Source organism: Pseudomonas fluorescens HK44, from assembly GCF_000217955.3.
In the GTDB taxonomy this organism is placed as follows: domain Bacteria; phylum Pseudomonadota; class Gammaproteobacteria; order Pseudomonadales; family Pseudomonadaceae; genus Aquipseudomonas; species Aquipseudomonas fluorescens_AQ.
In genome coordinates, this window is the sequence record NZ_AFOY02000016.1 from 1 (window position 1) to 54,531 (window position 54,531).

A 54,531-nucleotide genomic window follows, 5' to 3' on the forward strand; every position below is an offset into this window, starting at 1 on the left:
TTCATGGAGCGCTTACAGTACTTGCACGGAACGCTACGACAAAGACGGCATGACGGTCGAGCAGTTGGCGGACTACGTGAAACCGTATTGGCCGATCCTCAAGACTCGGTTGCTGGCCGGCGAGTATCAGCCGTAAGGTGTACGCGCCGTCGAAATCCAAAAAACCAAAGGCGGGACAAGGCAGCAGGGCATTACCAGTGTGGTGGATCGTCTGATCCAATAGGCTCTGCTGCGACAACTCACGCCGATTTTCGAACCGCCGTATACGGAACCGTATGTCCATGTATGTGAGAGGACGGCGGCTGTGAAGCCGCCTCCTACTCGATCTGGCGATCGAGTTTCCCGAAAGGCAGAGCAATTCCGCCTTTTGTCCGAAAATTAAAATTACGTATGTAATATATCGTTTTAATTATGCCTATAATAAAACCGTCGCCCGTACAGGTCCCCAAGAGCCGGGCATTCAACATCCCTCAGGCATCTTCCCGGAGTTGCAGCTATGAATTCTATCCAGTCCAAAGGTATCGCCCTGATCACCGGCGCTTCATCCGGAATTGGTGCGGTCTATGCCGAGCGGTTGGCGGCGCGTGGTTTTGACTTGCTGCTGGTAGCTCGCGATGAGCAACGTCTGCAGGTCGCAGCAACAAGGTTGCGGGCCGAGCATGGTGTGCAGGTCGAGGTGTTGAAGGCGGACCTGACGCTCAAGGCCGATTTGTTGGCGGTGGAGCAGCGTCTGCGCAGTGATTCCGGCATCAGCCTGCTGCTGAACAACGCGGGTATCGCCGCGGATGGCTCTTTGGCCAGTGCCGACACGGATCAGCTGGAGCGGATGATTCAGCTCAATGTGGTGGCGGTGACACGTTTGGCTGCTGCGGCAGCCGCGAATTTTTCGACGGTCGGGCGCGGTTCGATCATCAATCTGGCGTCGGTGGTTGCGTTGATTCCCGAGCGTTTCAACGCGACTTATAGCGCGACCAAGGCTTACGTGCTGAGCCTCACGCAGTCGTTGAATGCTGAGCTGAGTGGGTCGGGCGTGCAGGTTCAGGCGGTGTTGCCAGGGGTGACGCGCACCGAAATCTGGGAGCGCTCAGGGATTGATGCCAGCGCTATCCCGGCGGAAATGGTGATGGAGGCAGGGGAGATGGTCGATGCGGCATTGTCGGGATTCGATCAGGGTGAGTTGATCTCCATTCCTTCATTACCTGATGCCGCAGACTGGAATGTTTTTGTTACCGCACGCCACGCGCTAGGGCCAAACCTGTCGAAGAGTGCTGCGGCTTCGCGCTACAAGTAGTGGCGCTCTTCACTTAACAACTGGCATGAATAGTGACGGCTCATTGACTGACGATTGTTGAACAATCCTGAGGCGATGAGCATGAGTAGCGGACTGTCCCTGGCGGACCACATCACACTGGAGTTGCGCGCCGATATCATCGGCGGTCGTTTGCTGCCAGGCAGGGCGTTGGTGGAAGGTGATCTGGTGATTGCCTACAACGCCTCGCGCAATACCATCCGCGAAGCGCTGCACCGCTTGGGGCAGGAAGGCCTGACCCTTTATGTCCGAAATAAAGGCGTGATAGTTCGCCAGCTCGGCGCCGATCAGGTGCGCGACCTGTTTCAGGTCCGGCGCACGCTGGAGTTACAGGCCATCAGTGCCAGCCGACCGCTGCGCGAATACCAATCCGATCACATGATCGAAGCCATTGAGGCCTCGCAACTGGCTCGCGAGCGTGAAGACTGGCGGGCTGTCGGCACCCACAGCCTGCGTTTTCATCAGCATATTGTCGGCTTGTTACGCAGCCCGTTGTTCGATGAATTCTTTACCAACGTCGTTGCACAACTGCGTCTGGTGTTCAGTGCGGCGCCCGATGAATCACGCTTTCAAGCGCCCTGGCTTGAGCGCGACCGGCACATTCACGACTTGCTGGTCGAAGGCGACAAGCCTGGCGCTTACGATGCCTTGAGCGATTATCTCGATGATTCCGAACAGCAATTGCTTGAGTTGTTCAACCATCCTTCCCGTCACTGATCGAGGACTCACGCCATGTACAAAGACTATCCCGCGGCTTATCAGGTCAGTAAGGGCTCGGCGTTGCAGGTCGATAAAGCCTTCTACGAGCGGATCCGCGATACACCGGCCGGGCGCACGCTGATCGAGCAATTTGAAGTGCCGATCCGCACCGGACGCGCCTGGCATGTGCCGGCGGGGCATGTGTTTCGTGTGACCACGCCGGTGGGCCCGCAAGTGGGGGACTTCAACGTCTGGAATGCCAACGACCCGCGCGAACGGCTGTGGGCTGCGCGGACCCGGCAACTGCAGGGCGCTCATGTCAGCACCCATGACCGGCTCTGGTCGAACCTGCCCTTTCTGCGACCGTTGGTGACCATCACCGACGATAGCCTGGCCAACTATGGCATCGACGAACATGGCGGACGTTTGCACGATCTGCTGGGCACGCGCTGCGACCCCTATGTGAACAAAATGCTCACCGGCGAGGACTTCCATCACCATTGCCATTCGAACCTGACCCGCGCCGTGTTACCTCATGGTCTGACCGAGTTTGATGTACATGACGTGCTGAACATCTTTCAGTGCACGGGGCTCAATCACGACGATATGTACTTCATGAAGGCCTGTCCGGCGCAGAAGGGCGATTATCTGGAGTTCTTCGCCGAGATCGATCTGCTGTGTGCATTGTCGACCTGCCCGGGGGGCGATTTGTCGCTGCCGATGTGGGGGCCGAATGCGCAGGACCCATTAAGTGTCTGCCGGCCGTTGGGCGTGGAAATCTATCGTTTGGAGCCGACGTTGCTCGAAGGCTGGAGCCAGCCTGAGCGGGCGGCCTATAAAGGCCTGCATGGTTTGCACATCGCCAAGGCCGAGTGGGAGAAGTAGAGAAGTTTTTGTGGCGAGGGAGCTTGCTCCCGCTCGACCGCGCGGCGGGCGCCATTCCAGTGTAAGCGCTACATCCGAAGAAAATGTGCGGGGGACTCCTGGGGCCGCTTCGCGGCCCAGCGGGAGCAAGCTCCCTCGCCACAGTTCAGTCAACGGTCCTGCGCATCCTTGGCGTCCGCTGCGGCGTTGCGCTCAGCAACGCGTTTACGTTGCTCCTCGGTCAATTCCACTTTGTTCGCGGTGTCGCGCAGCAACATCAAGCCACCGACGATCGATCCGATAGCAACCACCAGAATCAACCAGGCATACCAGGGCATAGCGCTCTCCTTAAGGGCAGGTTTTGACGCAAATGGTTTCGCGTCACGCCGTGCCTATCCACTTTGAGTCACAGCGTTTCTCTGTGGTTCCATTCTAGGCCTGTTCCGCTTGGTTCACCTCATCGAAGACCGGTCAACATCGTCTCGGCAGGGCGTCCGCACGCCGCTGTAACCTGCGCGTAAACCCACTCTTTACGCCTTCTTTATGCCGCGCCCAACCCTTCGCTCTCGTTCCTTTACAGCCTTCCTACGGACAATTGCGCCACACGCGGCAGTCGCCGTACGACGGAGAAATTCCATGAGTGTTCTGGACGGGGTGTCCCTGCTGTTGGCGGTGGGACTGTTCATTTATCTATTGGTTGCGCTGTTGCGCGCGGATCAGCACTAGGAGCGGCTATGCACAGTTATGACTATTGGCTGATCCTTGCGTTCTTCGCCATGGTGCTGGTTCCGGCACCGTTCCTGGGAAGGTTCTACTACAAGGTGATGGAAGGCCAGCGCACCTGGCTGACACCGATCCTCGGACCGGTGGAGCGCGGTTGTTATCGCGTGGCCGGGGTCGACCCGCAGAGCGAACAGAGTTGGCAAAAATACACCCTGGCGTTGCTCGCGTTTAACCTCGCGGGTTTTTTGCTGTTGTTCGCGATCCTGTTGTTTCAGGACTACTTGCCACTCAACCCGCAAAACCTGCCGGGGCAGGAGTGGACGCAGGCGTTCAACACTGCCGTCAGCTTCATGACCAACACCAACTGGCAGTCCTACAGCGGTGAAGCGTCCCTGAGCTACCTGAGCCAGATGATCGGCCTCACCGTGCAGAACTTTGTCAGCGCCGCCACCGGCCTGGCCGTGCTGGTTGCCTTGTGTCGCGGCATCGGTCGCAAATCGGCACAAACCCTGGGCAACTTCTGGGTCGACATGACCCGCGCTACGCTCTACGGCCTGTTGCCGCTGTGCCTGTTGCTGGCGTTGTATCTGGTTTGGCAGGGCGTGCCGCAAACATTCGCCCATTACGTGAATGCGCTGACGATGCAAGGTGTGGATCAAGTGATTCCGCTGGGTCCTGCGGCCAGCCAGATTGCGATCAAGCAACTGGGCACTAATGGCGGTGGTTTCTTCGGCGTCAACTCGGCGCACCCGTTCGAGAACCCGAACGCCTGGAGCAACCTGGTTGAAATGGGATCGATCATTCTGATCCCGGTGGCGCTGGTGTTTACCTTCGGCCATTACGTCAAGGACCTGCGTCAGAGCCGGGCGATCATCGCCTGCATGCTCGCGCTGTTTCTGATCGGTGGTGCGGTGTCGCTGTGGGCTGAATACCAGCCGAACCCGACCCTGAACAACGTCGCGGTTGAACAGACTGCACCGCTGGAAGGCAAGGAAGCACGCTTCGGTACCACGGCGACCGTACTCTGGTCGGTGACGACCACCGCGGCCTCCAACGGCTCGGTCAACGGTATGCATGACAGCCTCAACCCGCTGAGCGGCATGGTCGCGCTGATCAACATGATGGTCGGCGAAGTAATCTTCGGCGGCGTCGGCGCCGGCCTCTATGGCATGTTGCTCAATGTGCTGATCGCGGTGTTCCTCGCCGGTCTGATGATCGGACGCACACCGGAATACCTCGGCAAGAAACTGCAAGCCAAGGAAGTCCAGTTGCTGGTGGTGACCTTGCTGGTGATGCCGATTGGCGTGCTGGTATTGGGTGCGATTGCGGCGAGCCTGCCTGGCCCTGCGGGAACGATCAGCAACCCCGGCCCCCATGGTTTTAGCCAGTTGCTGTACGCCTACACCTCCGCCAGTGCCAACAACGGTTCGGCATTCGGCGGCCTGAACGCGAACACGCCATTCCATAACCTGATGCTGGGCCTGGGCATGTTGATCGGGCGCTTCGGCTACATCCTCCCGGTACTGGCCCTGGCCGGCAGCCTGGCGATGAAGAAAACCGCGCCGATTGGCCAGAACAGCTTCCCGACCCACGGCCCGCTGTTCGTGACGTTGCTGACGGTGACCATTTTGCTGGTGGGGGGGCTGACCTTCCTGCCGACCCTGGCGTTGGGGCCTATCGCTGAACACTTGAGCCTAGGCTTCTGAGGGATTTGATGATGAATATGCCCGTTCGTGTATCGAAAAAAACCGCGCCGCACGCTGTGCCGGCGCAACCTGTCGAGCAACCGAAAACCGCGATCTCGGCCCTGTGGCGGCCGGCGCTGGTGCAAGCCTTCGTCAAGCTTGACCCACGGCAGTTGAAACGCTCGCCGGTGATGTTGGTGGTCGAGTTGACCGCGATCCTCACCACCGTGTTGTGCGTGATTCCAGATCCGGCAGTGCCGACTTTTGTCGCGGCGCAAATTGCGCTGTGGCTGTGGTTCACCGTGTTGTTCGCAAACTTCGCTGAAGCCCTGGCCGAAGGTCGCGGCAAGGCTCGCGCCGACAGCCTCAAGGCCGGCAGCGAAGGCTTGAGCGCTCGGCGTAAAAAAGCCGATGGCAGCTTTCAGGTAGTGCCAGCGGTCAGCCTGCGCAAAGGCGATGTGGTTCGCGTCGAAGCCGGCGAGATGATTCCCGGTGACGGCGAGGTGATCGAAGGCATTGCCGCGGTCAACGAAGCAGCGATTACCGGTGAGTCCGCGCCAGTGATTCGCGAGTCTGGCGGCGACCGTTCGGCGGTCACCGGCAACACTCGACTGGTGTCTGACTGGTTGCTGGTGCGCATTACCGCGAACCCAGGTGAATCGACGCTGGATCGCATGATCGCGCTGGTGGAAGGCGCCAAGCGCCAGAAAACCCCGAACGAAGTGGCGCTGGATATCCTGCTGATCGGCCTGACCATGATCTTCCTGGTGGTGGTCGTGACCTTGCAGCCGTTCGCCCACTTCGCCAACGGCAACCTGCCGCTGGTGTTTCTGGTGGCGTTGCTGGTGACGCTGATTCCAACCACCATCGGCGGCTTGTTGTCGGCCATCGGTATCGCCGGCATGGACCGTCTGGTGCGGTTGAACGTGATCGCCAAATCCGGCCGTGCGGTGGAAGCGGCGGGCGACGTGCACGTGTTGCTGCTGGACAAGACCGGCACCATCACTTTCGGTAACCGTCGGTGCACCGCGATTTATGCAGCACCGGGTGTCAGTGCCAAGGAGCTGGCGGAAGGCGCGCTGTTCGCTTCGCTGGCCGACGACACGGCCGAAGGCAAGTCAATCGTCGAGTACCTGCGTGGACTTTATCCACAGGCTGAACCGTCCGCCGAGATGCTGACCGTTGTACCGTTCAGTGCCGAAACCCGCTTGTCCGGCGTTGACTATCAGGGTCGGGTCTACCGTAAAGGTGCGGTGGATTCGGTGCTGGCCTTCATCGGCCTGACTCGTGCCGAGATACTGCCGGCGATGTCCCGGGAAATCGACAAGATCGCCCAAAGCGGCGGTACGCCATTGCTGGTGTGTGCCGAGGGTAAGTTGCTCGGTGCGATCCACCTCAAGGACGTGGTCAAGCCGGGCATTCGCGAGCGTTTCGCCGAGCTGCGCAAGCTGGGGATTCGCACGGTCATGGTGACCGGCGATAACCCGCTGACCGCGGCGGCGATTGCCGCTGAAGCCGGTGTCGATGACGTGTTGGCCGAAGCGACGCCGGAGAAGAAACTCGCCCGCATTCGTCACGAGCAGAACGACGGTCGTCTGGTCGCCATGTGCGGTGACGGTGCCAACGACGCACCGGCTCTGGCACAGGCTGACGTCGGCATGGCGATGAACGACGGGACGCAGGCCGCGCGTGAAGCGGCGAACATGGTCGACCTCGACAGCGATCCGACCAAGCTGCTGGACGTAGTGCAGATCGGTAAAGAGTTGCTGGTGACCCGCGGCGCGTTGACGACGTTTTCCATCGCCAACGACGTGGCCAAGTACTTCGCCATCTTGCCGGCGCTGTTTGCGGCGATCTACCCGCAACTGGGCGTGCTGAACATCATGCACCTGAGCAGTCCGCAGAGCGCGATTCTCTCGGCCATCGTCTTCAACGCCTTGATCATCGTCGGACTGATCCCGTTGGCCCTGCGCGGGGTACGTGTCCAGGCCGCGAGCGCTGCACACCTGCTACGTCGCAACCTGTTGATCTACGGCGTGGGCGGCATCGTGGTGCCATTCGTGGGCATCAAGCTGATCGACATGCTGCTGACCGCACTGCACTTGGTGTAACGGTGTAACGCGAGCGCTGCGCGCTCGATCGCGGGCAAGCCTTGCTCCCACGGAATCACGCAGGACCGTAGGAGCAAGGCTTGCCCGCGATGAACGCAACGCGGTGCAGCTGACAGACCGCTGTATTTGTTTTCCGATTCGAGGGTTTTGAAATGTCTACTATGATTCGTCCGGCCTTGAGCCTGCTTGTCCTGATGACCCTGATCACCGGCGTCGCTTATCCACTGGTGGTAACGGGTGTTGCCCAGGTCGCGTTCCCTGATCAGGCCAATGGCAGCCTGGTGCGTGACACCGATGGCAAGGTGCGCGGCTCGTCCCTGATTGCCCAGGATTTTGTCGGTGATGCGTGGTTCCATCCACGGCCATCGGCGGGCGCATTTGCGACCGTATCGAGCAGTGCGAGCAACCTGGCACCGAGTAATCCGGCGCTCGCGACCCGGGTGATCGACGATGCCAACAAACTGCTGGTGCCAGGCCAGGGGCCAGTGCCCTTGGCGTTGCTGACCACCTCTGGCAGCGGCCTTGATCCACACTTGCCTCCGGCGGCAATTGCCTATCAACTGGCGCGGGTTGCGGCGGCGCGCAACCTGCCGATATCGACGGTCGAGCAGTTGATGGATGCGCACATCGAGCAACCGTTGGTGGGCCCTCCGGTGGTGAATGTGCTGGAACTGAACATCGCGCTGGAGAAGTTGTAAGACCGTGCGGCCGTCAATCGCGAGCAGGCTCGCATCCACAAGGACGGTGATGAACCTGCGGGAGCGAGCCTGCTCGCGATGACGGTTTTGCAATCACCACCTGAACAACAGACAAACAGAGACTTTCAAGCATGAGCGACTCCGGCCGCGCCGACGCACTGTTAGCAGATTTGCCCCGCGATGGTCGTGGCCGGCTCAAGGTTTTTCTCGGTGCCGCACCTGGCGTCGGTAAAACCTACGCCATGTTGCAAGCCGCCCACACCCAGCTGCGCCAAGGCGTGAAAGTCATCGCCGGGGTGGTGGAAACCCACGGTCGGGCGGAAACCGAAGCGCTGCTCGGCGGTTTGCCGCAGCAGCCGCTGGTGCGTTCGGAATACCGTGGCGTGATGCTTGAAGAAATGGACCTCGATGGCCTGCTCAAAGCCAAGCCAAAACTGGTGCTGGTCGATGAGCTGGCTCACAGCAACGCCCCCGGCAGTCGCCACGCGAAGCGCTGGCAGGACATTCAGGAGTTGTTGTCAGCGGGCATTGACGTGTACACCACGGTCAACGTCCAGCATCTGGAAAGTCTTAACGATCAGGTGCGCGGGATTACCGGCGTGCAAGTGCGCGAAACCCTGCCTGACTGGGTGCTGCAAGAAGCCTACGAACTGCTGTTGATCGACCTGCCGCCGCGCGAGCTGCTCGAGCGGCTGCGCGATGGCAAGGTTTATGTGCCGGAGCAGGCGCGAGCGGCGATCGATGCGTTCTTCACCCAAACCAACCTCACGGCATTGCGCGAACTGGCGATGCAAACCGCGGCGGCGCAAGTCGATGATGACCTCAGTCGCGGCTATCGACAGTTGGGCCAAGCGGCGCCGGCCGTGCGCGGTCGCTTGCTGGTGGGCGTCGATGGCGATGCCCAGGCCGAGCGTCTGGTGCGGCATGCCAGTCGGGTCGCGCAGCGTCGGCATTTGCCGTGGAGTCTGGTGCATGTGGACAACGGCAGCGTGCGCGACGAGCAATCGCGTTTGCGCCTGCAAAGCGCTCAACAATTGGCTGAACGGCTGGGCGGCGAAGTGGTGCTGCTGCGCGCTGGCGAAGTGGCGAAAACCCTGATTCAACACGCCACCGAACGGCGTGCCAGCCTGCTGCTGGTCGGGCAGTCGCGTCAGCGTTTGCGCCGTCGGCTGTTCGGCGGAGGGTTGGCCTCACGCCTGTTGCGCAATGCCCGAGGCCTGGAAATCAACGTCCTCGACAGCGATGAACAACAGCATCAGCCGCGCCAGCGTTCGGCGCATTCGTTGGTCTGGTTCGACTATGCGCTGGCGCTGTTGGCGACGGTGCTGGCCAGCGCTTTGGCGTGGGCGGTGTCGAGTATTTTGCCGCTGCCGAATATCTCGCTGGTGTTCCTCGCGGCGGTGTTGCTGGTGGCGGTACGCAGCAGCCTCGGGCCAGCGCTGGCGTGTGCGGCGTTGTCATTTCTGACTTACGATTTCCTGTTCATTCCGCCGACTTTCTCCTTTGCGATTCAGCGTGAGGAAGACGTACTGACGCTGCTGTTTTTCCTGCTGATGGCGGCGCTCACCGGTAATCTCGCGGCGCGTCAGCGGCGACAGTTGGAAGCCTTGCGCGACACTCAGCAAGAGACCAGCGAACTGCTCGACCTGTCGCGCAAGCTCACCGCCGCCACCGATCGGCAAGCCGTGATCAGCGCGGCGGCGGCACACTTGGTCGGCTGGAACGATCTGCAATTGTGTCTGGTTAACCGGGACGGGCAGGGTGGCTGGAAGGTCGAAACCGGTGGCCCGCTGCAGTTTTCCGAAGCCGAGCGTGCTGCCGCCGACTGGGCCTGGCAGCACGATCAACCGGCCGGCATGGGCACCGGCACATTACCGTTCGGTCGTTGGTGGTGGTGGCCGTTGTCGGTCGACGACGGACCGTTGGGCTTGCTCGGCGTTTGCCCGAAAGAGGGTCAGCAGCTCAGTGGTCAGCGGCGACGCTTGCTGACTGCATTAAGTCAGCCACTGGCTCAAGCGCTGGCCCGTGCGCAGTTGGCCGATGATCTTGAGGCGGCGCGCCTGCACGGTGAAACCGAACAATTGCGCAGTGCTTTGCTGGCGTCGGTGTCCCATGATTTGCGCACACCGCTGACGTCCATGCGCGGCAGCATCGACAGCCTGCTGGCGCTGGGCGAGGCGATCCCGCTGGAGGATCGCCGTGAGTTGCTGGAAGGCACTCGTGATGAAGCCGAACGGCTCGACCGCTATATTCAGAACCTGCTGGACATGACGCGCCTGGGCCACGGCGCTTTGAAGCTGGCGCGCGATTGGGTGTCGCCGGCGGATATTGTCGGCAGTTCGCTCAACCGTTTGCGCGCAGTGCTGGCGCCGTTGCAGGTGAGCACCGATGTGCCGAGCGAGTTGCCGTTGCTCTATGTGCACGCAGCATTGATCGAGCAGGCGCTGGTGAATGTGCTGGAAAACGCCGCACGCTTTTCGCCGGCCCATGGCCGTTTGCAGCTGAGTGCCGGCGCCAGTGACAGCGAACTGTTTTTTTCCGTGAGTGACGAGGGACCGGGCATTCCCGAAGAGGAACGCGCGAAGATCTTCGACATGTTCTACACCGCCGCCCGAGGTGATCGGGGCGGGCAGGGCACCGGGCTGGGGCTGGCGATCTGTCAGGGCATGGTCGGCGCCCATGGCGGACGGATCAGTGTCGCTGACGGCATCGAAGGGCGCGGCACCTGCATCACCATTCATTTGCCATTGCAGGAGCAACCGGGTTTTGAAAGTGAAGCCTGACGCTGCCTGCGCTACTCTTCGTGCACTTCCCTTGCCACTTCTTTTTGCTGATTTGAAACCATGAGCCAGACCACGACCATTTTGGTCATTGACGATGAACCGCAGATCCGCAAATTCCTGCGCATCAGCCTGGCCTCCCAGGGCTACAAAGTTCTTGAGGCTGGCACCGGCACCGAGGGCCTGGCCCAGGCTGCGCTGAACAAGCCGGATTTGCTGGTGCTCGACCTTGGCCTGCCCGACATGGACGGCCAGCAAGTGCTGCGCGAATTCCGTGAATGGTCGACGGTGCCGGTGTTGGTCCTGTCAGTGCGCGCCAGCGAAGGGCAGAAAGTCGAAGCGCTGGATGGCGGCGCCAACGATTACGTGACCAAGCCGTTCGGCATTCAGGAGTTTCTGGCGCGGATCCGCGCCTTGTTGCGGCAGGCTCCAGCGGGGGAAGCCCAGGAAGCGGCGCTCAAGTTCGGCCCGTTGACGGTCGATCTGGCGTACCGGCGGGTATTGCTGGACGGTGCCGAAGTGGCGCTGACCCGCAAGGAGTACTCGGTGCTGGCGCAACTGGCGCGCCACGCCGGGCGGGTCATCACCCAGCAGCAGTTACTCAAGGACATCTGGGGGCCGACCCACACCGAAGACAGCCATTACTTACGGATTGTGGTCGGGCATTTGCGTCAGAAACTGGCGGATGACCCGACCCGGCCGAGGTTTATCCTGACCGAGGCGGGGGTAGGGTATCGGTTGTTGAATGAGGCTGGCCTGTAGTCCAGCGTTGTTTGGTGAATCGCTATCGCGAGCAGGCTCGCTCCCACATTGGTTCGGTGCTGAGCACAAATTGTGTGAACAGTGAAGATTCACTGTGGGAGCGAGCCTGCTCGCGAAGAGGCCCTGACAGTCACTCGAGAATCTCCAAATCCTCAATCGCGCTCATTCTCATACCGATCCAGCGTATCCCGGGCAATCTCCTGTCCCAGCGCGATCAGTTCCGGGGCCTTGTAGAACTCGAAAAACCGGCAAACCCGCTTTGGCACGTTGATCAGGATGTCCGGTGGATAACCGGCGATCTTGTACTGCGCCAACGACGTTTGCATCACTTCGAAGCTTTGGTTGATCAAGTCCAGCAACGAGGCCGGGCCAACATTGTCGATGATGAATGAACCCGTGGCAGATTTCGGCGCCCCGACGCCCTCCGGGGCTGCGGCGGCTTGTTGCGCCTCGGGTTCGGCGGATTCGATCCAGGGGTTGATTTCGGCGGCTTCACTGCGCAGTGCTTCCTGTTCCAGAAGCAGCAATTGTTCGGCCTGTTTGCGGCGGAAGGGCAGGCGTGAACCGAGCGAATTGATCAGGTTGTCGAAGCGGCTTTTGAATGCGGCCGGGCGCTGGATCACCGGCAATTGATAGTGCCGCTGGTTGGTCGAGTTGAGGTTGACTGCAATGATCAGATCGCAATGGCTCGAGACCACCGGAACAATCGGCAGAGGATTGAGCAGGCCGCCGTCGACCAGCATCCGATTGCCTTGCATGACCGGGGTGAACAGGCTGGGGATCGCCGCCGAGGCGCGCATTGCCTGGTGCAGGCAACCTTCCTGGAACCAGATTTCCTGTTGGTTGGTCAGGTCGGTGGCCACGGCCGTATAGGGGATGCGCAGGTCCTCGATGTTGATTTCGCCAACGATCTTGCGTATCTGTCCGAACACTTTCTCGCCGCGTATCGCCCCAAGACGAAAGCTCACGTCCACCAGGCGCAGTACATCAAGGTAATCCAGGCTTTCGATCCAGTCGCGGTAATCGTTGAGTTTGCCGGCGGCGTAGATACCGCCGACCACGGCACCCATGGAGCAACCGGCGATACAGGCAATGTCATAACCGCGTCTTTCGATTTCCTGGATAACTCCAATATGGGCATAGCCTCTGGCGCCACCTGAACCCAGCACCAATGCGACACGCTTTTTCATGACTCGCCCCTTCATCAAACAGGCTTCAACAATGCACCCATTGAGGGGCGTGCTTCAATCATGTTGACTCAGGGTCAAGCTGTTAGCGTCGTTTTTCCGATACTCAATAACGGCACATGGATATTCTCGCGGGCGCTATAGTTTCCATGGGGAACCAAGGCACTTTTTGCAGCATTGGCCGTCTTACCTGCACGATTGTTTTTTATACCTCGAGGAATCATTGATGAAAGCCTGGATCTGTCTGCCGTTGATCGTGTTGGTGCTTGCCGGTTGCGCAGGAAAATCTGCTTACCGCGACAGTTGCGGTAGTCAACTGGACGCCGCCTGGCAGGAGCTGGACATTGCCAAGGCCGAAGGTTTCGCTGGCACCGTGAGTTACTCCAAGGCGCTTTCGCTGCTGACCGGGGCCAAGACCCAGCAGCAGTTCGAGGCCTATGAGGGCTGCACTAAAAAAGCCGAGAAGGCACGCTTCTATATTCGCGAATCCCGCGCAGGGCGTTGAATCCACCATAACCTTGCGCACTGTCGGCACCCGGTTTTACCGCCAGCATGGGCGTAAACTTGCGATCTGATGTTGGTTGTCGACTTGGGAGAGAGCGATGTCTGCGTTGGTGAATCGGTTGGTGGCCAAGGTGTTGGGGCTGGAAGTGCGTTTGCTGGCCTGCCAGGCGCGCTTGAGCGTCAGCACCGACTCTGAAGCGCTGCATGACTTGCGCACGACGGTTCGCCGTTTGCGCAGCTTGTTGCGGCCATTGCGCGGTTTACCCGGTGTCGAGCAGCTTGAGGCAGCAGCGTCAGGCGTTGGAAGCCTGACAACGCCGTTACGCGACCGTGAGGTATTGGCGGCGTACTTGCTGGCACACGGTCAAGCGGACGCGGCCAAGCGCCGAATGGTGCAAATGGCGCAAGCCTATCCGGTTGTGGCTGGTAGCCCGGAACTGGCGCAGCTATTGATGATCCTCGACGCCTTCCCGCGCTTTTTGCGTGCCTCCCAGCGTCAAGGCTTGCTCAAGGGCTTGCGTGCACGCATCGAGAAACGTCTGGCCAAACAATTGAAAGCGCTGGATATGGCCCTGCACGATCCCGCGCATGACCGCCATCGCCTGCGTCTGTTGATCAAACGCGTGCGCTATGCGATCGAAGCCTATCCGGAACTGGATCGCTTGCCCACAGCTGCCATGCCGCGTCTCAAGTCGGCACAAGAAGCGCTCGGCGACTGGCACGATTGCTGGCAATGGTTGGCCCGTGCCGAGCACGAGCCCGACTTGCTGCCTTGCGTGGCCGTCTGGCGGGCAACCATGACCAAGGCTGAAGGTCGCGCCGATCGGGTGCTCGACAAACTCATATCGGCTTGCTTCAAAGCCTGACGTGGATTGCCTTTCGTCGCCGTTGGCGGCCTATCTGTCAGCCTCTTTGGCCGGAATAGGCGCTGTACAGGCACTGCTGGCTGGTTAACATCCTTCGATCCTTTTCCAGCCTTGAGGTTTCCATGCGCTTTTCCGATTTGCTCGACGCCGTGCGCCGTTCGCCACATGAGCTGTCTATTCCGGTGGAATGGGCCCAGGGCCGCGCAAGTTTCGGCGGTCTGGTCGCGGCGTTGCAGTACGAAGCCATGCGCGCGAAAGTCCCGGTGGATCGCCCGGTGCGTTCATTGGCGATCACCTTTGTCGGTCCGGTCGAACCGGGTGTGCCCGTGAATTTTGAAGTGGATGTACTGCGCGAAGGCAAAGCGGTCAGCCAGGTGCTGGGACGAGCGGTGCAGAACGGCCAGGTGGTGACCCTGGTTCAGGGCAGCTTTGGCGCCTCGCGTCCCTCCGAGGTCGAGGTGGTGGCTGCGCCCGCGCCCGAGATGAAACACTGGGATGATTGCCAGGAGTTGCCCTACATCAAAGGCGTGACGCCTGAGTTCATGCGACACCTGGCGATGCGTTGGAGTGTCGGCGGTCTGCCGTTCACCGGTAATAAATCCCGGGAGATGGGCGGCTGGGTTCGCTTGCGTGGCGATGTCAAGGACGAGCCGGTCACCGAGGCGCACATTCTGGCGCTGGTGGATGCCTGGCCTCCGGCGTTGTTGCCGCACCTGAAGAAACCGGCGGCGGGCAGCACCCTGACCTGGACCATCGAATTCGTTCAGCCGTTGCAGGCGTTGAGCACGCTGGACTGGTGCAAATATCTCGTTGAAATCGAACATGCGCGTGACGGATATGGCCACGCCGCTGCAGCGCTGTGGAGCACCGAAGGGCAGTTGATTGCGCTGAGCCGGCAGACAGTGACTATTTTTGCGTAAACCCCTTAGCGGTGATGGCGCTTGCGCCAGGCGCGCCACCAGCCGCCGCTGAGGACAAAACGCGGGAACGTCAGGAATTGCTCGACCAGCAAGCGCGACACCGCATCCTTGCGATCACTGAACGGCTCGGAGGCTTGCGCCTCCAGGCTGTGACCGTGACGTTGCAAGCCAAGCGCGGCGAGCAGACCGACGACCCCGATGGCGACGTTCAGAATACTCAGGCCGAACACCCCGGAAACGATCAACAGAAAGGCCACGATAAACAGCGGCACGGCAATCAGGTGCAACACCAGATTGGTCGGGTGCCGGTGGTTTTGCGGGTACATGCGCCATTGCCAGGCGGGAAGGTTGGGGTGACGTTTGCCCATGTGGGTAATCCTCGATCCGTGTTGAACACATGATTGAAGGATAGGTGGGGCGAGGGTCGTCGGCGAATCAAGGCTGGCTATCGGTGTGATAGGTGTCATGGCCAACATTGATGTTGACTGGTCTGGCGCTATCGCGAGCAGGCTCGCTCCCACAGGAGTACGCATTCCAATAATGAAATGGCTACCCCCGCCGCCCCCTGTGATCGCCCACTAAGCTTTCGCAGGGGGCTCATCGGAGACCGTTGCCATGAACAAAGTAGCTATTGCCGCCATCGATCTGGGAAAACACTCTTTCCATCTACACGCGCAAGATGATCGTGGTCATGAGCTTTACCGCAAAAAGTTTACTCGTGCGGCGCTCATGCAGCACCTGATGAATCTCGAACCCTGCACCGTTGTGATGGAAGCCTGCGGCGGAGCCCACTTCATGGCGCAGGAGGTCGCGAAGCTGGGACATACGCCCAAGCTCATTGCCCCGCATCTCGTACGCCCTTACGTGAAAAGCAACAAAAACGACTTCGCTGATGCCGAGGCGATCTGCGAGGCGGCGACTCGTCCAACAATGCGCTTTGTACACCCCAAAACCCAGGCTCAGCAGCTGCTGGCCATGCTCAACTCGACACGCGATTCGTTCATCAAAGAGCGCACCGCGACCGTCAATCGGATTCACGCAGCGCTTTTGGAGGTCGGCGTCAGTCTGGCCACAGGCTTCAAGCCCATCAAAGAACTGCCCGCTCGGCTTGAAGCGAGTTCAATTCCTGTGCCCATCAAAAAACTTCTGACGAGGTTGCAGGAGCACTTCACCTATCTGGATGGGCAGATCAAGACGCTGGACAAGGAAGTGGAATGCCAGGCCGCCGAAGATGATCTGGCGGCTCGTTTGATGACCATGCCCTGCGTAGGCCCGATCACCTCCAGCGTCCTGGCTGCCGAATTGGGCGATGGCAAGCAGTTCAAATGCGGCCGAGGCTATTCGGCCTCAATCGGGCTGATACCCAAACAGCATTCTACGGGCGGCAAGACCGTCCTGCTGGGCATCAGCAAGCGAGGTGATCGCAACCAGCGGCGCCTGCTTGTCCAATGTGCCCGTGTTTACCTGATGCAACTGGACCGACAGAAAGGCTGGCTGGCGGACTGGGTCCGGCAGCTATTGGCCCACCATCACTCCAACCATGTGGTCTGCGCGCTGGCCAACAAGCTGGCAAGGATCGCCTGGGCGATTGCTGCCCACCACACTGAATTTGATGCAGGGCCAACCGCGATGAACGCCTGACCCTGCTGTCACCCGAGCACCACCCACCTGGTTTTGCGATGCTGGATAACAGATGACGTGAACGGCTAACCGGCCTGACGACAACCCTGAGCTCCCACACGGCTGAAAGGCCGTTCGAATAATTAGGATCGTTAGGCATCGATTCTCATCGAGGCGCGGGGTTGCCACCCCACACAGACGCCGGATAGATGAAAGCAAGCCAAACACGCATCAAAAACAGTATTGCAGAAAAGGGGGTAACCATAGATGTGGGAGCGAGCCTGCTCGCGATGGGGTCCTCAAAGCTTCAACTGCCCGATCGCCTTGCTCAACTCACCCGCCAGCGTCGCCAGTTCATTGCTGGTGGTGGCCGAATCCACGGTCTGCTGCACGGTGTTCTCGGTGACGTCCCGGATGCTCACCACCGCGCGGTTCATTTCCTCTGCCACCTGGCTCTGCTGTTCCGCCGCCACGGCAATCTGTGTGTTGCTTTCACGCATCTGCGCTACGGCACCGGTGATCTCTGCCAGCGCAGCGCCAGCCTCTTGAGCCTGCTGCACGCAGTCGTCGGCCTTGAATGAGCTTTCCTGCATGAAGTCCACCGCATCTCGTGTACCGGCTTGCAGCGCGGAGATCATGCTGGTGATTTCGTCAGTGGAGGTCTGGACACGCTTGGCCAGATTACGCACTTCATCGGCGACCACCGCAAAACCCCGGCCCATTTCCCCGGCGCGCGCGGCTTCGATGGCGGCGTTCAGGGCCAGCAGGTTGGTTTGCTCGGCGATGCTGTGAATCACGCTGACCACGCCGTTGATTTTCTGGCTGTCTTCGGCGAGACGCTGAATCATCTCGGCGGTTTGCTGCACCCCGGTGGACAGCCCGGCGATGGACTGCTGTACCCGGCTGACCACTTCCTGGCCACTGCCGGCGAGGGTGTCGGCAGTTTGCGAGAGGTCGCGAGTGGCGCCGGCATGTTGAGCGATGTGATAGACCGTGGCCGACATCTCATTGATCGCGGTGGCGGCCTGATCGGTTTCGCTTTGCTGGCCGAGCATGCCGTGGCGTACGTCGTTCATGCTGGCGGCCAGGCGCGCCGCGCCGACATCCAGTTGGCGGGCGGTATGGGCCACAGTGTTGACCACGCGCTGGTAGCCGGCCTGCATGGCGTTGAAGGCGCCGGCCATCTGACCCACCTCATCGGTGCAAGACAGCGGCACGCGAGCGGACAGGTCGCCGGTTTTTTCGACGTGCAGCATCACGTCCTTGAGGGTGTTGAGTTGGGCGAGCAGAAAACGGATCAACAGTTGCGAGGCGCCGAGCATCGCCAACATCAGGATGAACACGGCCGCCGCGTAGTTGGCGAATCGTTCGCTGAACACCTGACTCAAACTCGGGCCATAGGCCAGAACGGCAATCTGTTCACCATTGGCGCGTGATAGCACCTGGGCACCGATCAACGGGTTCTCGCCAAACAGTGGCATGTCATTGAGGTCGACCCAGCCGTTGGCGTTGTTCAACTCGGGTAATGGCTGTTGGTTCAGCAGGGGGATCTGGCCTTTGCCGAAGCTCAGGAAATGCTCGGCTTCAGGCAAGGCCTGGCCGACCGGCCAGCCGCTGATGAGCCGCGCTTGAGCGACCGCCGACTGTTGTGAGGCCTGGTTGCGTGCTTGTTGCTCCAGCTGCACGGCATACAGCACCAGCAACAGGGTGGTGACGAAGGCGACCGCGTTGACCGCCCAGAATTTGTATTTCAGCGAAATATTGCTAAGCCAGGCACCCATGGAGGTCTTCTCTGATAGCGGAAACAGTATTGGCAAGGTGCCAGTATTGTGCCGCTATTCAGTGAAGGGCTTTTTGATGTGGATCAATGAGGAAGGCGGGCTCACTCAACCGACGGCAAGCCAAAAAACGCTCGCGCACACGCGGTGCTGTGGGCCGCTACGTCTTCCAGGCTTTCGCCACGGTGCAAGGCCACCTCACGCAGCACTTCGGTCAGATACGCCGGTTCATTGCGCCCATTCTTGGGCTTGGGGCGCAGGCTGCGGGGCAACAGGTACGGCGCGTCGCTTTCGAGCATCAAGCGCCCAGGCGGAATCTCGCGGACCAGCGGGTGCAGGTGAGTGCCGCGGCGTTCGTCACAGATCCAGCCGGTGATGCCGATATGCAGGTCGAGGTCCAGGTAGCTGAACAGCGCCCGCTTCTCGCCGGTAAAGCAATGCACCACGGCGGCCGGTAGCTGATCGCGGTAGTCGCGCAGGATTTCCAGCAGGCGCTGGCTGGCATCGCGCTCATGGAGGAACACCGGCAATTGCAGTTCGACGGCCATTGCCAGGTGCTCTTCGAGCACTTTTTCCTGTTGCGGACGGGGCGAGAAGTCACGATTGAAATCCAGCCCGCATTCGCCGACCGCCCGAACGTTTGGCTCTTTGAGCAAACTGCGCAAGCGCTGAGCGCTGTCGGCATTCCAGTCACTGGCCGAATGTGGGTGGATACCGGCGGTGGAGAACAACCGCTGCCCGGTTTCGTCCAGTTGCTGGCACAGATCCAGGGCCTGTTCACTGCCTTCGACACTGGTGCCGGTGAGCACCAATTGGCAGACGCCAGCGGCATAGGCGCGGTCGAGTACCGTCTGGTGTTTGTCGGCGAAACTGGGGTTGGTCAGGTTGACGCCGATATCGATGAGTTGCATGGTGTGACCCTAGCCTTTGGCCGGAAAGCATACCAGAGCTGTAGATTTATAATAAAAATCAAGAACTACAAAGAGTTAAAGCTGTCTTTTGATGCCGGAAGAGAGCTTCGACGAGCCGGTTGGCCGTCGCGGCTGCACTCTTTCGCACTCTGCCAGCGCTCCAGGCGCTCTGTTTCTGTCGACCCGCGGCTCGAAATATCGAGACGTTGGACAGTATTCTTTCCGGAGAACGGATGACACGACTCCAGGTTTTGCTAGTGCTGTGCTTGTCGATGCTGCTGCCGATGCCGGCCGTTGCGCGATTGGCGGGTCCCTTGGAAGCCGTTCAGTCGGGCAAGGTCCGCGATCTGGCGGAAATTCGCGGCAGCCGTGTGCTGCGGGTGCTGGTCAATCAAAGCCGCAACAGCTCCGGCGAGGTCCAGGGCCAGACCATCGGCGTTGAGTACCATCGTCTGCGAGCCTTCGAACAGTACCTCAATGGCCATGCCCGTGACGGCCAGGAAATCTCCCTCAAGATCATCCCCAAAGCCAAGGATCAATTGCTCGGCGCGTTACAGCGTGGCGAGGGTGACCTGGTAGCACCGGGGGAGTTGCTCGATGCGCAGTCCGCGCACGCGGTCAGTGCCAGCGAGCCGATTGGCGCAAACGTGCCGTTGCTGCTGGTGGGGATCAAGGGCGAGCGCCGCTATACGCGCCTTGAACAACTTTCCGGAAAAACCCTGGCCCTGCCCACCGGTAGCGCGGCCGGTGAGGCGATCAACCAGATCAATCAGAAGCTGGCGCTGCGCAAGCTGCCACCGGTCAAGGTCGAATGGGTCGACCCGAGCCTGGCGGTCGAAGACGTGCTGGAGATGGTGCAGGGCGGGATTTTTCACCTGACCATCGTCGAGCAACCGATTGCCGAGCGCTGGGGGAAAATCCTGCCCAAGCTGCGTTTCGATCGGCAGGTGGTCATCAGCGAGCCGGGCAAGGAGTACTGGTTCGTCCGTCGTGATGCCTCGATGTTGCGAGCGAGCATTGATCGCTTCCTGCAAGCCTATAAGACCCCGTCTGATGAGGATGTGGCTTTCCTGCGTATTTACCGACGCTTGTACCAGGTTCACTATCCACTGGATCGCGCCGACCGCCAACGTCTTGAGAAGCTGCGCCCGGTCCTGCAAAAGCACGCCCGCGAACAGGGCATGGACTGGTTGAACCTGGCGGCACTGGCGTTCAAGGAATCGGCGCTTGAGCCAAGCACCCGCAGCGGCAGTGGCCCTACCGGGTTGATGCAAATTACCCCGTCGGCGGCGCAGCGGGTCGGGGTCAATAACATTCAGTCCGTGGACAGCAATGTGCAGGCCGGGGCCAAGTACCTGGCGCTTATCCGTCGCAAGTTTTTCGCCAGCCCCAAGCTCAATGAGCGTGAGCGCATGGCTTTCGTTCTGGCGGCCTACAACCTTGGACCGGAACGTGTCCAGGGGATGCGTGCCGAGGCCCGGCGCCGCGGATTGAACCCCAATCAGTGGTTTTTCCAAGTCGAGCGTATTGCCGTGGAGCAGGTGGGAATGGGTCCTGTCAGCTATGTTAATAGTGTGAATAAATACTTTTTGGCATATGACCGGGAGCGGGAGTCGTTGGAGCCTCAAGGGCAGAAAATTGTCTCGCGCAAATGATCGACTAAACTGATTGTTATGGCGGGGTTTTTGCGCTTTTAACATTATGTTTACTGATTAATATGGCGGTCAACCAACACACACTTACACTGGATGACATAACATGAGCACACTGATCAACAAGGTACTGTCCACCCGTGCTGGCTACGGCCTGACTGTTCTGCGGATCTTCGTCGGCGTCATCTTCGCTGCCCACGGCTCACAGAAACTCTTCGGCATGTTCGGCGGTTATGGCATAGCCGGCACCGCGCAGTACATGGAAAGCATCGGCCTGGCACCAGGTCACCTGATGGCAATCCTGGCCGGTGGTACCGAGTTCTTCGCCGGTCTGGCGCTGATCATTGGCCTGCTGGTACGCCCGGCTGCGCTAGGGCTGACCTTCCTCTCTCTGGTCGCCATTTTATCGGTGCACATCCACAACGGTCTGTTCATGGCCAACAATGGTTATGAATTCGCCCTGGCCTTGCTCGGCGGCAGCATCGCCGTACTGATCGAAGGCGCCGGCAAGCTGTCGGCAGACCGTGCCATCACCGGCTGACCGCTCTGACTCAACCAAAAGACCCGCCTGTGCGGGTCTTTTTTTTGTTGCGCGAGAATCTTGACACTGTCCTGTCGGCTTCTCTAGGATGTTTGCCATGCGCCGATTTAAACAGCTACTTGCGGGGCGCCAGGTAACTCATCCAGTTGCCGACAGAAGCTTGAAACAGGCTTCGAAATACCGCTAAAGCGCTGGTTCGGTGTTGCCTCTCACCTGCCATGCAGACTTTTGAGGCAGAGACACGACACGATGAATGCACTACGCCCCCCAGTACGTCCCGCGCCGATCACGGCACACCTGACCCAGCGCAATCCAAAAATCCTCCTTGGCGGTAATCATCAGCCGACGCTGCTGCGTTATCTCGATGGCTGGCCACGCCGTACCGGCGGCCCGGCAGCGTTTCTGATCCAGTTTGTCGAAGACGGCGAATCGTTGGCGCGTTTTGCCAGCGACAGCTTCGATCTGGCGGTGATCCAGTCGCCCAGCGCCGAAGACGCAGCCGAAGTAATCAGGCAATTGACGCGTGTTGCGCGCCAAGGGTTGATTACCCGTCGCTAGGGATAGTCGATTGCGACGATATACACAAACTGCTCGCCGGTAGGCGTCTGCACCCGGACCTCGGCATCCAGCGCCTTGCCGATCAAGGCCCGCGCCAGCGGTGAGTCGATGCTGATCAGGCCTAGTTTGAGGTCAAGCTCATCCGGGCCGACGATGCGATAGCGCGACTCTTTGCCGTGTTCATCTTCGATGGTCACCCAGGCCCCGAAGTAGACCTTGTTCGGGTCACTGGGTTTTTCGCTGACAACTTTGAGCGCTTCCAGCCGCTTGGTGAGAAACCGCACGCGGCTGTCGATCTCGCGCAGCATCTTTTTGCCGTAGGTGTACTCGGCGTTTTCAGAGCGGTCGCCCTGCGCAGCAGCCTCGCTGACGGATTGGGTCACCTGGGGGCGGCGTACATGCCAGAGTTCATGGAACTCGGCACGCATCCGCGCTTCGCCCTCGGGCGTGATGAGGGCAGTGCCGGCGGTGCGAGGAGGGCGATAGCGGCTCATTGCGGTTTCTTTTGGTCAGGAGGCATCAAGTTTATCAACCCTCGCGCAAGACTGTCAGGGGGCTGGCATTCAGCGCCCGACGAGTGCCGAACACGCCCGCACCGCCGATCAGCAATGCGCCAATGACTGGCAGCCACAGCAGCCACGGATGCGGATGCCAGGCCAGATCGAACGCATAGCGGTAAAGCACCAGGCTCACCAGTTCCGAGCCAAGTGCTGCGAGCAAACCGCTGACCGCACCGAGCAAGCCAAACTCGATCCGTCGTGCCTTGACCAACAACTGCCGTTCGGCGCCCAGAGCACGTAGCAATGCACCTTGGCGAATGCGCTCGTCGAGCGTCGCCTGCAAGCCGGAAAACAGCACCGCCATGCCGGCCGCCAGCACGAACAACAACACGTACTCGACCGCCAGGGTGACTTGCTCAAGGATACTGCGCAGCTGCGCCAGCAAGGCTTCGACCTGCAGAATGGTCACCGCCGGGAACGCCCGCGCCAGGTCGATGATCTGTTGGTCATGACCGGCCGCCAGGTAAAAACTGGTCAGGTACGTGGCCGGCAGGTCTTTCAAGGTGCCGGGCTGGAAGATCATGAAGAAGTTCGGCTGGAAGTTGTCCCAGTTGATCTTGCGCAGGCTCGTGACCTGCGCCTCGCGGTTGACCCCACCGACGGTGAAAACCAGATGATCGCCGAGCTTGAGCTTCAGGCTCTCGGCCACTTTGCCTTCCACCGAAACACCAGGTACGTCGCCTGTTGGTTGCGCAGACCACCAGCTACCGGCCGTGATGCTGTTGCCGGCGGGCAGGTCGGCAGCCCAGGTCAGGCTCAGATCGCGCTGGATGGCACGATCACCTTCAGTGTCCTTGCTGACGATGCCTTGCACCGGCTCGCCGTTGATGCTGATCAGCCGTCCCGGCACCACCGGGTAGAGCGGCGCGGATTGAGCGGACAGTTCAATCAGGCGATCAGTGAAGGCCTGTTTGTCGGCGGGCAAGATATTCAGTGCGAAGTAGTTGGGGGCGTTCTTTGGCAACTGGTTTTGCCAGGTGTCCAGCAATTCACCACGTAGCAGGGCGATCAGCGCCATCGACAACAGAATCAAACCGAAGGCCAGCGATTGTCCCGCCGCCGCCAGCGGGTGACGCAGCAATTGGCCCAGCCCCAGTCGCCATGGCAATGAGGCACGGGCCAACAGACGCCGCAGGCTGTTGAGTACCAGCAGCAACAGGCCGCCGAGGACCAGTGCGGCGATGACACCGCCACCAAGCAGGGCGAAGGTCAGTAGCAGGTCCAGGCTCAAGCGCCACATGATCAGACCCAAGGCTGCCAGTGCGGTGCCGTAAACCATCCAGGTGCTTGAAGGGATTGGCAGTATGTCGCGGCGCAGTACCCGCAGCGGTGGAACGCGACCCAGTGCCGCCAGTGGCGGCAGGGCGAATCCGGCGAGTGCGACCAGGCCGGTGCCGATTCCGGCGACGGCCGGCAGCAGCCCGCCGGGCGGTACATCGCTGGGCAGCAATTCACCCAGCAAGGCGAACAACCCCAACTGCGCGAGCCAGCCAAGGAGGGCACCGCTGAGGCTGGCCAGCAGGCCGAGCACAGTCAGTTGTACGCTGAACAGCAGCAGGGTTTCCCGACGCGACAAACCCAGGCAACGCAGCAGCGCGCTGGCGTCGAAACGGCGGGTGGCGAAACGGGTGGCCGAGAGCGCCACCGCAACGCCGGACAACAGCACCGCGACCAGGCTGGCCATGTTTAAGTAACGTTCGGCTTTGCCCAGGGCTCCGCCGATTTGCCGGTTGCCGTCGCGGGCGTCCTGCAGGCGCTGGTTGGCGGCCAGCCCCGGTTTGATCAGCTGTCGATAGGTTTCCAGGGCCGGTGCCGTGCCGCGCCAGAGTTCGTGGTAACTGACCCGGCTGCCGGGCTGCACCACGCCGGTGGCCGCCAGATCGGCGAGATTGATCATCACCCGGGGCGTGAGGCTGTAGAAGTTGCCGGCACGGTCCGGTTCATAGGTCAGCACGCGGGTCAGGTGCAGGCTTTTCATGCCGACGTCGATGGTGTCACCGACTTTCAGGTTCAGCGCCGTCAGCAGGCGCGCCTCGGCCCAGGCTTCGCCCGGTTTCGGACTTCCTCCGGCCTCTTCGGGAGCGAACGGAGCGGGCGCGCTTTTCAGTTGGCCGCGCAGTGGATAGACCCCGTCGACCGCTTTGATGCTCGACAGCTGAATGCCGTTGTCGGTGGCGATGACGCTGGAAAACTCCACCACTTGCGCGTGTTGCAGCCCCAGCTCCTTGCCGGATTGTATTTGTTCCGGGCGAGCGGGCGAGCTGCCTTCCAGCAGCATATCCGCGCCCAGGAACTCGGTGGCGCGCAGCAGCATGGCACCGTTCAGGCGGGCGCCGAAGTAGCCGATGGCGGTACTCGCCGCCACGGCGACCAGCAGGGCGAAGAACAACACCCGCAGCTCACCGGCGCGGGCATCGCGCAGCAATTGGCGAATGGCGAGGCTGAACAGGCGCAACAGCGGCAAACGTGCCATCAAGGCTCCAGAGGGTCGACGACCAGCAGGCCGGCTTCAAGGCGGATCAGGCGGTGGCAGCGGTGTGCCAGGCGTTCGTCGTGAGTCACCAGGACCAGGGTCGTGCCGCTTTCTTTATTGAGTTCGAAGAGCAGATCGCTGATGTGCTCGCCGGTGTGCGTGTCGAGGTTGCCGGTGGGCTCATCGGCAAACAGCACATCGGGTTCGGCGGCAAATGCCCGGGCGATTGCCACGCGCTGCTGTTCGCCGCCAGAGAGCTGGCGTGGCGAATGGCTCAGGCGTTGGCCCAGGCCGACGCGACGCAGCAGTTCGGTGGCGCGTTCGCGGGCGTCTTTGCGGCCGTCCAGCTCAAGCGGCAACATGACGTTTTCCAGGGCGTTGAGGCTGTCGAGCAACTGGAACGACTGGAACACAAAGCCGACATGCTCGGCGCGTATCCGCGCGCGCTGGTCTTCATCCAGCTTGCTCAGGGCTTGCCCGGCAAGGGTGACTTCGCCGCTGCTGGGCAGGTCGAGGCCGGCCAGCAGGCCGAGCAGGGTGGATTTGCCTGAACCGGAACTGCCGACGATGGCCAGGCTGTCGCCCCTGTTCAGTTCCAGGCTGAGTTCGTGCAGGATGGTCAGTTCACCTTCCGCGCTGGGAACCACTTTGCTAAGGTTCCGCGCAGTGAGAATGCTTGCGCCCATGGAGAGTCCGATGCGTGTGTGGTTTTTGAGTGCTGGCCTGGCCTTGATGTGCATGGCCCAGAACGCAGCGGCGGGTACAGTCCTGATCGTTGGCGATAGTATCAGCGCGGCTTTCGGCCTGGATACCCGGCAAGGGTGGGTGTCGTTGCTTGAGCAGCGGCTCAAGCACGAAGGTTTCACCGAGACGGTGGTCAATGCGTCCATCAGTGGCGACACCAGTGCCGGCGGCCAGGCACGCCTGCCGGCGCTGCTTGCGGAGCATAAGCCTGAGGTGGTGATTCTCGAGTTGGGGGGCAACGACGGGCTGCGTGGATTGCTGCCAACGCAATTGCAACAAAATCTTGCGTCGATGATCGACAACGCCAGGGCCAGCGGTGCCAAGGTGCTGTTGCTCGGTATGCAACTGCCACCCAATTATGGGGCGCGTTACAACGAGGCTTTCGCGAAGGTCTACAGCGATCTGGCCGACGAGAAAAAAGTCCCGCTGGTGCCGTTTTTTCTTCAGGGAATCGGCGGGAATCCCGAGCTGATGCAGACCGATGGCATTCACCCGGCGGTCGCGGCCCAGGGCAAGTTGCTGGAAAATGTCTGGCCTACGCTAAAACCGCTGTTATGACGCTTTTCTAGCGGCAGTCTTTCGGCTAATGTGGCGCCCCCCTGATTTGGAGCCCCCGATGCCGCGTCCTGCCTGGTCCCTGTTTGCCTACCAACTGATCGAGCCTGACGAACAGCTGGATCTGTTCGCCTGCCAGGAAGTCCGGGTGCATCTGGTGACGCGTCAACTGGAGTTGGGCGGTTCGGCCGACCGTACCCTGTGCGGCACTTTGCTGCCGGCACAACCGCGCTGGTCGAGCGTCGACCGGACGGTGTTCCAGGACCAGCGACTGTGCTCGCTGTGCCGGGCGATTCTGGAGTCGCAAAAGCGCGGTACATCGCCGATCTGGCCTGAGTTGCGCTTCGAGCTGTAAAGCCCCCCAAAGGGCAGTCCATCGACCTGGCTCCCCGAATTCGGGGGCTTCGGTGTACAATCTTGCCCCCATACCCTCTGTTGATCATACGAAGGATGTTCCGGATGTTGCCGCGCTTTCCTGCCGTCACCCGCTACTTGTCTCTTGCCGCCTTGTGTGTAGCGGGTCCCGTTGCAGCATTGGAGCTGCCTTTGCCGCCGCCGGGCGAAGATATCGTCGGCCAGGTGCAAACAGTCAAAGCCAAGTACGAAGACACCTTTGCCGATCTGGGCACCACCTACGATCTGGGCTACCTGGAAATGGTCGCCGCCAACCCGGGCGTCGATCCGTGGTTGCCAGGTGCTGGTACCGAAGTCGTATTGCCAACGCGCTTCATCCTGCCACCAGGCCCGCGTGAAGGCATCGTGATCAACCTGGCCGAGTATCGCCTCTACTATTACCCGAAAGGCCGGAACGTGGTGTACACCTTCCCGCTGGGTATCGGTCGTGAAGGCTGGGGCTCGCCCATCGCCCACACCAGCATCACTGCCAAAACACCGAACCCGACCTGGACCCCTCCAGCCTCGATCAAGGCCGAACACGCCGCCGATGGCGATCCGCTGCCAAACGTCGTGCCGGCCGGCCCGGACAACCCTCTGGGGCCGTTCAAGTTCACGCTGGGCACACCGGGCTACCTGATTCACGGTTCGAACAAGAAGTTCGGCATTGGCATGCGTACCAGCCATGGCTGCTTCCGCATGTTCAACAACAATGTGCTGGAAATGGCCGGCATGGTGCCGGTGGGAACGTCGGTGCGGATCCTCAACGACCCGTACAAGTTCGGCATGAGTGGCGGCAAGGTTTACCTGGAAGCGCATACGCCGCTGGACGACACTGGCAACCCGTCGGTGGTCGACAAGCACACTGCGGTGATCAATGCTTTGCTCAAGCGTGAAGATCTGGCCAAAAACCTGCGCATGAACTGGGATGTGGTGCGCGACGTGGTCGCCGCTGAAGATGGCATGCCGGTGGAAATCGCTGTACCGAATACCTCCACTCCTGTGGCGTCGGCTGTACCGATCGACCTGCAGTAAGCGCTTCAAACGACCCGCCGAGGCCTCATGGCGTCGGCGGGTTTTTTATTGCCCTCGGTAAAACCCGGGCAAAAAAAAAGCCGACCCAAAAAATGGATCGGCTTGATAACAATCCCGAAGGACTATTACTTGCGGCTAGCTTTGTCCAGCATGCGCAGAGCACGCTCGTTAGCTTCGTCAGCAGTCTGTTGTGCTTTTTGAGCAGCAGCCAGAGCTTCATCAGCTTTACGGTAGGCTTCGTCTGCACGAGCCTGGGAGCGAGCTGCTGCGTCTTCAGTAGCAGTCAGACGTGCTTCGGTTTCTTTCGATACGCTGCTGCAACCGGTAGCCAGAACTGCGGCCAGAGCCAGAGCAGAGAATTTCAGAACGTTGTTCATCGTGTTCCCCTTCAAGGACTTTCTATTAAGTAGCTGTCTCCTCAGAGTGAGGAAATAGCCGGCGTACATACTACCCATTACTTGTAGTAAGTAAACTGACGTAGCGCAAGAAGCAAAAAAAATTGTAGGCGCGGAATCTTTTTCGAGCAACTTTTAATCGTGTTGTATAAAAATTACTCAGCTGGGAAGCCCGTCCTGAGCGACCTGCTGGTATAGCTGACTGATGCTGGCGGCTGTTTCACACTCTAGAGCCAAAGTCGCTCTATATCGATTCGTCTACACTTTTGTTCAGAATTTGCGCAGCGGCTCACGCCTCTTTCGTGCATGTAGAGGTGACTTTAACAAGCCTGGCTCGTCTTAAGTCTCAACATCCGGCAATGTTCAGGCTATCGACCAGGGGAGATGTTCGGTCGAGCCGCTGCTACGTGCCCTGCGCTGAGTCAGTGCAATCGACGTGATGACAAGTGCGCCTTGAGCATTTCAGCCTTTGGTGCCTACTATTCGATATGTGTCCGGTTGCGCGGGATGGGTGCAGTTCTTCTCGGTGTCCAAACAGACACGGGGTGGCGTAGAGGTTCCTTCGCCGGGAAAACATCGGTAAGGTAGGGGTCAGTTCAAGACCCGCGAGGAGTAGTGATGAGCGAGGCGTTGTCCATCCACCATGACCAGGCTGGTCATCAGTTCGAGACCAATGTGGACGGTCATCGTGCCTACCTGACCTATATGGATCTGGGGAAACAGACCCTGGATATCTATCGTACTTTCGTGCCCAACGCGTTGCGTGGTCGCGGTATTGCGGCGGCGTTGACCGAACAGGCGCTGCAGTACGCCGAGGAAATGGGCTACACAGTCATTCCATCGTGCTCCTACGTGGAGCGCTACATGGAGCGTCACCAGCGGCACGCGGCCAAGCTCTGATCAGGATCACCGAATAAAAAAACGCCGGGCTTGGCCCGGCGTTTTTGTGTGCGCTGAATGTGGTCAGGTGCGTTGACGTTTCGGCAGCACATCCTTGAGCTTGGCATGCATGCTGCGCAAGGTGTTTTCGGTAGCGGTCCAATCGATGCAGGCGTCGGTGATCGACACGCCGTATTGCAACTCGGCGAGGTCTTTCGGAATCGCCTGGCAGCCCCAGTTCAAATGGCTTTCGACCATCAGACCGATAATCGACTGGTTGCCTTCGAGGATCTGGTTGGCCACGTTCTCCATCACCAGCGGTTGCAGTGCCGGGTCCTTGTTGGAGTTGGCGTGGCTGCAATCGACCATGATGTTCGGCTTGATCTTCGCCTTGTTCAGCGCTTGCTCGCAGAGCGCGACGCTGACCGAATCGTAGTTCGGTTTGCCGTTGCCGCCGCGCAGCACTACGTGACCGTAGGCGTTGCCTTTGGTGGTGACGATCGACACACCACCTTCCTGGTTGATCCCCAGGAAGCGGTGCGGGCTGGAAACCGATTGCAGGGCGTTGATGGCAACCGTCAGGCCACCGTCGGTGCCGTTCTTGAAGCCGACTGCCGAGGAAAGGCCCGAAGCCATTTCACGGTGAGTCTGGGATTCGGTGGTGCGCGCGCCAATCGCCGACCAGCTGATCAGGTCCTGCAGGTACTGTGGCGAGATCGGGTCAAGGGCTTCGGTCGCCGTCGGCAGGCCCATCTCGGCCAGGTCCAGCAGCAACTGACGGCCAATGTGCAAGCCGTCCTGAATCTTGAACGAGTCATCCAGGTACGGGTCGTTGATCAGGCCTTTCCAGCCGACGGTGGTCCGTGGTTTCTCGAAATAGACTCGCATGACCAGATACAGGGTATCGGACACTTCAGCGGCGAGTACCTTGAGGCGCTCGGCATATTCGTGTGCAGCCTTGATGTCGTGGATCGAGCAAGGCCCGATAACGACGAACAGGCGGTGGTCGGTGCCATCCAGGATATTGCGAATCACTTCGCGGCCCTTGGTCACGGTGTGCAGGGCAGCATCGCTCAGGGGGATATCACGCTTGAGCTGGTCAGGAGTGATCAGCGTCTCGTTGGAGGCGACGTTTAGGTCATTGATCGGTAAATCAGCCATCGTGTTACTCGTCAGGTCACGGGTGCCGGCCGCCAGCGATCCCCGCGCGGCGGAGCACAGCATGATTTAAGCGCAGCGGGGAGCAGAACCTTAGCGCGTTACGCGGTTGCTCGACAATGGGCAGGCGCGGGTTTAATCCGGCGCTTACTGCGCAAAGGCCTGTCGAACCGTCTCATGGGAGTACTCGGTGGCATGCTGGTCGAGCCATTTGAGGGCCAACGCCTCGATGCCTTGCTGTTCGACCTGGGGCTTTTGCTGACGGCAAAAACGTTCAATCTGGCAGACCTGCTCGCCCATCCGTGCTTTGAACAGGGTCTGTTCGTCAATGATCGCGATGCCGACCAGATAACCGTGCTTTCGTCGCAGGCACCAGGCCACATAGCCCAGATAACAGACATTTTCGCTCAGGGTCGGCATTCGCACTTCCAGTGCCGTTCCTTTGCGCCAGGCGCGGTGGTAATTGCAAGCCACGCCTCCGAGACTGATAGTGTGCAGTTCTTGCCGAGAAATACACTGATGCTTGCGCAACGTTAACTCGACAGGCACATCGTCAGGATGAGGAATAAAGCGCCCCATGAACACAGACTCCAAGTGTCGGTCATTCGACAGTGCTTCTCCCAGTATAGTGGTCGAATGCGAGCTGACTGATTTCGATGCCGACCAGCGGTTGTTGGCGATGAGCGGTGTGTCGCTGGTGATTTTTACCAGCGTCGGCTGTTCCGGTTGCCGCTGGGCGCGCCAGCAGTTGCCGGAACTGGAGCTTGATGTCGATCAGTTGTGCTGGATCGACGCGGGGAACAACGGTGGCGCGGTAGAGCGTTATCAGGTCTTTCATTTGCCCGCGCTGTTTGTCGTGCGCGATGGCGAGTTTTATGGGGCGCTACAGTCGCGCCTGGCCCGCACCGAGCTGAATGCTGCACTGGGGCAGGCGCTGAGTCGAAATCCAGAGGAGTTGCCATGACGGGCACAGCAGTTGAAAAACCGAGAATCGGCATTATCGGCACCGGGGCAATCGGTGGCTTTTACGGCATGATGCTGGCGCGGGCCGGGTTCGATGTGCACTTTCTGTTGCGCAGCGAGTTTTCAGCGGTCGCCGAGCGCGGCCTGCAACTCAACAGCGCGCCCTATGGTGCGTTGACCTTGAATCCGCTTCAGGCGTATTCGTCGGCCGACGATATGCCGCTGTGCGACTGGCTGCTGGTCGGCGCGAAAACCACCAGTAACGCCGAGCTCGCACCGACGATCATCAAGGCTGCGGCGCCGGGGGCGAAAGTCCTGCTGCTGCAAAATGGCCTGGATGTCGAAGACAGCCTGCGCGATCTGTTGCCCGACTCACTGCACTTGTTGGGCGGGTTGTGCTTTATCTGTGTGCACCGCGCGGGGCCCGGAGTGATCGAGCATCAGGCACTCGGTGCGGTAAACGTGGGGTATCACAGTGGGCCGGCGCTTGATGACGAGACGGCCCGTCAGGCGATTGTCGAGCAGGGGGCGGGGCTGTTTCGTACCGCCGGTCTTGAATCGCAGGCGATGGCTAACCTTCAGCAGGCGCGCTGGCAAAAACTGGTCTGGAATGTTCCTTACAACGGTTTATCGGTCTTGCTCGGCGCGAGCACGACACCGCTGATGGCCGATGACAGCAGCCGCGAACTGATTCAGGCGTTGATGGCCGAAGTGGTGAAGGGCGCACTTGCCTGTGGCCACAGCATGCCGCCGGGGTATGCCGAGCACCTGTTCAAGGTCACTGAAAAAATGCCCGACTACTGGCCGAGCATGTACCACGACTACCAGCATAAACGGCCACTGGAACTGGCAGCGATTTATGCGCGGCCATTGGCAGCCGCCAACGCCGCCGGTTGCGAGTTGCCGAAAATCGAGGCCTTGTATCAGGCCTTGAGTTTTGTCGATCGGCATAACGGTTAAGTCGTTTCACCCGGGGGGAGCAGCATGGCAAAAGGGATAGGCGACAGATTGGTGCTGGCGATTTCTTCGCGGGCGCTGTTCGACCTGAGCGAAAGCCACAAGGTGTATCTGGCGAGCGGCGTCGAGGCTTATCGGCAGTATCAGATCGAGCACGAAGACGAAATCCTCGAACCGGGTGATGCGTTCCACCTGGTGCAAAAACTGTTGAACCTCAACACCAGCCTCGGTCGGGCGCGGGTCGAGGTGGTGCTGGTGTCGCGCAATAGCGCGGACACCGGTTTGCGGGTTTTCAATTCGATTCACCATTACGGCCTGACGATTTCCCGCGCGGCGTTTGTCGGCGGGCGCAGTCCGTATCCGTACCTGAAGGCCTTCGGCTGTGATCTGTTTCTCTCCACTCACGCCGATGACGTACGCAGCGCACTCGATGCCGGCTTCGCGGCGGCGACGATTCTGTCGGGCGGTGCGAGCCGCGCCGCCAGCGAAGAGTTGCGCATCGCCTTTGATGGCGACGCCGTGTTGTTTTCCGATGAGTCGGAGCGGGTTTATCAGGCGGATGGACTCGAAGCCTTTCAGGCCAACGAACGCGAAGCCGCTCGCGAGCCGCTACGCGGTGGGCCCTTCAAGGGCTTTCTGGCAGCGCTCAATCTGTTGCAACGCGAGTTTCCTGAAGACAGCTGTCCGATCCGTACTGCATTGGTGACCGCGCGTTCGGCACCCGCTCACGAGCGGGTCATCCGTACCTTGCGCGAGTGGGATATTCGACTCGACGAATCGCTGTTTCTCGGCGGGTTGGCCAAGTCTGCATTTCTCGAAGCCTTCGCCGCCGACGTATTTTTCGACGACCAGGCGGGCCATTGTGAGTTGGCCCGTGAGGTGGTTGCCACCGGTCACGTCCCTCACGGCATCAGCAATGAACTGAAGGTTTAAGCCCGGCGTTCAATGCCTTGCGCAGGATGTCGAACTCGCTGTGGCACTGCTAAGCTGAATCAAACGCCGCCATCTCGGCATTCGAGGAGGTCATATGATTCATTCGATGCTGTATGCCACTGACCTCGGCCTGTACGCACCCTTTGTGATGCAGCATGCGTTGGCGTTGGCACGAACATTCAAAGCCGATCTGTATGTGGTGCACGCAGTTGAGCCCATGGGGCTTTTTGCTGAATCGGTGTTGCAGAGCTATCTCGATGAGCAAGCCTTGAATGAATTTCACAGCCAGGGTTTGAGCACAGTGATGGCCAATATCGAGCAGCGGGTATTCGACAGCTTCCGTGAAGAGTTGGGGGAGGGGCAGCAGGATCTGGCGCTGATTCAATCGGTCAGAGTATTTCAGGGCGATCCGTCACAGGTCATTCTTGATCAGGCACAGAAACTCTCGGTGGATTTGTTGATCCTGGGAAGTCACAGCCATGGGGCCGGTGGAGAAACACCGTTGGGGCGGACCGCTGCACGCGTGTTGCAGTTGTCGCAGGTGCCGGTTTACCTGGTGCCATTGTCGCAGCGTCGGCGTCACGGCGATATTTAAGGCGAGAATGCTGGCCCTTTGATGAAAAAGTTCTAGATTTATTCTTCAAACCATTAATATAGTTATATACCGTCGCTGATGCCCGTGGCGTCTATCTGCTTTGAGGGATTGATATGAAGCTTCAACAATTGCGCTACATCTGGGAAGTGGCGCACCACGACCTCAACGTTTCCGCTACCGCCCAAAGCCTGTACACCTCACAGCCGGGCATCAGCAAGCAGATCCGTCTGCTGGAAGACGAGTTGGGCGTCGAGGTTTTTGCGCGCAGCGGCAAACACCTGACCCGAGTCACCCCGGCCGGTGAGCGAATCATCACTACGGCCGGCGAAATTCTGCGCAAGGTCGAAAGCATCAAGCAGATCGCTCAGGAGTTCTCCAACGAGAAGAAAGGCACCCTGTCGATTGCCACCACCCACACCCAGGCGCGTTATGCGCTGCCGCCGGTGATCAGCAATTTCATCAAGCAATACCCGGACGTTGCCCTGCACATGCACCAGGGCTCGCCGATGCAGATCGCCGAAATGGCCGCTGACGGCACCGTGGATTTTGCCATCGCCACTGAAGCACTGGAGCTGTTCGGCGACCTGGTGATGATGCCGTGCTACCGCTGGAACCGTTGCGTTGTCGTGCCACAAGGTCACCCGCTGACCAAGCTGCCGAAGCTGACCCTCGAAGCCCTGGCTGAATACCCGATCGTGACGTACGTGTTCGGTTTCACCGGTCGTTCGAAACTCGACGAAGCCTTCAGCCATCGCGGCCTGACCCCGAAAGTGGTGTTCACCGCCGCCGACGCCGACGTGATCAAGACTTACGTTCGTTTGGGGCTGGGTGTCGGTATCGTGGCGAAAATGGCCGTCGACACCAAACTCGACAACGACCTGGTGGTGCTCGACGCCAGCGAACTGTTCGAATCCAGCGTGACCAAAATCGGATTCCGTCGCGGGACGTTCCTGCGTGGATTCATGTGCGACTTCATCGAGAAATTCGCCCCGCACCTGACTCGTGAAGTCATGGCCAAAGCCATCCAGTGCCACAACAAGCAGGAACTGGAAGAGCTGTTCGACGGCGTAGAATTACCGGTTCATTGATCACACAGGTCACTACACTACCTCGGTGACAGCGAATTGTTGCCGAGTGCCTGCCACCACGATCTCTACCTCATCACCCTCGAACTTGCCCAGCAAACTTTTGCCCAGCGGTGAGCGCGGGGTGATGACCGTAATCAGTTGCCCCACCAGATCAACCTTCAAGCCGGCCGCATCAGGGGCGAGGAACAGCCACTGTTCGCGTCCCTTTTCGTCTTCCAGCCCCAACAGCGCACCGACTTCAATCCCGCGCTGATCGTCATAAGAGCGCAATGTCAGGTTCTGGCACAGCACCAGTGACTGGCGGATTTCCTCCACCCGTTTGGCCTGTCCGGCGGCGAGATAAGACGCTTCCAGTCCCAGGGTGTCGTACTTGTTCTCGGCGATGTTTTCTTCGTGGGTCGCGGTTTCGTACGCGGTTTGCGCTGCGCGCTCGGCGATGTCGAGATCGACCGCAAGCTTTTCCAGGATCAGCTGGTGGACCGTATGTTTGTTCATGATCAATCGCAGAATTGCTGGACGTTGGCGCGGCTTTTTTCGGTGGGCGCGGTTTGGTCTTGCTGTAGCCAGAACTGGCATTTCGGGTTGGACAGGTTGCGGGTATTGCTGCGTGCCTGATCGAGCGTTTGCTGTTGCGCCTGTTTGCGCAGGTTTTCCTTGTACTGCTCGAACATCTGATTCTCGGGTGCCGGTTCAACCACCGCAGGCTTGGGTTGAGTCAGTTGGTGCGCCGCCTCGGCAAGCGGGGCGAGTTGTTCGCTGAACAGCAGTTTCGACACCAGCCAGCAGGTCAGCGCGATGGCCAAAAAACCCAGCCACAAACCCACGGCGATGCTGGCAATCAGTTGCAATGGACTGAGTGTGATGGACACCGTGCGGCGAACGTGTGGACGGTAGGGCATGGCTGCCTCCTGGCGAGGGTTGTGGGCTGCGGCGATTGTCGCATGAAGATTAATCGGCGTCGGCTCTTCTGCACGCAACGATTTATGCGGACAATTGAGATCTTTGCCCCACGGAGCCCGTAATGAAAGTCGACTGGGATATTTTCTGCACTGTCGTCGACAACTACGGCGACATCGGCGTGACCTGGCGCCTGGCCAGGCAGTTAGTGGCCGAGCATCACTGCGCGGTACGGCTGTGGGTCGATGACCTGCGGGCGTTCGAACGCTTGTGCCCGGAACTCGACATCACTGCTGCCCGGCAGTGGCAGCAAGGCGTCGAGGTCTGCCATTGGCCGGCCGACTGGGCGCCGACAGAGGCCGCCGATGTGGTGATCGCGGCGTTCGCCTGTCAGTTGCCACATGCCTATATGGAAGCAATGGCGGCGCGCGAAAAGGCTCCGCTGTGGATGAACCTCGATTATTTGAGCGCCGAAGACTGGATCGTCGGCTGTCATGGTTTACCGTCGGTGAAGTACAAACAGGTGCAGAAGTACTTCTTCTTCCCGGGGTTTCAGGCCGGGACTGGCGGCTTGCTGCGTGAGCGCGGGTTGCTTGAGCGGCGTGAGCAGTTTCAACACAGCGCTGAGGCTCGGCGCGAATTCCTGCAAGGGCTGGGTGTCGATCGCGCCGACGGTGCACGGCTGATGTCGTTATTCGCCTACGAGAATGCGGGATTGGCCGATTGGCTGGACGTCATGGCGGGCGACGCTCATGCCACTCATTTGCTGGTGCCCGAGGGCCGGATCCTGGGCGACGTCGAGCGCTGGCTGGGCGTTGAAGGGCTTGGTGTCGGCGCATTACAGGTGCGCGGTGCGTTGACCGTGCAGGTATTGCCGTTCGTCCGACAGGATCAATACGACCTGCTGCTGTGGAGTTGTGATTTCAACGCGGTGCGTGGGGAGGACTCGTTCGTCCGCGCGCAATGGGCGGCCCGACCAATGCTGTGGCATATTTATCAACAGGAAGAAGATGTCCACCTGGACAAACTCGAAGCCTTTCTGACGCTGTACACCGCAGGCCTTTCACCGGCGGCAAAAGTGGCACTCGTCGGGTTATGGCGAGCGTGGAACACGGGCGCTGGAATGGCTCAGGCATGGGTTGCGGCACAGGAACACTGGCCAGAACTGCAAAAGCACGCCCAGACATGGTGTCTGGAACAGGCTTTGCAGGCCGATCTTGCTGCGGCGCTGGTGCAGTTTTACCTAAATTGGATATGATACGCGGCCTAGATTTTTGTAAATCCCATCCAAATTCGGATATTCGCAATGAAAACTGGTAAAGAACTGAAACCCGGTACGGTGATCCGTCTCGAAAACGACCCTTGGCTGGTTCAGAAAGCTGAATTCACCAAGTCCGGTCGTAACAGCGCGATCATGAAGACCAAGCTGAAAAACCTGCTGACCGGTTACAAGACCGAGATCGTTTACAGCGCTGACGACAAACTGGACGACGTAATCCTCGACCGCAAAGAAGCGACCCTGTCGTTCATCAGCGGCGACACCTACACGTTCATGGACACCACCGACTACACCATGTACGAGCTGAACGCTGAAGACATCGAAGCTGTTCTGCCTTTCGTTGAAGAAGGCATGACCGATGTTTGCGAAGCGATCTTCTTCGAAGAACGTCTGGTTTCCGTAGAACTGCCGACCACTATCGTGCGTCAGGTTGACTACACCGAAGGTTCCGCTCGCGGTGACACTTCCGGCAAGGTGATGAAGCCTGCCAAACTGAAGAACGGTACCGAGCTGTCGGTTGCCGACTTCATCGAAATCGGCGACATGATCGAGATCGATACCCGCGAAGGCGGTTCTTACAAAGGCCGCGCTAAATAAGCGCAGTTTTTGCAGGAAAGAAAAAGCCCGACCATCGAGTCGGGCTTTTTTGTGCGCGTCTGTCGGGTACGAACATTCAGACAGTGACGTGCAGGCGAACGTCTACGTTGCCGCGAGTGGCGTTGGAGTACGGGCAGACCTGATGCGCGGCGTCGACCAGCGCTTGCGCATCGGCGTGTTCCAGGCCGGGCAGGCTGACGTGGAGGTCGATGTCCAGACCGAAACCACCTGGAATCTGGCCAATGCCGACGTGAGCGGTGATCGAGGCGTCATCAGGGATTTTGCGCTTGGTCTGGCTGGCGACAAATTTCAGCGCGCCGATGAAGCAAGCCGAGTAACCGGCCGCGAACAGTTGCTCAGGGTTGGTCGCCGCGCCGCCGGCACCGCCGAGTTCTTTTGGCGTGGCGAGTTTCACGTCGAGGATGTTATCGCTGGAAACGGCACAACCATCACGGCCGCCGGTAGCGGTTGCAACTGCGGTATAGAGAGTTTGCATGGTGTGAGCCTCGTTCGGGGTGATTGATTAGCGCTAAAGGTTTGCGCGCTAACTAAGTGCGAAATAAATGTAGCTCGTTAATATTTTGCGCGCAAGATTAATTTTTAAAAATGTTTATCGAAGGCCGGCTGGCAAGTGGATAAATGCGCCTGGAAGCATCGAGCTAGAGGTGTTGGCGAGGGATATGTGAGGAGAGGGATTTTTGTCTCAGGGCAGCCGTCATCGCGGGCAAGCCTTGCTCTTACAGGTTTAGTGTCGAGACACAATGTTGCACTCGTCGCATAACCTGTAGGAGCAAGGCTTGCCCGCGATGAACGATAACGCGGTAGCTCAGGCAGGCCGCTCAGAGACTGTCTTGCAGGTGGTTACGCAGGTTCTGCAGATCGGCTTGTAGTTTGCGCATCTGCTCCAGGGTCTGGCCGCTGGCGCCGAGGATGCACGGTGGAACCTCCCGGGCTTTTTCCCGCAGGGCACGACCTTGTTCGGTCAGCTCGACAATTACCACGCGTTCATCTTCGCGGCTGCGGGTACGGCTCAGCAGGCCTTCGGCTTCCAGGCGTTTGAGCAGCGGGGTCAGAGAGCCGGGGTCGGTCAGCAGGCGGCTGCTGATCTCGCCAACAGTCAGCCCGTCGCGTTCCCACAGCACCATCATCGCCAGGTATTGCGGATAGGTCAGGCCCAGCGCTTGCAACAAGGGTTTGTAGACCTTGGTCATCAGCAGTGACGTTGAGTGCAGGGCAAAGCACAGCTGGTTATCCAGCAGCAGGTTGTCGCAGTTGTCCGGGGTGTTGCGTTGGGTGCTCATGTCTAAACCTTGATCATTCATCGCCATGAATTTAGCGGTCGAGTCTTTAATGCGCCAGATAATTTTCGGTTATTGCCGACCAGGGCCGCACACGGCAGGGTTTCGACGTGACTGCGCGTTTCCCTGTGTGTGTCGACTGCGTAGGATGCGAGGCCTGATGTGAGGGGGGAGTCGTCAGTGATTGAGTTAGTGATGTATCTGGTGCTCGGCGCTGCGCTGGGCACTGTAGGCGGTGTGTTCGGGATTGGCGGTGGTTTGATCGCGATTCCCGCGTTGGGCGTGTTGTTCGGTCTGGATCAGCAAATTGCCCAGGGCACGGCGCTGGTCATGGTGGTGCCGAACGTGATGCTGGCGCTGTGGCGCTATCACCAGCGCAATCGCATCGAACTGCGCCACGCGTTGCCATTGGCCTCGATGGGCTTCTGCTTTGCCTGGATCGGCTCGGTCTGGGCGGTGGGCATTGACGCACAGCTGATGCGCATCGGTTTTGTGGCGTTCCTGATCGCCTTGTCGGCCTACAACCTGTTGCGCATGTTCATGGCCACTGCGCCGGCTGCCTCGCAGATGCGTTACTCGTGGCCTTGGCTGGGGGTGTTGGGTGCTGCATCGGGGACCATGGGCGGGTTGTTCGGCGTGGGTGGGGCGGTGGTGGCGACGCCGGTGCTCACCAGCCTGTTCGGCACCACGCAAGTGGTGGCTCAAGGGTTGTCATTGGCGCTGGCCTTGCCCAGCACCGGCGTCACGCTGGTGACTTACGCGGTCCATCATCAAGTGAACTGGAGCATCGCACTGCCGATGGCGGCCGGTGGTTTACTGAGCATCAGCTGGGGCGTGAAGATCGCTCACGCCATGCCGGAGCGTTTGTTGCGCGGGTTGTTCTGTGCCTTTCTTGTGCTCTGCGCGGTGATGCTCGCCTTTAAAGTTTGAAGCCTTCGACAATGTGCTCCGCCAGGCATTCGGTGATGGGCGAAGGGTTGTTCAGGTTGCGCACCAGCATGATGCTGGCTTCGGGCAACAGCGGCAGGCCTTCAGCCTCGCCGAGGATGCGCATATCCTGGGTGATCAGGCTTTCCAGCTGCGCAGTGACCGCCAGCCCGGCGCTGACCACCGCCATGATCGCTGACAGGCTCGAACTGTTGTAGGCAATCCGGTACTCGCGCCCGGAAGCGTCCAGCGCATTGCAGGCCCAGATCCTGCAAAAACAATCACTGTTGAACATCGCCAGGGGCAACGGTGTTTGCTCGTTGGGGCTGAAGCACTGCGCCTGCGCCCAGACAAACCGCTCCTTGCGCAGCAACTGGCCGATCTCGCTGCCGGGTTCGCGGGTGACGATCGACAGGTCCAGGTCCTGACGCAGCAGTAACTGCTTGGATGACTCGCAATGGACTTCGATCTGGATCAGCGGATAGGCCTGGGCAAAGCGCGAGAGGATGCCCGGCAGGAAGCGCATGACATAGTCATCCGGGGTGCCGATACGTACCGTGCCGACCATGTGCGGCTCACGCAGGGTGTTGAACACTTCGCTGTGGAGTTTCAGGATCCGCCGGGCATAACCGAGCAACACCTGACCCTCGGCGGTCAGCTTCACCTGACGGCCGTCGCGCTGAAACAACTGGCGTTGCAGCACGTCCTCTTCCAGCCGTTTCATTTGCATGCTTACCGCCGATTGCGTGCGATTCACCAACTCGCCAGCGCGGGTGAAGCCACCTTGGTCGGCAATGGCAACGAAGGTGCGCAGGACTTCCGTATCGATACTCGGGTAGTGGCTCAATTCATCAATCTCCGAGATGTATTGCATAAGAAACATTCGTTGGATTGATCTTAGCTCCGGCGCGAGACTTCAGTCATCTACAACGGAGGGCAAGATGATGAAAGGTCAAAAAGGTTATGTGCTGGTTGGAAAGTTTCACGGGTTTTCTCTGGGCCATTGGCTGGAAAAAATCCTCCGCTGGCATGAACTCCACCGTGAGCGCGCTTTGCTGGCCAGCATGAGTGACGAAGCGCTCAAGGATATCGGTATCAGCCGCGCCGATGTCGAGCATGAAGTTGTCCGGCCATTCTGGGATGACCCGATGCACAAATGAGTACCGAGCTGCTACACAACAAGCTTCACACTGAGGTAGTTTGCGAGCAGACAAGGAGATGCACATGCCCGCAGAACTGTCCTTATCCCTCAAACAGGCTCGGCGTCTGGCGCTGGCCGCCCAGGGTTTCACCGGGCGCCAGCCGCCAGCGGCGATCAAGCCCGCTCAGCTCAACCGCCTGATCGAACGCCTGGGCATTTTGCAAATCGATTCGGTCAACGCACTGGTGCGCTCGCACTATCTGCCGCTGTTTTCGCGTCTTGGCAACTACTCCGCCGACTTGCTCGACCAAGCTGCCTGGGGCCAGGGCCGACAGCGTACGTTGTTCGAGTATTGGGGGCATGAAGCGTCATTGTTGCCGCTGTCGATGTACCCCTTGATGCGTTGGCGCATGCAACGCGCGGCGCAAGGCGAGGGGATTTATCAGCAGCTGGCGCGTTTTGGTCGTGAGCAGCAAGAGACCATTCGCCGTGTTCTGGCTTCGGTCCAGGAGCGGGGGGCGCTCGGCGCTGGCAGTTTGTCGACGCGCCAGGAACGGGCTGGTCCATGGTGGGATTGGAGCGCTGAAAAGCACGCACTGGAATGGTTGTTCGCGGCTGGCGAAGTAACGGTGGCGGGGCGTCGCGGCTTCGAGCGTCTATACGATTTGCCGGAGCGGGTGATTCCCGAATCGATCCTCAAGCAACCGCTGCTCGGCGAAACCGAGGCGCAACGCGGGTTGCTGTTGCATGCAGCCCAAGCGTTGGGTGTCGGCACGGAAAAGGATCTGCGCGACTATTTTCGTTTGAGCCTGACCGAGTGCCGCAACGCTCTGGCCGAGCTGGTTGAAAATGGCGAGTTGCTGGTGTGTGGGGTGCAGGGCTGGAAGCAGCCGGCGTACTGCCTGCCGGAGCCAAAAATACCGCGTAAGGTCGAGGCCAGTGCATTGCTTTCGCCCTTTGATTCGTTGATCTGGGAGCGCAGTCGAACCGAGCGGCTGTTCGATTTTCGTTATCGGCTGGAAATCTACACGCCACCCGGCAAACGGGTTTACGGCTATTACGTACTGCCGTTTTTGCACAACGAACGAATTGCCGCGCGGGTTGATCTTCGAGCGGAGCGGGCGTTGGGCCGGTTGGCGGTGCATGCGGTGCACGAAGAAGAACAAGGCTTGGATGAGCGGGGGATGCAGGCGTTGGCGGCGAATTTGCGGCAGATGGCTGATTGGCTGGGGCTGGAACAGATTCAGCTCAATTGCCCGCGGGCCAGTGCGACGCGGTTACGGGTGGCATTGACGCAGATTGGCGGTGCCTGATCTGACGCCATCGCGAGCAGGCTCGCGATGACGGTCTGACGAATACCGAAAGGCTTACTGACTCAGCGGCGAACCTGCTTCAGGGTCTCAGCAATCAAGAACGCCAGCTCCAGCGACTGATCGGCGTTCATCCGTGGGTCGCAATGGGTGTGGTAACGGTCTGACAAACCATCTTCGGTAATTGGCCGTGCGCCGCCGATGCATTCGGTGACGTTCTGCCCGGTCATCTCGATATGAATGCCACCGGCATACGTACTTTCTGCTTCGTGGACCTGGAAGAACTGCTTCACCTCGCCGAGAATCTGCGCAAAATCCCGGGTCTTGTAGCCACTGCTGGCCTTGATGGTGTTGCCGTGCATCGGGTCGCAACTCCAGAGCACTTTCTTGCCTTCGCGTTCGACCGCACGAATCAGTTGTGGCAGATGGTCGCCGACCTTGTTTGCGCCCATGCGTGCGATCAGGTTCAGGCGGCCCGGATCGTTGTCAGGGTTCAGCACATCGATCAGGCGAATCAGTTCTTCGGTGTTCATGGTCGGGCCGACCTTGACCCCGATCGGGTTGTTCACCCCGCGCAGGAACTCGACATGAGCGCCGTCGAGCTGACGCGTGCGATCGCCGATCCACAGCATGTGCGCCGAGCAATCGTAGTAATCGTTGGTCAGGCTGTCGCGACGCACGAAGGCTTCTTCGTAGTTCAACAGCAGCGCTTCGTGGGCGGTGAAGAAACTGGTTTCGCGCAGTTGCGGCGAGCTGTCCATGCCGCAGGCGCGCATGAACGCCAGGGTTTCATCGATACGGTCGGCCAGGTGGCTGTATTTTTCGGCCAGTGCCGAGTTGGCGATGAAGTCCAGGTTCCATTTATGCACTTGATGCAAGTCGGCAAAACCGCCCTGGGCAAAGGCCCGCAGCAGGTTCAGGGTCGCAGTGGACTGGTGATAGGACTGCAACAGGCGATCCGGGTCGGGTACGCGGCTTTTTTCGTCGAAACCGATGCCGTTGACGATGTCGCCTCGGTAGGCCGGCAAGGTCACGCCGTTGATGGTTTCGTCATTGGCCGAGCGCGGCTTGGCGAACTGCCCGGCCATACGCCCGACTTTTACCACCGGGCAACCGGCGGCGAAGGTCATGACGATCGCCATTTGCAGCAGGACTTTGAAAGTGTCGCGGATTTTCGCCGCCGAAAACTCGGCGAAGCTTTCCGCGCAATCGCCGCCTTGCAGCAGAAACGCCCGGCCCTGGGTCACCTCGGCAAACTGACGGCGCAACTCCCGGGCCTCACCGGCAAACACCAAGGGCGGATAACTGGCCAGGCTTTGCTCGACTGCGCGCAAATGTGCAGCGTCAGGGTAGTGGGGTTGTTGCTGGATCGGCAGGGCGCGCCAGCTGTCAGGGCTCCAGGGTTGGCTCATCATGGACTCTAGTGTTTTACGGTCGGACGTTTATGTTATCAGCAATTAGTGCGTGACCTGTTCCTGAAGCTTGGCGGACAATTGCGCCTTTGCCGCGCCAAGCGGAACGAATGATTGCGTTGCCGGGGATCAGCCCGACAACGACTGGGAGACGAAATGACTGAGGAGCGCGTCGAGCATCTGCTCGCCGAGGTGTTTGATGAATTCGGCATGATCCGGGTGCTGGAAGTGGCGGATTACCGTTTTCTCGAATTTGGTGATGCCATCGAGCAGAGCTGCGTGTTCACCGCCGATCCGAGCTGGCTCGAGTACGACTACACCCGCGCGATGCTGATTGGTGCGCTGTGCCATGATCAGCCGGAAAGCGCGCTGTTTCTCGGCCTGGGTGCAGGCACCCTGACTCAGGCGTGCCTGAAGTTCCTGCCGCTGGAAGACGTCGAAGCGATCGAGTTGCGCCCGGACGTACCGCGTCTGGCCATCGAGTACCTGGGGCTGGACGACGATCCTCGTCTGTATATCCGCATCGGCGACGCCCTCGAGTTGCTCGAGACGGCCGAGTCGGCGGATCTGATTTTCGTCGACCTTTATACCGATGTCGGTCCGGGTGTCGGCCATTTGGCCTGGGGGTTTCTGGAAAACTGTCAGAAACGCCTGAATCCGGGCGGCTGGCTGGTGATCAATCAATGGGCGACCGATGACGGCAAACCGCTGGGTGCAGCGTTACTGCGTGGGCTCTATCACCGACATTATTGGGAGCTGCCGGTGAAAGAGGGCAATGTGATCCTGATCGTGCCAGCCGACCTTGACCAGGAACTGGACATGCAAGGATTGACCGCCCGCGCCGAAGCGCTGGCGCCGCGATTGGGGTATTCGTTGCAGCCGCTGATCAAGGCGATTCGCCCGGCGACGTGAATTCTGGCGAGCCACTGTGGCGAGGGAGCTTGCTCCCGTTGGGGCGCGAAGCGACCCCAGAACCGGCAAGCGCCGTCTTTCTGATACACCGCGATTGCTGCTTCACGACTGCTGCGCAGCCGAACGGGAGCAAGCTCCCTCGCCACAAAGGCAATGTCAGCAGCCTTTGAAGACCCCGGGGCGTTTCTCGATCAACGATCGCACCCCCTCTTTGGCGTCTTCACTGTTGAGCAACTTCTTGACCAGCGCTGGCAAAGCCAATGCCGCCGCTGTTTCACCCTCCAGATGAGCCTGACGTGCGGACTGCAAGGTCGCCTGAACTCCCAGCGGCGCCTGCCTGGCAATGCGTTCTGCCAGCTCGATCGCACGCGGTAACAGGTCTTCGCTGACCATGACCTCCTGCACCAGCCCCAGACGCAGCGCTTCGTGGGCGTCGAACTCATCGCCGGTCAGCAGCCAGCGCATGGCATTGCCCCAACCGGCTATCTGATGCAGGCGCAAGGTTGCACCGCCAAAGGGGAAGATGCCGCGCTGCACTTCCATTTGCGCAAAGCGGGTGTTGCTGGCGCAGAGGTTGATATCGGCGGCTAACATCAGTTCGATGCCAATCGTCAGGCAATAGCCCTGGGCCGCAACAATCACCGGTTTGCTGACCCTGGGGCCAACGAACACCCCCCACGGATCGCAACCGCCGGCCGGGGTTTGCCAGCCTTCGGCCAGCGCAGCGCTGACGCTCGCCAGGTCCAGCCCGGCGGTAAAGTGCTCGCCATGACCGAACACCACCGCGACGCGGGCCTCGCTGTCGGCTTCGAACTCGCCATAGGCCAGGCTCAGCGCGTTGAGCAGATCGAGGTCAAACGCATTGCGCTTGGCCACCCGGTCCAGCCCGATCAACAGGACATGACCGCGTCGTTCACGGCTGACGCGACTGCAATCAGGTTGATTCATGGGATATTTCCTCGGGCGGGGAAGGGGGCTCAGACCAAAGGTCATGGCCTGAAAGATGAACCGTTTAAGTGTCATGACCAACAGGGCCGGGCTTTTGAAAAATAGACCGTTGCACGATTATCCGCAAAGCCTGTGACACAACGGTGTATGCCGGTTTTTTCCGACAAATAAAGCTCCCTTTTTTGGTGAATTCCGGTATAGTGCGCGCCGGTCTTTAGCCAGGCCGCGTTTAGGTAGCGCAATTCCCCGAAGTCAGCTTCGGCTGCACGTCCGCACAGCGGACTCTTCCTTGACGAATCTTTTTCATTCATTCGTTTTCGCAAATCCCCGCCGACAAAGCAGCCAGGGCGACTCTTGAGTCTTACACGGCATGCGCAGCTTTGGAGCATGGGTCTTTGCGGATGCACTTAGAGGCAGACCCATGACCCAGGAAACCGGCGGCTTCGCCGCTTTTAATCTTAATCCGAATATTCTTGCAGCCGTCATCGCGACTGGCTACGAAGAGCCTTCGGCTATTCAGCAGCAATCGATCCCGATCATCATGGCCGGTCACGACATGATTGGTCAGGCGCAAACCGGTACGGGTAAAACCGCTGCGTTCGCCCTGCCGATCCTGCATTGCATCGATCCTGCTAAGCGCGAGCCGCAAGCCCTGATCCTGGCGCCAACCCGTGAGTTGGCGCTGCAAGTAGCAACCGCTTTCGAAACCTACGCCAAGCAAATGCCCGGCGTTACCGTTGTGGCCGTTTACGGCGGCGCGCCTATGGGCCCGCAACTGAAAGCAATCCGTAATGGCGCACAGATCGTTGTCGCCACTCCGGGCCGTCTGTGCGACCACCTGCGTCGTGACGAAAAAGTATTGGCAACCGTGAACCACCTGGTTCTCGACGAAGCTGACGAAATGCTCAAGCTGGGCTTCATGGACGACCTGGAAGTTATCTTCAAGGCCTTGCCGGCAACCCGTCAGACCGTATTGTTCTCGGCTACCCTGCCGCAGTCGATCCGTGCCATCGCCGAGCGTCATCTGCGTGATCCGCAGCACGTGAAGATCCAGACCAAGACTCAGACCGTTACCGCGATCGAACAGGCTCACCTGTTGGTTCACGCTGACCAGAAGACCTCGGCTGTATTGAGCCTGCTGGAAGTGGAAGATTTCGACGCGCTGATCATGTTTGTGCGTACCAAGCAAGCGACCCTGGACCTGGCCAGCGCCCTGGAAGCCAAAGGCTACAAAGCCGCTGCGCTGAACGGTGACATTGCCCAGAACCAGCGTGAGCGCGTGATCGAATCCCTCAAGGATGGCCGTCTGGACATCGTTGTGGCGACCGACGTTGCTGCTCGTGGTCTGGACGTTCCGCGTATCACTCACGTGTTCAACGTTGATATGCCGTACGATCCAGAGTCCTACGTTCACCGTATCGGCCGTACTGGCCGTGCCGGTCGCGAAGGTCGTGCACTGCTGCTGGTGACTCCACGCGAGCGCCGCATGCTGCAAGTGATCGAGCGCGTAACCGGTCAAAAGGTTGCTGAAGTTCGCCTGCCAGACGCTCAAGCTGTTCTCGATGCACGCATCAAGAAACTGACCAACAGCCTGTCGCCGCTGGTTGGCGATGCCGAATCGACTCACGGTGATCTGCTGGATCGCCTGACTGCCGACATCGGTTGCACCCCGCGTGCACTGGCTGCTGCTCTGCTGCGCAAGGCTACCAACGCTCAGGCACTGACCCTGGCTGCTATCGAGAAAGAACGTCCACTGGTGCCGAACAACGCACCGCGTGGCGATCGTCCAGAGCGTACCGGTGATCGTCCGGACCGTGGTGACCGCGAGCGTCGTGCTCCGATCCCATTGGCCGAAGGCCGTGCTCGTTGCCGTACCGCGCTGGGTGCGCGTGATGGTATCGCTGCCAAGAACCTGCTGGGCGCTATCCTCAACGAAGGTGGTCTGGCTCGCGAAGCAATCGGTCGTATCCAGGTGCGTGACAGCTTCAGCCTGGTCGAGTTGCCGGAAGATGGTCTGGAGCGTCTGCTGACCAAACTGAAGGACACTCGCGTTGCCGGTAAGCAGCTGAAACTGCGTCGCTATCGCGAAGATTGATCCGCTCTCGGGCTGATTGATCGCACATAAAAAATCCCCGACTGGTTCGGGGATTTTTTTTGCCTGCTGTTTTGTGTCTGGCCTCTTGAGCGGAGTTGCCCCCATCGCGAGCAAGCTCGCGATGGGGGCGACGCGGTATATCGGTCAGCCGAAACGATAGATGTCCATCCCCAGCGCACCCATGGTGAAACCCTCGTGGGCGATGCTGAAATCGCCACCGGCGCCACGGGCGAAGTACAGTGGCAGCAAATGCTCGTCGCTGGGATGGCTGCGCACGGCATTCGGGGCTTGCTGGCGATAATCGTGCAGGGCGACTTCATCGTTTGCGGCGAGCTTTTCAATCATCCAGTCGCGAAAGGCCTTGGCCCAGGGTTCGACACTTTCCGGACCGGCATGCCAGTCCAGCTCGCGCAGGTTATGGGTGATGCTGCCGGAGCCAATCAACAACACACCTTGCTCGCGCAGACTGGACAGCGCGCGCCCGACGCGGGTTTGCAGGGCTGGGCCAAGACGACTCGGCAGCGACACCTGCACCACCGGAATGTCGGCCCGCGGATACATCAGAGACAGAGGGACCCAAACACCATGATCGAGCGGGCGCTGGCTATCGAGCTGTGCCGGCAAACCATCCGCGTCGAGTAACCCGGCGACCTGCGCCGCGAGTTCCGGCTGGCCGGGTGCGGGGTATTGCACCGCGAACAGCGCAGCGGGGAATCCACCGAAGTCGTGCCAGGTTTCTGGTTGCTCAGCGCTGCCGACGCGCAGGTCCTGGCTTTCCCAGTGTGCGGAAACGATCACGATGGCCTTGGGTTTCGGTAGCTCGCTGGCCAGACGTGCGAGCGCCGGCCCACTGGCGCCGGGCTCCAGTGCCAGCATGGGTGAGCCGTGAGAGATAAACAGGCTGGGGAACATGAATAAGGTCCTGAGCGTTAAGATAGGAGCATCTTCAGTCAGATCATTGATCTAAATCTAATATAAGTTTTAGGGCATATAGATCGAATTATCAGGGGGATTTATGCAGCCTGAGTTTTGGCAAAAGCGTTGGGAGCTCAATCAGATCGGTTTCCATCAGTCAGAGGTTAATCCTTATTTGCAGCAATACTGGCCGCAATTGAATCTGACGAAGGGCTCACAGGTGCTGGTGCCGCTCTGTGGGAAAAGTCTTGATCTCGTGTGGCTGGCCGGGCAGGGGCATCGGGTGCTGGGTGTCGAGTTATCGGAAAAAGCCGTTGAGGAATTTTTTCGTGAGCAGCAACTGACACCGCAGATCACCGAACAAGGTGCGTTCAAGGTCTACCAGGCGGGGTCCCTGGTGCTGTGGTGCGGAGATTTTTTCAGCCTGACCGCAGACGATGTGGTCGATTGTGTGGCCGTCTATGATCGGGCGGCGCTGATTGCCTTGCCACCGCCCATGCGCGAACAGTACGCCGCGCACTTGAGCCAGACTTTGCCGGCAACCTGTGAAGGCTTGTTGATTACGATGGACTACGATCAGGCGCAATTGGCCGGTCCGCCCTTTGCCGTGACGGATGAAGACGTGCAGACGTTACTGGGCGGTCGCTGGCGGCTCGATTTCTGTGAGGTGCGGGACATTCTGGGGGAGAGCTGGAAGTTCCTCCAGGCGGGCGTTACGCGCCTTGAGGAGCGTGTATATAAATTGATCGCTCGCTAAACCGCAAAAGATCGGCATAAAAAAAGGGGCGATCAGATCGCCCCTTTTCTATCACCGCAGAACTTCTCAGCCGCGACGACGCAATGCGTCGATCCGCTCTTCCAGCGGTGGGTGGCTCATGAACATGCGGGCGAACCCTTGCTTGATGCCACCGTTGATGCCAAAGGCATTCAGGGTGTCCGGCATGTGCACCGGCAGGCCTTGTTCCGAGCGCAAGCGCTGCAGGGCGCCGATCATGGCGCTGGTGCCGGCCAGGCGGGCGCCGGCTTCGTCTGCACGGAATTCGCGTTTGCGCGAGAACCACATGACGATCGCGCTGGCCAGGATACCCAGCACCAGTTCGGCGAAGATGGTCGCGACATAGTAGGCAATGCCTTGGCCTTCTTCGTTTTTGAAAATCACCTTGTCGACGAAATTACCGATGATCCGCGCGAAGAACATCACGAAGGTGTTCACCACGCCCTGAATCAGCGCCAGCGTTACCATGTCGCCGTTGGCTACGTGACCGATTTCGTGGGCCAGAACGGCTTTCACTTCATCGGGCGAGAAACGCTCGAGCAAGCCCTGGCTGACCGCGACCAGCGCGTCGTTCTTGTTCCAGCCGGTGGCAAAGGCGTTAGCCTCGTACGCCGGGAAAATCCCGACTTCGGGCATCTTGATTCCGGCTTCGCGGGACAGTTGCTCGACGGTTTGCAGCAGCCATTGTTCATGGCGAGTGCGCGGCTGGCTGATGATTTGGGTGCTGGTGCTCATCTTCGCCATCCACTTGGAGATGAACAGCGAGAACAGCGAGCCGGCGAAACCAAAGACCGCACAGAAAATCAGCAGCTGATTGAGGTTGAGATCAACCCCGTTGGCCGCCATGAACCCGTTGAAGCCGAAAAGGCTCAGGGTGATGCTGGCAATCAGCACGACCGCCAGGTTAGTGGCCAAAAACAGCAGGATGCGCATCATGGTTGTAGAAATCTCCTCGTGCTAAATATGTAGCGTACTGCGGGGTATATAAGGTGCTGCACCGGGCTATTCAACCGGGTGACTATTTCAAACTGTGTCCTACAGCTGGATTCTAGATGCTTGCAGGGCATTTCTGACGTCACCTGAAGAGATATTTGGCTGGATTTTGCTTTCACAAGTCCCGCCGCTATTGGGCGTAACCGGCAGTCGCGTAAATCCGCCAGCACTCAAGGCGCTGTCGCAGTCGAAGCATGGAGATATGTTGCTGAATTAATCGCCGAGGGCCATTTTGAGGCCCTCGGCGTCATCGCGCTTACTGGCGATAGGACTTGAGGAAGTTGCCGATCCGACCGATAGCCATGTCCAGTTCGTCCACTCGAGGCAGGGTCACGACGCGGAAGTGGTCCGGCCATGGCCAGTTGAAGGCTGTGCCCTGGACCACCAGCAGTTTTTCCGAGAGCAGCAGGTCGAGGACGAACTTTTCATCGTTGTGGATTGGGCAGACTTTAGGGTCGATCCGCGGGAACGCGTAGAGCGCGCCCATCGGTTTGACGCAGCTGACGCCCGGGATGTCGTTGAGCAGCTCCCAGGTGCGGTTGCGCTGTTCCAGCAGGCGCCCTTGCGGCAGCACCAGGTCATTGATGCTCTGATAACCGCCCAGTGCGGTCTGGATCGCATGCTGGCTTGGCACGTTGGCGCACAGGCGCATGTTGGCCAGCATGTCGATGCCTTCGATGTAGCTTTGGGCGTGATGCTTGGGACCGGAAATGGCGATCCAGCCGGAGCGGAAACCGGCAATCCGATAGGACTTGGACAGACCGTTGAAGGTCAGGCACAGCAGGTCCGGCGCCAGGGACGCGGTGCAGATGTGCACGGCATCGTCGTACAGGATCTTGTCGTAGATCTCGTCGGAGAACACCACCAGATTGTGCTGGCGAGCCAGTTCCAGCATGCCCAGCAGGACTTCTTTGGAGTACACCGCACCGGTCGGGTTGTTCGGGTTGATGATGACCAGAGCCTTGGTGTTCGGGGTGATCTTGGCCTTGATGTCGGCCAGGTCCGGCCACCAGTTGGCTTGCTCGTCGCACAGGTAGTGCACCGGATTACCGCCTGCCAGGCTGACCGCTGCGGTCCACAGCGGATAGTCGGGGGCCGGAACCAGCACTTCGTCACCGTTGTTGAGCAGGGCCTGCATCGACATCACGATCAGCTCGGAAACGCCGTTGCCCAGGTAGATGTCTTCGATGCCGACACCTTCTACCTGTTTCTGCTGGTAATACTGCATGACGGCCTTGCGCGCACTGAACAGGCCTTTGGAGTCGCTGTAGCCCTGGGCGGTCGGCAGGTTGCGGATCACGTCCTGGAGGATTTCATCGGGCGCTTCGAAACCAAAAGGCGCCGGGTTGCCAATGTTCAGCTTGAGGATGCGATGGCCTTCCTCTTCCAGGCGTTTGGCGTGCTTGAGCACTGGGCCGCGAATGTCGTAGCAGACGTTGGCGAGCTTGTTCGATTTGCTGACCTGCATGGCGATGTGTTCCCGAAAATGAACGATCCAGACGCTGTTTGAACTACCGTACTGGGAATCCTGCGTTTTCACACGGGCCTGGCGCCTGGGGTCACCGCACCAAAATCCGTTTGAATGCGTGTAACGCGGCTGCCAGACTGGCATTTAACGAGGCGCAATCATACGTGCCGCCTGATCCGTGGAAAAGGTACAGATCAGGCTTTTTCAGAAGCAGAGGTATGACCATGGAAAAGTTGGAAAAAACCCTGGAAGAATGGCGCGCGATGCTCGACCCGGAGCAGTACAACGTTTGTCGTTTGAAGGGCACCGAGCGGCCGTTCTCGGGCAAGTACAACGGCACCAAAACCGAGGGTGTCTATCACTGCATCTGCTGCAACGAGCCGCTGTTCGATTCAACTGCCAAGTTCGATTCAGGCTGTGGCTGGCCGAGCTTCTACGAGCCGATCGGCGAGAGCGCCATGGTCGAGATTCGCGATATCAGCCACGGCATGATTCGTACCGAAGTGGTCTGCGCCAAGTGCGATGCGCACCTGGGGCATGTATTCCCGGATGGCCCGCCACCGACCGGCTTGCGTTATTGCATCAACTCGGTGTGCCTGGACCTGGTGCCGCGCGAATAATGTAAGTCCTGACCTGCGGCAGCTCCTTGTCGGCAGGTTATTGATTTATTAAATTGCACACAATCTAATTGCTCGCTATGTTTAAGCCTTCCTCATCTTCCACCGGAGCATGCGCGATGACCGAGAACCTGCTGAGTATTCCCTGCACCACCATCAAAGGTGAGCAAAAGACCCTGGCCGATTACGCCGGCAAAGCGCTATTGGTGGTCAACACCGCCAGTAAATGCGGCTTTACCCCGCAGTACAAAGGACTGGAGGAGTTGTGGCGGACCTATAAGGATCGAGGCCTGGTGGTGCTCGGGTTTCCGTGCAACCAGTTCGGTAAACAGGAACCGGGCAATGAAGGGGCGATTTCCGAGTTCTGCGAACTGAACTTCGGTGTGAGCTTTCCACTGTTCAAAAAAATCGACGTCAACGGTAGCGACGCCCATCCGCTGTTTGTTCAGCTGAAAAAGCGTGCGCCGGGTCTACTGGGCTCCCAGGGCATCAAGTGGAATTTCACCAAGTTCCTGATCGGCCGGGATGGCAAGCTGGTCAAGCGTTTTGCGCCGACGACCAAGCCGCAGGACCTGACCCGCGAGATTGAAGCCCTGCTCAAATGAATGATGTGTCAGCCGATTCGCTGCTGCTCGACAGTCAGCTCTGCTTCAAGCTGTACGCCGCGTCCCGAGCAGTGATCCGCGGCTATAAGCCAATGCTCGATCAACTGGGCCTGACGTATCCGCAATATCTGGTGATGCTGGTGCTATGGGAGTGGCAGCAAAGTGCGCCCGAGCAGCCAACAGTCAAAGCCCTTGGCGAGCGACTGTCGCTGGATTCCGGGACGCTCACGCCGTTGCTCAAGCGTCTTGAGCAGTTACACCTGGTCCAGCGTCAACGCTCGGCGCGCGATGAGCGGGAAGTGCACTTGAGTCTGTCGCCGGCAGGGGTTGCCCTGCGCGAACAGGTCGGGCCGCTCAAGGCACGCCTGTTGTGCGACAGTGGTGTCGATCTTGAGCGCTTGGGTGAATTGCGCGACGGCCTTGATCAACTGCTGGGGCAGATCAGGGCGCTATCGTAGCCGGCACCCACTGTTCAAGCAGGGCCGCCAGTTCCTCGCGACGGAACGGTTTCGCCAGATAATCGCTCATGCCTGCCGCACGGCAGCGTTCGCGCTCCTCGGGCATGGCGTTGGCGGTCAGGGCAACGATCGGCAGATCCGGCCAGCGCCCGCTGTGACGGATCTGCCGGCTGGCCTCGTAGCCGTCCATCACTGGCATGTTGCAGTCCATCAGCACCATGTCGAATTCCTTGAGTTCCAGCTGGTCGAGCGCTTCGGCGCCGTGGGAGGCGACAACCACCTTGCAGCCCAACTTGCTGAGCATGCCTTTGGCCACGAGCTGATTGACCGGGTTGTCTTCCACCAGAAGGATTCTTGCCCGCCGCTGGGGCGTGAGGCTTGACTCTTGAGCATCGGTGACGAGAGCGACTTCGTCGGCCTGTAAAGTGCGTCGTAGTGTCTGGTAGAGCGCATTGCGGGCCAATGGGCGTGCTTGTTGTTGCAGGGGGGCGAGGGCAGCCGCTTCTTCACTGGGCATGAAACTGCCATAGGCAGTCACCAGCAGAATCGGCGCGGTCATGCCCGGACGTACTCCGAACAGACATTCCGGGCAGTCAGTGATCATCACATCGGGCGATAACCCGATCAAGGCGTCGTCGATGGTGCGCTGTTGGTACTCCAGCCCCCAAACGGGCAACAGATTACCTAACAGTTCGGCCAGACCGCTGCTGGCGGCGGTAATCGCCAAGACCTTGCCTTGCAGGGGGGCGGGAATGATTGCCGGCGTGTGGGCCGGCAACGGCAGTTCGGCGCAGAACTGACTGCCGAAACCAGGTTCTGAACTGATGCTGAGGCGGCCCTGCATGGCTTCGCACAGGTTGAAGGTCAGGGCCAAACCCAGCCCGGTACCACCGAACTGACGAGAGATGCCCGCACCCGCTTGGGTAAACGGCTGGAAGATTTTGAGCTGATCATCCTGCGCGATGCCGATTCCGGTGTCGCAGACTTC

The 54,531-nt window shown here is 59.7% G+C and carries 58 protein-coding genes (1 of these 58 only partly in view); 36 read left to right on the forward strand and 22 right to left on the reverse strand.

Annotated elements, in window-relative coordinates; all coding sequences use genetic code 11:
* The first annotated feature begins 496 nt into the window (after positions 1–496).
* The 3 genes from HK44_RS20265 to HK44_RS20275 all read left to right on the forward strand — a co-directional run bounded on the left by HK44_RS20265 (position 497) and on the right by HK44_RS20275 (position 2,893).
* On the forward strand, positions 497–1,291 hold the full coding sequence (locus HK44_RS20265; RefSeq protein WP_019692959.1) for an SDR family NAD(P)-dependent oxidoreductase: 795 nt from the start codon (positions 497–499) through the stop codon (positions 1,289–1,291).
* A gap of 81 nt (positions 1,292–1,372) precedes the next feature.
* Entirely contained in the window at positions 1,373–2,026 is a 654-nt protein-coding gene (locus tag HK44_RS20270) for a GntR family transcriptional regulator (protein ID WP_019692958.1), read from the forward strand.
* A 15-nt stretch (positions 2,027–2,041) separates the two neighbouring features.
* Positions 2,042–2,893 (forward strand): urea carboxylase-associated family protein, encoded by an 852-nt coding sequence (locus HK44_RS20275; protein WP_019692957.1) that lies wholly within the window; start codon positions 2,042–2,044, stop codon positions 2,891–2,893.
* A 149-nt stretch (positions 2,894–3,042) separates the two neighbouring features.
* Here the strand turns inward: HK44_RS20275 and HK44_RS20280 are convergent, their stop codons facing one another.
* Positions 3,043–3,210 carry a DUF2897 family protein gene (locus HK44_RS20280; RefSeq protein ID WP_019692956.1) on the reverse strand — a complete coding sequence of 56 codons (168 nt, stop codon included), beginning with the start codon at positions 3,208–3,210 and terminating at the stop codon, positions 3,043–3,045.
* A 298-nt stretch (positions 3,211–3,508) separates the two neighbouring features.
* On the opposite strand from HK44_RS20280, the gene kdpF reads away from it, so the two are divergent.
* The 6 genes from kdpF to HK44_RS20310 all read left to right on the forward strand — a co-directional run bounded on the left by kdpF (position 3,509) and on the right by HK44_RS20310 (position 11,631).
* On the forward strand, positions 3,509–3,598 hold the full coding sequence (kdpF, locus tag HK44_RS20285) for a K(+)-transporting ATPase subunit F (RefSeq protein WP_019692955.1): 90 nt from the start codon (positions 3,509–3,511) through the stop codon (positions 3,596–3,598).
* 8 nt (positions 3,599–3,606) lie between these two features.
* Positions 3,607–5,301 carry a potassium-transporting ATPase subunit KdpA gene (gene kdpA, locus HK44_RS20290; RefSeq protein WP_019692954.1) on the forward strand — a complete coding sequence of 565 codons (1,695 nt, stop codon included), beginning with the start codon at positions 3,607–3,609 and terminating at the stop codon, positions 5,299–5,301.
* An 11-nt stretch (positions 5,302–5,312) separates the two neighbouring features.
* Positions 5,313–7,391, forward strand: a complete 2,079-nt coding sequence (gene kdpB / locus HK44_RS20295; RefSeq protein WP_019692953.1) for a potassium-transporting ATPase subunit KdpB — start codon at positions 5,313–5,315, stop codon at positions 7,389–7,391.
* Between the two features lie 152 nt (positions 7,392–7,543).
* A complete protein-coding gene (kdpC, locus tag HK44_RS20300; protein WP_019692952.1) occupies positions 7,544–8,089 on the forward strand; it encodes a potassium-transporting ATPase subunit KdpC in 546 nt (181 codons plus the stop codon).
* Between the two features lie 131 nt (positions 8,090–8,220).
* Complete coding sequence (locus HK44_RS20305; RefSeq protein WP_019692951.1) at positions 8,221–10,872, forward strand: sensor histidine kinase; 2,652 nt, start codon at positions 8,221–8,223, stop codon at positions 10,870–10,872.
* 60 nt (positions 10,873–10,932) lie between these two features.
* Entirely contained in the window at positions 10,933–11,631 is a 699-nt protein-coding gene (locus HK44_RS20310; protein ID WP_019692950.1) for a response regulator, read from the forward strand.
* 152 nt (positions 11,632–11,783) lie between these two features.
* On the opposite strand, the gene HK44_RS20315 is transcribed toward HK44_RS20310, so the two are convergent.
* A complete protein-coding gene (locus tag HK44_RS20315) occupies positions 11,784–12,821 on the reverse strand; it encodes a patatin-like phospholipase family protein (protein ID WP_019692949.1) in 1,038 nt (345 codons plus the stop codon).
* Positions 12,822–13,044: 223 nt separating this feature from the next.
* Between HK44_RS20315 and HK44_RS20320 the strand changes: the two genes are divergently transcribed.
* The 3 genes from HK44_RS20320 to HK44_RS20330 all read left to right on the forward strand — a co-directional run bounded on the left by HK44_RS20320 (position 13,045) and on the right by HK44_RS20330 (position 15,108).
* The gene (locus HK44_RS20320; protein ID WP_019692948.1) at positions 13,045–13,323 is read left to right on the forward strand and encodes a hypothetical protein; all 279 of its coding nucleotides are present in this window, start codon (positions 13,045–13,047) and stop codon (positions 13,321–13,323) included.
* 97 nt (positions 13,324–13,420) lie between these two features.
* Positions 13,421–14,188 carry a CHAD domain-containing protein gene (locus tag HK44_RS20325; RefSeq protein WP_019692947.1) on the forward strand — a complete coding sequence of 256 codons (768 nt, stop codon included), beginning with the start codon at positions 13,421–13,423 and terminating at the stop codon, positions 14,186–14,188.
* Positions 14,189–14,310: 122 nt separating this feature from the next.
* Positions 14,311–15,108 carry an acyl-CoA thioesterase gene (locus tag HK44_RS20330; protein ID WP_019692946.1) on the forward strand — a complete coding sequence of 266 codons (798 nt, stop codon included), beginning with the start codon at positions 14,311–14,313 and terminating at the stop codon, positions 15,106–15,108.
* 5 nt (positions 15,109–15,113) lie between these two features.
* Here the strand turns inward: HK44_RS20330 and HK44_RS20335 are convergent, their stop codons facing one another.
* Positions 15,114–15,476, reverse strand: a complete 363-nt coding sequence (locus HK44_RS20335) for an Mpo1-like protein (protein WP_019692945.1) — start codon at positions 15,474–15,476, stop codon at positions 15,114–15,116.
* A gap of 247 nt (positions 15,477–15,723) precedes the next feature.
* On the opposite strand from HK44_RS20335, the gene HK44_RS20340 reads away from it, so the two are divergent.
* Positions 15,724–16,749 (forward strand): IS110 family transposase, encoded by a 1,026-nt coding sequence (locus tag HK44_RS20340; RefSeq protein WP_024264761.1) that lies wholly within the window; start codon positions 15,724–15,726, stop codon positions 16,747–16,749.
* A 278-nt stretch (positions 16,750–17,027) separates the two neighbouring features.
* On the opposite strand, the gene HK44_RS20345 is transcribed toward HK44_RS20340, so the two are convergent.
* Complete coding sequence (locus tag HK44_RS20345; protein WP_024265093.1) at positions 17,028–18,509, reverse strand: methyl-accepting chemotaxis protein; 1,482 nt, start codon at positions 18,507–18,509, stop codon at positions 17,028–17,030.
* Between the two features lie 101 nt (positions 18,510–18,610).
* Positions 18,611–19,417: a TatD family hydrolase gene (locus HK44_RS20350; RefSeq protein WP_019692943.1), complete on the reverse strand. Its 807-nt coding sequence runs from the start codon at positions 19,415–19,417 to the stop codon at positions 18,611–18,613.
* Between the two features lie 233 nt (positions 19,418–19,650).
* Between HK44_RS20350 and HK44_RS20355 the strand changes: the two genes are divergently transcribed.
* The 3 genes from HK44_RS20355 to HK44_RS20365 all read left to right on the forward strand — a co-directional run bounded on the left by HK44_RS20355 (position 19,651) and on the right by HK44_RS20365 (position 22,168).
* Entirely contained in the window at positions 19,651–21,072 is a 1,422-nt protein-coding gene (locus tag HK44_RS20355) for a transglycosylase SLT domain-containing protein (protein WP_019692942.1), read from the forward strand.
* A gap of 103 nt (positions 21,073–21,175) precedes the next feature.
* The gene (locus tag HK44_RS20360) at positions 21,176–21,610 is read left to right on the forward strand and encodes a DoxX family protein (protein ID WP_019692941.1); all 435 of its coding nucleotides are present in this window, start codon (positions 21,176–21,178) and stop codon (positions 21,608–21,610) included.
* A gap of 249 nt (positions 21,611–21,859) precedes the next feature.
* Positions 21,860–22,168, forward strand: coding sequence for a hypothetical protein (locus tag HK44_RS20365; RefSeq protein ID WP_019692940.1), 309 nt, complete (start codon positions 21,860–21,862; stop codon positions 22,166–22,168).
* Here HK44_RS20365 and greB read toward each other — a convergent pair.
* Genes greB through HK44_RS20380 form a run of 3 tightly spaced genes read right to left on the reverse strand, consistent with a single transcriptional unit; the run spans position 22,165 to position 25,887 of the window.
* Positions 22,165–22,662 carry a transcription elongation factor GreB gene (greB, locus tag HK44_RS20370; RefSeq protein WP_019692939.1) on the reverse strand — a complete coding sequence of 166 codons (498 nt, stop codon included), beginning with the start codon at positions 22,660–22,662 and terminating at the stop codon, positions 22,165–22,167. The two genes, HK44_RS20365 and greB, sit on opposite strands and share 4 nt — an antisense overlap.
* 34 nt (positions 22,663–22,696) lie before the next feature.
* The gene (locus HK44_RS20375) at positions 22,697–25,201 is read right to left on the reverse strand and encodes an ABC transporter permease (protein WP_019692938.1); all 2,505 of its coding nucleotides are present in this window, start codon (positions 25,199–25,201) and stop codon (positions 22,697–22,699) included.
* Positions 25,201–25,887, reverse strand: a complete 687-nt coding sequence (locus HK44_RS20380; protein WP_019692937.1) for an ABC transporter ATP-binding protein — start codon at positions 25,885–25,887, stop codon at positions 25,201–25,203. The genes HK44_RS20375 and HK44_RS20380 overlap by 1 nt, the downstream gene beginning before the upstream one ends.
* A gap of 10 nt (positions 25,888–25,897) precedes the next feature.
* On the opposite strand from HK44_RS20380, the gene HK44_RS20385 reads away from it, so the two are divergent.
* The 3 genes from HK44_RS20385 to HK44_RS20395 all read left to right on the forward strand — a co-directional run bounded on the left by HK44_RS20385 (position 25,898) and on the right by HK44_RS20395 (position 27,928).
* Entirely contained in the window at positions 25,898–26,503 is a 606-nt protein-coding gene (locus HK44_RS20385; protein ID WP_019692936.1) for an arylesterase, read from the forward strand.
* 58 nt (positions 26,504–26,561) lie between these two features.
* Positions 26,562–26,855, forward strand: coding sequence for a hypothetical protein (locus HK44_RS20390; protein ID WP_019692935.1), 294 nt, complete (start codon positions 26,562–26,564; stop codon positions 26,853–26,855).
* A 104-nt stretch (positions 26,856–26,959) separates the two neighbouring features.
* Positions 26,960–27,928 (forward strand): L,D-transpeptidase family protein, encoded by a 969-nt coding sequence (locus HK44_RS20395; RefSeq protein ID WP_019692934.1) that lies wholly within the window; start codon positions 26,960–26,962, stop codon positions 27,926–27,928.
* A 125-nt stretch (positions 27,929–28,053) separates the two neighbouring features.
* Here the strand turns inward: HK44_RS20395 and oprI are convergent, their stop codons facing one another.
* Complete coding sequence (gene oprI / locus HK44_RS20400) at positions 28,054–28,305, reverse strand: outer membrane lipoprotei OprI (RefSeq protein WP_002553018.1); 252 nt, start codon at positions 28,303–28,305, stop codon at positions 28,054–28,056.
* A 636-nt stretch (positions 28,306–28,941) separates the two neighbouring features.
* Here oprI and HK44_RS20405 point away from each other — a divergent pair.
* Positions 28,942–29,223 carry a GNAT family N-acetyltransferase gene (locus tag HK44_RS20405; RefSeq protein ID WP_019692933.1) on the forward strand — a complete coding sequence of 94 codons (282 nt, stop codon included), beginning with the start codon at positions 28,942–28,944 and terminating at the stop codon, positions 29,221–29,223.
* Positions 29,224–29,286: 63 nt separating this feature from the next.
* On the opposite strand, the gene HK44_RS20410 is transcribed toward HK44_RS20405, so the two are convergent.
* Positions 29,287–30,363 carry a 3-deoxy-7-phosphoheptulonate synthase gene (locus HK44_RS20410; RefSeq protein ID WP_019692932.1) on the reverse strand — a complete coding sequence of 359 codons (1,077 nt, stop codon included), beginning with the start codon at positions 30,361–30,363 and terminating at the stop codon, positions 29,287–29,289.
* A gap of 144 nt (positions 30,364–30,507) precedes the next feature.
* Positions 30,508–30,939, reverse strand: a complete 432-nt coding sequence (locus HK44_RS20415) for a hypothetical protein (RefSeq protein ID WP_019692931.1) — start codon at positions 30,937–30,939, stop codon at positions 30,508–30,510.
* On the opposite strand from HK44_RS20415, the gene HK44_RS20420 reads away from it, so the two are divergent.
* The 5 genes from HK44_RS20420 (at position 30,938) to cysB (ending at position 34,896) form a co-directional block, all read left to right on the forward strand.
* A complete protein-coding gene (locus HK44_RS20420; protein ID WP_019692930.1) occupies positions 30,938–31,324 on the forward strand; it encodes a thioredoxin family protein in 387 nt (128 codons plus the stop codon). The two genes, HK44_RS20415 and HK44_RS20420, sit on opposite strands and share 2 nt — an antisense overlap.
* A complete protein-coding gene (locus HK44_RS20425) occupies positions 31,321–32,283 on the forward strand; it encodes a putative 2-dehydropantoate 2-reductase (RefSeq protein ID WP_019692929.1) in 963 nt (320 codons plus the stop codon). The genes HK44_RS20420 and HK44_RS20425 overlap by 4 nt, the downstream gene beginning before the upstream one ends.
* A 24-nt stretch (positions 32,284–32,307) precedes the next feature.
* Complete coding sequence (locus tag HK44_RS20430) at positions 32,308–33,213, forward strand: 5'-nucleotidase (RefSeq protein ID WP_019692928.1); 906 nt, start codon at positions 32,308–32,310, stop codon at positions 33,211–33,213.
* 94 nt (positions 33,214–33,307) lie between these two features.
* Entirely contained in the window at positions 33,308–33,808 is a 501-nt protein-coding gene (locus HK44_RS20435) for a universal stress protein (RefSeq protein WP_019692927.1), read from the forward strand.
* 113 nt (positions 33,809–33,921) lie between these two features.
* On the forward strand, positions 33,922–34,896 hold the full coding sequence (gene cysB, locus HK44_RS20440; protein WP_003183769.1) for an HTH-type transcriptional regulator CysB: 975 nt from the start codon (positions 33,922–33,924) through the stop codon (positions 34,894–34,896).
* 12 nt (positions 34,897–34,908) lie between these two features.
* Here cysB and HK44_RS20445 read toward each other — a convergent pair whose 3' ends face one another.
* Together HK44_RS20445 and HK44_RS20450 are read right to left on the reverse strand one after the other, a co-directional pair.
* Positions 34,909–35,391 carry a GreA/GreB family elongation factor gene (locus HK44_RS20445; protein ID WP_019692926.1) on the reverse strand — a complete coding sequence of 161 codons (483 nt, stop codon included), beginning with the start codon at positions 35,389–35,391 and terminating at the stop codon, positions 34,909–34,911.
* A 2-nt stretch (positions 35,392–35,393) separates the two neighbouring features.
* Positions 35,394–35,795 (reverse strand): hypothetical protein, encoded by a 402-nt coding sequence (locus HK44_RS20450; RefSeq protein WP_019692925.1) that lies wholly within the window; start codon positions 35,793–35,795, stop codon positions 35,394–35,396.
* A 122-nt stretch (positions 35,796–35,917) separates the two neighbouring features.
* On the opposite strand from HK44_RS20450, the gene earP reads away from it, so the two are divergent.
* On the forward strand, positions 35,918–37,051 hold the full coding sequence (earP, locus tag HK44_RS20455; protein WP_019692924.1) for an elongation factor P maturation arginine rhamnosyltransferase EarP: 1,134 nt from the start codon (positions 35,918–35,920) through the stop codon (positions 37,049–37,051).
* Between the two features lie 48 nt (positions 37,052–37,099).
* On the forward strand, positions 37,100–37,669 hold the full coding sequence (locus tag HK44_RS20460; RefSeq protein WP_007943632.1) for an elongation factor P: 570 nt from the start codon (positions 37,100–37,102) through the stop codon (positions 37,667–37,669).
* Positions 37,670–37,745: 76 nt separating this feature from the next.
* On the opposite strand, the gene HK44_RS20465 is transcribed toward HK44_RS20460, so the two are convergent.
* Together HK44_RS20465 and HK44_RS20470 are read right to left on the reverse strand one after the other, a co-directional pair.
* Complete coding sequence (locus tag HK44_RS20465) at positions 37,746–38,165, reverse strand: organic hydroperoxide resistance protein (RefSeq protein ID WP_019692923.1); 420 nt, start codon at positions 38,163–38,165, stop codon at positions 37,746–37,748.
* 343 nt (positions 38,166–38,508) lie between these two features.
* Positions 38,509–38,970 (reverse strand): MarR family winged helix-turn-helix transcriptional regulator, encoded by a 462-nt coding sequence (locus HK44_RS20470; RefSeq protein ID WP_019692922.1) that lies wholly within the window; start codon positions 38,968–38,970, stop codon positions 38,509–38,511.
* Positions 38,971–39,147: 177 nt separating this feature from the next.
* Here HK44_RS20470 and HK44_RS20475 point away from each other — a divergent pair, with 177 nt between their 5' ends.
* On the forward strand, positions 39,148–39,897 hold the full coding sequence (locus tag HK44_RS20475; RefSeq protein ID WP_019692921.1) for a sulfite exporter TauE/SafE family protein: 750 nt from the start codon (positions 39,148–39,150) through the stop codon (positions 39,895–39,897).
* Here HK44_RS20475 and HK44_RS20480 read toward each other — a convergent pair.
* A complete protein-coding gene (locus tag HK44_RS20480; protein WP_031319598.1) occupies positions 39,887–40,741 on the reverse strand; it encodes a LysR substrate-binding domain-containing protein in 855 nt (284 codons plus the stop codon). The two genes, HK44_RS20475 and HK44_RS20480, sit on opposite strands and share 11 nt — an antisense overlap.
* A gap of 97 nt (positions 40,742–40,838) precedes the next feature.
* Here HK44_RS20480 and HK44_RS20485 point away from each other — a divergent pair, with 97 nt between their 5' ends.
* Entirely contained in the window at positions 40,839–41,054 is a 216-nt protein-coding gene (locus HK44_RS20485) for a DUF1127 domain-containing protein (protein WP_031319600.1), read from the forward strand.
* A gap of 64 nt (positions 41,055–41,118) precedes the next feature.
* Complete coding sequence (locus HK44_RS20490; RefSeq protein ID WP_019692918.1) at positions 41,119–42,348, forward strand: winged helix-turn-helix domain-containing protein; 1,230 nt, start codon at positions 41,119–41,121, stop codon at positions 42,346–42,348.
* A gap of 62 nt (positions 42,349–42,410) precedes the next feature.
* Here the strand turns inward: HK44_RS20490 and HK44_RS20495 are convergent, their stop codons facing one another.
* Positions 42,411–43,757, reverse strand: a complete 1,347-nt coding sequence (locus HK44_RS20495) for a class II 3-deoxy-7-phosphoheptulonate synthase (RefSeq protein WP_019692917.1) — start codon at positions 43,755–43,757, stop codon at positions 42,411–42,413.
* Positions 43,758–43,913: 156 nt separating this feature from the next.
* Between HK44_RS20495 and HK44_RS20500 the strand changes: the two genes are divergently transcribed.
* Positions 43,914–44,669 (forward strand): spermidine synthase, encoded by a 756-nt coding sequence (locus tag HK44_RS20500; protein WP_019692916.1) that lies wholly within the window; start codon positions 43,914–43,916, stop codon positions 44,667–44,669.
* Positions 44,670–44,825: 156 nt separating this feature from the next.
* On the opposite strand, the gene HK44_RS20505 is transcribed toward HK44_RS20500, so the two are convergent.
* Positions 44,826–45,617: a crotonase/enoyl-CoA hydratase family protein gene (locus HK44_RS20505; protein ID WP_019692915.1), complete on the reverse strand. Its 792-nt coding sequence runs from the start codon at positions 45,615–45,617 to the stop codon at positions 44,826–44,828.
* Between the two features lie 421 nt (positions 45,618–46,038).
* Between HK44_RS20505 and HK44_RS20510 the strand changes: the two genes are divergently transcribed.
* Positions 46,039–47,712 carry a DEAD/DEAH box helicase gene (locus HK44_RS20510; RefSeq protein WP_019692914.1) on the forward strand — a complete coding sequence of 558 codons (1,674 nt, stop codon included), beginning with the start codon at positions 46,039–46,041 and terminating at the stop codon, positions 47,710–47,712.
* Between the two features lie 144 nt (positions 47,713–47,856).
* On the opposite strand, the gene HK44_RS20515 is transcribed toward HK44_RS20510, so the two are convergent.
* On the reverse strand, positions 47,857–48,624 hold the full coding sequence (locus HK44_RS20515) for a DODA-type extradiol aromatic ring-opening family dioxygenase (protein WP_019692913.1): 768 nt from the start codon (positions 48,622–48,624) through the stop codon (positions 47,857–47,859).
* A gap of 103 nt (positions 48,625–48,727) precedes the next feature.
* Between HK44_RS20515 and HK44_RS20520 the strand changes: the two genes are divergently transcribed.
* A complete protein-coding gene (locus tag HK44_RS20520; RefSeq protein ID WP_019692912.1) occupies positions 48,728–49,384 on the forward strand; it encodes a thiopurine S-methyltransferase in 657 nt (218 codons plus the stop codon).
* Positions 49,385–49,450: 66 nt separating this feature from the next.
* Here HK44_RS20520 and htpX read toward each other — a convergent pair whose 3' ends face one another.
* Positions 49,451–50,338, reverse strand: coding sequence for a protease HtpX (gene htpX / locus HK44_RS20525; RefSeq protein WP_019692911.1), 888 nt, complete (start codon positions 50,336–50,338; stop codon positions 49,451–49,453).
* 313 nt (positions 50,339–50,651) lie between these two features.
* A complete protein-coding gene (locus tag HK44_RS20530; protein WP_019692910.1) occupies positions 50,652–51,863 on the reverse strand; it encodes a pyridoxal phosphate-dependent aminotransferase in 1,212 nt (403 codons plus the stop codon).
* 224 nt (positions 51,864–52,087) lie between these two features.
* Between HK44_RS20530 and msrB the strand changes: the two genes are divergently transcribed.
* The 3 genes from msrB to HK44_RS20545 all read left to right on the forward strand — a co-directional run bounded on the left by msrB (position 52,088) and on the right by HK44_RS20545 (position 53,543).
* A complete protein-coding gene (gene msrB / locus HK44_RS20535; RefSeq protein WP_031319602.1) occupies positions 52,088–52,483 on the forward strand; it encodes a peptide-methionine (R)-S-oxide reductase MsrB in 396 nt (131 codons plus the stop codon).
* A 116-nt stretch (positions 52,484–52,599) separates the two neighbouring features.
* Positions 52,600–53,085, forward strand: a complete 486-nt coding sequence (locus HK44_RS20540; protein WP_019692908.1) for a glutathione peroxidase — start codon at positions 52,600–52,602, stop codon at positions 53,083–53,085.
* Positions 53,082–53,543, forward strand: coding sequence for a MarR family winged helix-turn-helix transcriptional regulator (locus HK44_RS20545; RefSeq protein ID WP_019692907.1), 462 nt, complete (start codon positions 53,082–53,084; stop codon positions 53,541–53,543). The genes HK44_RS20540 and HK44_RS20545 overlap by 4 nt, the downstream gene beginning before the upstream one ends.
* Here the strand turns inward: HK44_RS20545 and HK44_RS20550 are convergent.
* Positions 53,527–54,531: the 3' end of a hybrid sensor histidine kinase/response regulator gene (locus HK44_RS20550; RefSeq protein WP_031319604.1), read on the reverse strand. It continues 1,323 nt past the right edge of the window; the window shows 1,005 of its 2,328 coding nt (coding positions 1,324–2,328); the start codon falls outside the window, past its right edge; its stop codon occupies positions 53,527–53,529. The two genes, HK44_RS20545 and HK44_RS20550, sit on opposite strands and share 17 nt — an antisense overlap.

Bases quoted from the DNA above. Each gene is read 5' to 3' on its own strand.
- HK44_RS20265 (WP_019692959.1), top strand. From the start codon at position 497: ATGAATTCTATCCAGTCCAAAGGTATCGCCCTGATCACCGGCGCTTCA.
- HK44_RS20270 (WP_019692958.1), top strand. From the start codon at position 1,373: ATGAGTAGCGGACTGTCCCTGGCGGACCACATCACACTGGAGTTGCGC.
- HK44_RS20275 (WP_019692957.1), top strand. From the start codon at position 2,042: ATGTACAAAGACTATCCCGCGGCTTATCAGGTCAGTAAGGGCTCGGCG.
- HK44_RS20280 (WP_019692956.1), bottom strand. From the start codon at position 3,210: ATGCCCTGGTATGCCTGGTTGATTCTGGTGGTTGCTATCGGATCGATC.
- kdpF (WP_019692955.1), top strand. From the start codon at position 3,509: ATGAGTGTTCTGGACGGGGTGTCCCTGCTGTTGGCGGTGGGACTGTTC.
- kdpA (WP_019692954.1), top strand. From the start codon at position 3,607: ATGCACAGTTATGACTATTGGCTGATCCTTGCGTTCTTCGCCATGGTG.
- kdpB (WP_019692953.1), top strand. From the start codon at position 5,313: ATGAATATGCCCGTTCGTGTATCGAAAAAAACCGCGCCGCACGCTGTG.
- kdpC (WP_019692952.1), top strand. From the start codon at position 7,544: ATGTCTACTATGATTCGTCCGGCCTTGAGCCTGCTTGTCCTGATGACC.
- HK44_RS20305 (WP_019692951.1), top strand. From the start codon at position 8,221: ATGAGCGACTCCGGCCGCGCCGACGCACTGTTAGCAGATTTGCCCCGC.
- HK44_RS20310 (WP_019692950.1), top strand. From the start codon at position 10,933: ATGAGCCAGACCACGACCATTTTGGTCATTGACGATGAACCGCAGATC.
- HK44_RS20315 (WP_019692949.1), bottom strand. From the start codon at position 12,821: ATGAAAAAGCGTGTCGCATTGGTGCTGGGTTCAGGTGGCGCCAGAGGC.
- HK44_RS20320 (WP_019692948.1), top strand. From the start codon at position 13,045: ATGAAAGCCTGGATCTGTCTGCCGTTGATCGTGTTGGTGCTTGCCGGT.
- HK44_RS20325 (WP_019692947.1), top strand. From the start codon at position 13,421: ATGTCTGCGTTGGTGAATCGGTTGGTGGCCAAGGTGTTGGGGCTGGAA.
- HK44_RS20330 (WP_019692946.1), top strand. From the start codon at position 14,311: ATGCGCTTTTCCGATTTGCTCGACGCCGTGCGCCGTTCGCCACATGAG.
- HK44_RS20335 (WP_019692945.1), bottom strand. From the start codon at position 15,476: ATGGGCAAACGTCACCCCAACCTTCCCGCCTGGCAATGGCGCATGTAC.
- HK44_RS20340 (WP_024264761.1), top strand. From the start codon at position 15,724: ATGAACAAAGTAGCTATTGCCGCCATCGATCTGGGAAAACACTCTTTC.
- HK44_RS20345 (WP_024265093.1), bottom strand. From the start codon at position 18,509: ATGGGTGCCTGGCTTAGCAATATTTCGCTGAAATACAAATTCTGGGCG.
- HK44_RS20350 (WP_019692943.1), bottom strand. From the start codon at position 19,417: ATGCAACTCATCGATATCGGCGTCAACCTGACCAACCCCAGTTTCGCC.
- HK44_RS20355 (WP_019692942.1), top strand. From the start codon at position 19,651: ATGACACGACTCCAGGTTTTGCTAGTGCTGTGCTTGTCGATGCTGCTG.
- HK44_RS20360 (WP_019692941.1), top strand. From the start codon at position 21,176: ATGAGCACACTGATCAACAAGGTACTGTCCACCCGTGCTGGCTACGGC.
- HK44_RS20365 (WP_019692940.1), top strand. From the start codon at position 21,860: ATGAATGCACTACGCCCCCCAGTACGTCCCGCGCCGATCACGGCACAC.
- greB (WP_019692939.1), bottom strand. From the start codon at position 22,662: ATGAGCCGCTATCGCCCTCCTCGCACCGCCGGCACTGCCCTCATCACG.
- HK44_RS20375 (WP_019692938.1), bottom strand. From the start codon at position 25,201: ATGGCACGTTTGCCGCTGTTGCGCCTGTTCAGCCTCGCCATTCGCCAA.
- HK44_RS20380 (WP_019692937.1), bottom strand. From the start codon at position 25,887: ATGGGCGCAAGCATTCTCACTGCGCGGAACCTTAGCAAAGTGGTTCCC.
- HK44_RS20385 (WP_019692936.1), top strand. From the start codon at position 25,898: ATGCGTGTGTGGTTTTTGAGTGCTGGCCTGGCCTTGATGTGCATGGCC.
- HK44_RS20390 (WP_019692935.1), top strand. From the start codon at position 26,562: ATGCCGCGTCCTGCCTGGTCCCTGTTTGCCTACCAACTGATCGAGCCT.
- HK44_RS20395 (WP_019692934.1), top strand. From the start codon at position 26,960: ATGTTGCCGCGCTTTCCTGCCGTCACCCGCTACTTGTCTCTTGCCGCC.
- oprI (WP_002553018.1), bottom strand. From the start codon at position 28,305: ATGAACAACGTTCTGAAATTCTCTGCTCTGGCTCTGGCCGCAGTTCTG.
- HK44_RS20405 (WP_019692933.1), top strand. From the start codon at position 28,942: ATGAGCGAGGCGTTGTCCATCCACCATGACCAGGCTGGTCATCAGTTC.
- HK44_RS20410 (WP_019692932.1), bottom strand. From the start codon at position 30,363: ATGGCTGATTTACCGATCAATGACCTAAACGTCGCCTCCAACGAGACG.
- HK44_RS20420 (WP_019692930.1), top strand. From the start codon at position 30,938: ATGAACACAGACTCCAAGTGTCGGTCATTCGACAGTGCTTCTCCCAGT.
- HK44_RS20415 (WP_019692931.1), bottom strand. From the start codon at position 30,939: ATGGGGCGCTTTATTCCTCATCCTGACGATGTGCCTGTCGAGTTAACG.
- HK44_RS20425 (WP_019692929.1), top strand. From the start codon at position 31,321: ATGACGGGCACAGCAGTTGAAAAACCGAGAATCGGCATTATCGGCACC.
- HK44_RS20430 (WP_019692928.1), top strand. From the start codon at position 32,308: ATGGCAAAAGGGATAGGCGACAGATTGGTGCTGGCGATTTCTTCGCGG.
- HK44_RS20435 (WP_019692927.1), top strand. From the start codon at position 33,308: ATGATTCATTCGATGCTGTATGCCACTGACCTCGGCCTGTACGCACCC.
- cysB (WP_003183769.1), top strand. From the start codon at position 33,922: ATGAAGCTTCAACAATTGCGCTACATCTGGGAAGTGGCGCACCACGAC.
- HK44_RS20445 (WP_019692926.1), bottom strand. From the start codon at position 35,391: ATGAACAAACATACGGTCCACCAGCTGATCCTGGAAAAGCTTGCGGTC.
- HK44_RS20450 (WP_019692925.1), bottom strand. From the start codon at position 35,795: ATGCCCTACCGTCCACACGTTCGCCGCACGGTGTCCATCACACTCAGT.
- earP (WP_019692924.1), top strand. From the start codon at position 35,918: ATGAAAGTCGACTGGGATATTTTCTGCACTGTCGTCGACAACTACGGC.
- HK44_RS20460 (WP_007943632.1), top strand. From the start codon at position 37,100: ATGAAAACTGGTAAAGAACTGAAACCCGGTACGGTGATCCGTCTCGAA.
- HK44_RS20465 (WP_019692923.1), bottom strand. From the start codon at position 38,165: ATGCAAACTCTCTATACCGCAGTTGCAACCGCTACCGGCGGCCGTGAT.
- HK44_RS20470 (WP_019692922.1), bottom strand. From the start codon at position 38,970: ATGAGCACCCAACGCAACACCCCGGACAACTGCGACAACCTGCTGCTG.
- HK44_RS20485 (WP_031319600.1), top strand. From the start codon at position 40,839: ATGAAAGGTCAAAAAGGTTATGTGCTGGTTGGAAAGTTTCACGGGTTT.
- HK44_RS20490 (WP_019692918.1), top strand. From the start codon at position 41,119: ATGCCCGCAGAACTGTCCTTATCCCTCAAACAGGCTCGGCGTCTGGCG.
- HK44_RS20495 (WP_019692917.1), bottom strand. From the start codon at position 43,757: ATGAGCCAACCCTGGAGCCCTGACAGCTGGCGCGCCCTGCCGATCCAG.
- HK44_RS20500 (WP_019692916.1), top strand. From the start codon at position 43,914: ATGACTGAGGAGCGCGTCGAGCATCTGCTCGCCGAGGTGTTTGATGAA.
- HK44_RS20505 (WP_019692915.1), bottom strand. From the start codon at position 45,617: ATGAATCAACCTGATTGCAGTCGCGTCAGCCGTGAACGACGCGGTCAT.
- HK44_RS20510 (WP_019692914.1), top strand. From the start codon at position 46,039: ATGACCCAGGAAACCGGCGGCTTCGCCGCTTTTAATCTTAATCCGAAT.
- HK44_RS20515 (WP_019692913.1), bottom strand. From the start codon at position 48,624: ATGTTCCCCAGCCTGTTTATCTCTCACGGCTCACCCATGCTGGCACTG.
- HK44_RS20520 (WP_019692912.1), top strand. From the start codon at position 48,728: ATGCAGCCTGAGTTTTGGCAAAAGCGTTGGGAGCTCAATCAGATCGGT.
- htpX (WP_019692911.1), bottom strand. From the start codon at position 50,338: ATGATGCGCATCCTGCTGTTTTTGGCCACTAACCTGGCGGTCGTGCTG.
- HK44_RS20530 (WP_019692910.1), bottom strand. From the start codon at position 51,863: ATGCAGGTCAGCAAATCGAACAAGCTCGCCAACGTCTGCTACGACATT.
- msrB (WP_031319602.1), top strand. From the start codon at position 52,088: ATGGAAAAGTTGGAAAAAACCCTGGAAGAATGGCGCGCGATGCTCGAC.
- HK44_RS20540 (WP_019692908.1), top strand. From the start codon at position 52,600: ATGACCGAGAACCTGCTGAGTATTCCCTGCACCACCATCAAAGGTGAG.
- HK44_RS20545 (WP_019692907.1), top strand. From the start codon at position 53,082: ATGAATGATGTGTCAGCCGATTCGCTGCTGCTCGACAGTCAGCTCTGC.